At 73.5% G+C, this 49,173-nt stretch carries 54 protein-coding genes (1 of these 54 only partly in view); 30 read left to right on the forward strand and 24 right to left on the reverse strand.

Annotated elements, in window-relative coordinates; genetic code table 11:
- Window positions 1–10 carry the 3' end of a methionine biosynthesis protein MetW gene (gene metW, locus J5Y09_RS17515; RefSeq protein ID WP_209353167.1) on the forward strand. 593 nt of this gene lie to the left of the window's left edge, so 10 of the gene's 603 nt are visible here — the last part of the coding sequence; its start codon lies off the left edge, out of view; it ends in the stop codon at window positions 8–10.
- A 15-nt stretch (window positions 11–25) separates the two neighbouring features.
- On the opposite strand, the gene J5Y09_RS17520 is transcribed toward metW, so the two are convergent.
- The gene (locus J5Y09_RS17520) at window positions 26–463 is read right to left on the reverse strand and encodes a hypothetical protein (RefSeq protein WP_209353117.1); all 438 of its coding nucleotides are present in this window, start codon (window positions 461–463) and stop codon (window positions 26–28) included.
- 39 nt (window positions 464–502) lie between these two features.
- Window positions 503–1,567 carry a DUF2125 domain-containing protein gene (locus tag J5Y09_RS17525; RefSeq protein WP_209353118.1) on the reverse strand — a complete coding sequence of 355 codons (1,065 nt, stop codon included), beginning with the start codon at window positions 1,565–1,567 and terminating at the stop codon, window positions 503–505.
- An 83-nt stretch (window positions 1,568–1,650) separates the two neighbouring features.
- Here J5Y09_RS17525 and J5Y09_RS17530 point away from each other — a divergent pair, with 83 nt between their 5' ends.
- A complete protein-coding gene (locus J5Y09_RS17530) occupies window positions 1,651–2,226 on the forward strand; it encodes a gamma-glutamylcyclotransferase (protein WP_209353119.1) in 576 nt (191 codons plus the stop codon).
- A gap of 166 nt (window positions 2,227–2,392) precedes the next feature.
- Here the strand turns inward: J5Y09_RS17530 and J5Y09_RS17535 are convergent, their stop codons facing one another.
- Genes J5Y09_RS17535 through J5Y09_RS17550 form a run of 4 tightly spaced genes read right to left on the reverse strand, consistent with a single transcriptional unit; the run spans window position 2,393 to window position 5,295 of the window.
- The gene (locus J5Y09_RS17535; protein ID WP_209353120.1) at window positions 2,393–3,136 is read right to left on the reverse strand and encodes a lysophospholipid acyltransferase family protein; all 744 of its coding nucleotides are present in this window, start codon (window positions 3,134–3,136) and stop codon (window positions 2,393–2,395) included.
- Window positions 3,136–3,774, reverse strand: a complete 639-nt coding sequence (locus tag J5Y09_RS17540) for a YdcF family protein (RefSeq protein ID WP_245217206.1) — start codon at window positions 3,772–3,774, stop codon at window positions 3,136–3,138. The genes J5Y09_RS17535 and J5Y09_RS17540 overlap by 1 nt, the downstream gene beginning before the upstream one ends.
- The gene (locus J5Y09_RS17545; protein ID WP_209353121.1) at window positions 3,771–4,628 is read right to left on the reverse strand and encodes a cell division FtsX domain-containing protein; all 858 of its coding nucleotides are present in this window, start codon (window positions 4,626–4,628) and stop codon (window positions 3,771–3,773) included. The genes J5Y09_RS17540 and J5Y09_RS17545 overlap by 4 nt, the downstream gene beginning before the upstream one ends.
- Window positions 4,621–5,295 carry a cell division ATP-binding protein FtsE gene (locus tag J5Y09_RS17550; RefSeq protein WP_209353122.1) on the reverse strand — a complete coding sequence of 225 codons (675 nt, stop codon included), beginning with the start codon at window positions 5,293–5,295 and terminating at the stop codon, window positions 4,621–4,623. The genes J5Y09_RS17545 and J5Y09_RS17550 overlap by 8 nt, the downstream gene beginning before the upstream one ends.
- Window positions 5,296–5,375: 80 nt before the next feature.
- Here J5Y09_RS17550 and J5Y09_RS17555 point away from each other — a divergent pair, with 80 nt between their 5' ends.
- Window positions 5,376–5,765, forward strand: a complete 390-nt coding sequence (locus tag J5Y09_RS17555; protein WP_209353123.1) for a zinc-ribbon domain-containing protein — start codon at window positions 5,376–5,378, stop codon at window positions 5,763–5,765.
- Window positions 5,766–5,884: 119 nt separating this feature from the next.
- Here the strand turns inward: J5Y09_RS17555 and J5Y09_RS17560 are convergent, their stop codons facing one another.
- From J5Y09_RS17560 to J5Y09_RS17575, 4 genes are all read right to left on the reverse strand, one after another.
- Complete coding sequence (locus J5Y09_RS17560; protein WP_209353124.1) at window positions 5,885–6,667, reverse strand: ABC transporter permease; 783 nt, start codon at window positions 6,665–6,667, stop codon at window positions 5,885–5,887.
- Window positions 6,667–7,857, reverse strand: coding sequence for an ABC transporter permease (locus J5Y09_RS17565; protein ID WP_209353125.1), 1,191 nt, complete (start codon window positions 7,855–7,857; stop codon window positions 6,667–6,669). The genes J5Y09_RS17560 and J5Y09_RS17565 overlap by 1 nt, the downstream gene beginning before the upstream one ends.
- A 67-nt stretch (window positions 7,858–7,924) precedes the next feature.
- Entirely contained in the window at window positions 7,925–8,968 is a 1,044-nt protein-coding gene (locus J5Y09_RS17570) for an ABC transporter substrate-binding protein (protein ID WP_209353126.1), read from the reverse strand.
- Window positions 8,969–8,999: 31 nt separating this feature from the next.
- Entirely contained in the window at window positions 9,000–10,100 is a 1,101-nt protein-coding gene (locus J5Y09_RS17575) for an ABC transporter ATP-binding protein (RefSeq protein WP_209353127.1), read from the reverse strand.
- Between the two features lie 83 nt (window positions 10,101–10,183).
- Here J5Y09_RS17575 and J5Y09_RS17580 point away from each other — a divergent pair, with 83 nt between their 5' ends.
- Window positions 10,184–11,203, forward strand: coding sequence for an enoyl-CoA hydratase/isomerase family protein (locus J5Y09_RS17580; RefSeq protein ID WP_209353128.1), 1,020 nt, complete (start codon window positions 10,184–10,186; stop codon window positions 11,201–11,203).
- Window positions 11,204–11,225: 22 nt separating this feature from the next.
- Here the strand turns inward: J5Y09_RS17580 and ptsP are convergent, their stop codons facing one another.
- Genes ptsP through J5Y09_RS17605 form a run of 5 tightly spaced genes read right to left on the reverse strand, consistent with a single transcriptional unit; the run spans window position 11,226 to window position 15,213 of the window.
- Complete coding sequence (ptsP, locus tag J5Y09_RS17585; protein ID WP_209353129.1) at window positions 11,226–13,052, reverse strand: phosphoenolpyruvate--protein phosphotransferase; 1,827 nt, start codon at window positions 13,050–13,052, stop codon at window positions 11,226–11,228.
- On the reverse strand, window positions 13,042–13,377 hold the full coding sequence (locus tag J5Y09_RS17590; RefSeq protein WP_408904065.1) for an HPr family phosphocarrier protein: 336 nt from the start codon (window positions 13,375–13,377) through the stop codon (window positions 13,042–13,044). Before J5Y09_RS17590 ends, ptsP begins: the two co-directional genes overlap by 11 nt.
- 29 nt (window positions 13,378–13,406) lie before the next feature.
- On the reverse strand, window positions 13,407–13,850 hold the full coding sequence (locus J5Y09_RS17595; protein WP_209353131.1) for a PTS sugar transporter subunit IIA: 444 nt from the start codon (window positions 13,848–13,850) through the stop codon (window positions 13,407–13,409).
- Window positions 13,847–14,785 (reverse strand): RNase adapter RapZ, encoded by a 939-nt coding sequence (gene rapZ, locus J5Y09_RS17600; protein WP_209353132.1) that lies wholly within the window; start codon window positions 14,783–14,785, stop codon window positions 13,847–13,849. The genes J5Y09_RS17595 and rapZ overlap by 4 nt, the downstream gene beginning before the upstream one ends.
- A complete protein-coding gene (locus J5Y09_RS17605; RefSeq protein ID WP_209353133.1) occupies window positions 14,782–15,213 on the reverse strand; it encodes an HPr kinase/phosphorylase in 432 nt (143 codons plus the stop codon). Before J5Y09_RS17605 ends, rapZ begins: the two co-directional genes overlap by 4 nt.
- 115 nt (window positions 15,214–15,328) lie before the next feature.
- Here J5Y09_RS17605 and J5Y09_RS17610 point away from each other — a divergent pair, with 115 nt between their 5' ends.
- Window positions 15,329–16,258, forward strand: a complete 930-nt coding sequence (locus tag J5Y09_RS17610) for a threonine/serine dehydratase (RefSeq protein WP_209353134.1) — start codon at window positions 15,329–15,331, stop codon at window positions 16,256–16,258.
- Between the two features lie 75 nt (window positions 16,259–16,333).
- Complete coding sequence (locus J5Y09_RS17615; RefSeq protein WP_209353135.1) at window positions 16,334–17,029, forward strand: ribonuclease activity regulator RraA; 696 nt, start codon at window positions 16,334–16,336, stop codon at window positions 17,027–17,029.
- Window positions 17,030–17,065: 36 nt separating this feature from the next.
- Here J5Y09_RS17615 and J5Y09_RS17620 read toward each other — a convergent pair whose 3' ends face one another.
- The 3 genes from J5Y09_RS17620 to J5Y09_RS17630 all read right to left on the reverse strand — a co-directional run bounded on the left by J5Y09_RS17620 (window position 17,066) and on the right by J5Y09_RS17630 (window position 20,191).
- Entirely contained in the window at window positions 17,066–17,839 is a 774-nt protein-coding gene (locus tag J5Y09_RS17620; RefSeq protein ID WP_209353136.1) for a hypothetical protein, read from the reverse strand.
- Window positions 17,836–18,633 carry a hypothetical protein gene (locus J5Y09_RS17625; RefSeq protein ID WP_209353137.1) on the reverse strand — a complete coding sequence of 266 codons (798 nt, stop codon included), beginning with the start codon at window positions 18,631–18,633 and terminating at the stop codon, window positions 17,836–17,838. Before J5Y09_RS17625 ends, J5Y09_RS17620 begins: the two co-directional genes overlap by 4 nt.
- A gap of 139 nt (window positions 18,634–18,772) precedes the next feature.
- Window positions 18,773–20,191 carry an FAD-dependent oxidoreductase gene (locus J5Y09_RS17630; protein ID WP_209353138.1) on the reverse strand — a complete coding sequence of 473 codons (1,419 nt, stop codon included), beginning with the start codon at window positions 20,189–20,191 and terminating at the stop codon, window positions 18,773–18,775.
- 45 nt (window positions 20,192–20,236) lie between these two features.
- On the opposite strand from J5Y09_RS17630, the gene J5Y09_RS17635 reads away from it, so the two are divergent.
- A complete protein-coding gene (locus J5Y09_RS17635; protein WP_209353139.1) occupies window positions 20,237–21,892 on the forward strand; it encodes a hypothetical protein in 1,656 nt (551 codons plus the stop codon).
- 6 nt (window positions 21,893–21,898) lie between these two features.
- Here the strand turns inward: J5Y09_RS17635 and J5Y09_RS17640 are convergent, their stop codons facing one another.
- On the reverse strand, window positions 21,899–22,804 hold the full coding sequence (locus J5Y09_RS17640) for a PHP domain-containing protein (protein WP_209353140.1): 906 nt from the start codon (window positions 22,802–22,804) through the stop codon (window positions 21,899–21,901).
- Window positions 22,805–23,031: 227 nt separating this feature from the next.
- On the opposite strand from J5Y09_RS17640, the gene J5Y09_RS17645 reads away from it, so the two are divergent.
- From J5Y09_RS17645 to rho, 6 genes are all read left to right on the forward strand, one after another.
- Complete coding sequence (locus J5Y09_RS17645) at window positions 23,032–23,868, forward strand: DUF2272 domain-containing protein (RefSeq protein ID WP_245217207.1); 837 nt, start codon at window positions 23,032–23,034, stop codon at window positions 23,866–23,868.
- Entirely contained in the window at window positions 23,865–24,980 is a 1,116-nt protein-coding gene (locus J5Y09_RS17650) for an NADH:flavin oxidoreductase/NADH oxidase (RefSeq protein WP_209353141.1), read from the forward strand. The genes J5Y09_RS17645 and J5Y09_RS17650 overlap by 4 nt, the downstream gene beginning before the upstream one ends.
- Window positions 24,981–25,114: 134 nt before the next feature.
- Entirely contained in the window at window positions 25,115–26,050 is a 936-nt protein-coding gene (locus J5Y09_RS17655) for a tripartite tricarboxylate transporter substrate binding protein (RefSeq protein ID WP_209353142.1), read from the forward strand.
- Between the two features lie 75 nt (window positions 26,051–26,125).
- Window positions 26,126–26,419 (forward strand): DUF1330 domain-containing protein, encoded by a 294-nt coding sequence (locus tag J5Y09_RS17660; protein WP_209353143.1) that lies wholly within the window; start codon window positions 26,126–26,128, stop codon window positions 26,417–26,419.
- Entirely contained in the window at window positions 26,416–26,868 is a 453-nt protein-coding gene (locus J5Y09_RS17665) for a CopD family protein (protein WP_209353144.1), read from the forward strand. Before J5Y09_RS17660 ends, J5Y09_RS17665 begins: the two co-directional genes overlap by 4 nt.
- Before the next feature lie 290 nt (window positions 26,869–27,158).
- Window positions 27,159–28,433 (forward strand): transcription termination factor Rho, encoded by a 1,275-nt coding sequence (gene rho, locus J5Y09_RS17670; RefSeq protein WP_209353145.1) that lies wholly within the window; start codon window positions 27,159–27,161, stop codon window positions 28,431–28,433.
- 280 nt (window positions 28,434–28,713) lie between these two features.
- Here rho and J5Y09_RS17675 read toward each other — a convergent pair whose 3' ends face one another.
- Entirely contained in the window at window positions 28,714–29,364 is a 651-nt protein-coding gene (locus J5Y09_RS17675) for a hypothetical protein (protein WP_209353146.1), read from the reverse strand.
- Window positions 29,346–29,576 (reverse strand): hypothetical protein, encoded by a 231-nt coding sequence (locus J5Y09_RS17680; protein ID WP_209353147.1) that lies wholly within the window; start codon window positions 29,574–29,576, stop codon window positions 29,346–29,348. Before J5Y09_RS17680 ends, J5Y09_RS17675 begins: the two co-directional genes overlap by 19 nt.
- A 54-nt stretch (window positions 29,577–29,630) precedes the next feature.
- Between J5Y09_RS17680 and J5Y09_RS17685 the strand changes: the two genes are divergently transcribed.
- The 5 genes from J5Y09_RS17685 to J5Y09_RS17705 all read left to right on the forward strand — a co-directional run bounded on the left by J5Y09_RS17685 (window position 29,631) and on the right by J5Y09_RS17705 (window position 33,187).
- Window positions 29,631–30,197 (forward strand): HD domain-containing protein, encoded by a 567-nt coding sequence (locus J5Y09_RS17685; RefSeq protein ID WP_209353148.1) that lies wholly within the window; start codon window positions 29,631–29,633, stop codon window positions 30,195–30,197.
- 113 nt (window positions 30,198–30,310) lie between these two features.
- Window positions 30,311–30,574 carry a hypothetical protein gene (locus J5Y09_RS17690; RefSeq protein WP_209353149.1) on the forward strand — a complete coding sequence of 88 codons (264 nt, stop codon included), beginning with the start codon at window positions 30,311–30,313 and terminating at the stop codon, window positions 30,572–30,574.
- Between the two features lie 149 nt (window positions 30,575–30,723).
- The gene (locus tag J5Y09_RS17695) at window positions 30,724–31,023 is read left to right on the forward strand and encodes a hypothetical protein (protein ID WP_209353150.1); all 300 of its coding nucleotides are present in this window, start codon (window positions 30,724–30,726) and stop codon (window positions 31,021–31,023) included.
- Window positions 31,024–31,026: 3 nt separating this feature from the next.
- Window positions 31,027–32,490, forward strand: a complete 1,464-nt coding sequence (locus J5Y09_RS17700; protein WP_245217208.1) for a methyl-accepting chemotaxis protein — start codon at window positions 31,027–31,029, stop codon at window positions 32,488–32,490.
- A gap of 103 nt (window positions 32,491–32,593) precedes the next feature.
- The gene (locus tag J5Y09_RS17705) at window positions 32,594–33,187 is read left to right on the forward strand and encodes a nucleotide exchange factor GrpE (protein ID WP_408904064.1); all 594 of its coding nucleotides are present in this window, start codon (window positions 32,594–32,596) and stop codon (window positions 33,185–33,187) included.
- Window positions 33,188–33,235: 48 nt separating this feature from the next.
- Here the strand turns inward: J5Y09_RS17705 and J5Y09_RS17710 are convergent, their stop codons facing one another.
- A complete protein-coding gene (locus J5Y09_RS17710) occupies window positions 33,236–34,615 on the reverse strand; it encodes a flavin monoamine oxidase family protein (RefSeq protein WP_209353151.1) in 1,380 nt (459 codons plus the stop codon).
- 307 nt (window positions 34,616–34,922) lie between these two features.
- Here J5Y09_RS17710 and dnaK point away from each other — a divergent pair, with 307 nt between their 5' ends.
- The 8 genes from dnaK (at window position 34,923) to J5Y09_RS17750 (ending at window position 44,791) form a co-directional block, all read left to right on the forward strand.
- Window positions 34,923–36,851 carry a molecular chaperone DnaK gene (gene dnaK, locus J5Y09_RS17715; protein WP_209353152.1) on the forward strand — a complete coding sequence of 643 codons (1,929 nt, stop codon included), beginning with the start codon at window positions 34,923–34,925 and terminating at the stop codon, window positions 36,849–36,851.
- Window positions 36,852–36,964: 113 nt separating this feature from the next.
- On the forward strand, window positions 36,965–38,119 hold the full coding sequence (gene dnaJ, locus J5Y09_RS17720; protein WP_209353153.1) for a molecular chaperone DnaJ: 1,155 nt from the start codon (window positions 36,965–36,967) through the stop codon (window positions 38,117–38,119).
- Between the two features lie 206 nt (window positions 38,120–38,325).
- Window positions 38,326–39,093: a 4-hydroxy-tetrahydrodipicolinate reductase gene (gene dapB, locus J5Y09_RS17725; RefSeq protein WP_209353154.1), complete on the forward strand. Its 768-nt coding sequence runs from the start codon at window positions 38,326–38,328 to the stop codon at window positions 39,091–39,093.
- A 297-nt stretch (window positions 39,094–39,390) separates the two neighbouring features.
- On the forward strand, window positions 39,391–40,050 hold the full coding sequence (locus J5Y09_RS17730) for a Hint domain-containing protein (protein WP_245217217.1): 660 nt from the start codon (window positions 39,391–39,393) through the stop codon (window positions 40,048–40,050).
- Between the two features lie 138 nt (window positions 40,051–40,188).
- The gene (metK, locus tag J5Y09_RS17735) at window positions 40,189–41,376 is read left to right on the forward strand and encodes a methionine adenosyltransferase (RefSeq protein WP_209353156.1); all 1,188 of its coding nucleotides are present in this window, start codon (window positions 40,189–40,191) and stop codon (window positions 41,374–41,376) included.
- A 189-nt stretch (window positions 41,377–41,565) separates the two neighbouring features.
- Window positions 41,566–42,288, forward strand: a complete 723-nt coding sequence (trmB, locus tag J5Y09_RS17740) for a tRNA (guanine(46)-N(7))-methyltransferase TrmB (RefSeq protein ID WP_209353157.1) — start codon at window positions 41,566–41,568, stop codon at window positions 42,286–42,288.
- A 59-nt stretch (window positions 42,289–42,347) separates the two neighbouring features.
- Complete coding sequence (locus tag J5Y09_RS17745; protein ID WP_209353158.1) at window positions 42,348–43,106, forward strand: SDR family NAD(P)-dependent oxidoreductase; 759 nt, start codon at window positions 42,348–42,350, stop codon at window positions 43,104–43,106.
- Window positions 43,107–43,183: 77 nt separating this feature from the next.
- Window positions 43,184–44,791, forward strand: coding sequence for an ABC transporter substrate-binding protein (locus tag J5Y09_RS17750; protein WP_209353159.1), 1,608 nt, complete (start codon window positions 43,184–43,186; stop codon window positions 44,789–44,791).
- Window positions 44,792–44,797: 6 nt separating this feature from the next.
- On the opposite strand, the gene J5Y09_RS17755 is transcribed toward J5Y09_RS17750, so the two are convergent.
- Together J5Y09_RS17755 and J5Y09_RS17760 are read right to left on the reverse strand one after the other, a co-directional pair.
- Window positions 44,798–45,346, reverse strand: a complete 549-nt coding sequence (locus J5Y09_RS17755; RefSeq protein WP_209353160.1) for a cytochrome b — start codon at window positions 45,344–45,346, stop codon at window positions 44,798–44,800.
- Complete coding sequence (locus tag J5Y09_RS17760; RefSeq protein ID WP_209353161.1) at window positions 45,327–45,920, reverse strand: YceI family protein; 594 nt, start codon at window positions 45,918–45,920, stop codon at window positions 45,327–45,329. The genes J5Y09_RS17755 and J5Y09_RS17760 overlap by 20 nt, the downstream gene beginning before the upstream one ends.
- Window positions 45,921–46,065: 145 nt before the next feature.
- On the opposite strand from J5Y09_RS17760, the gene rimP reads away from it, so the two are divergent.
- From rimP to J5Y09_RS17780, 4 genes are all read left to right on the forward strand, one after another.
- A complete protein-coding gene (gene rimP, locus J5Y09_RS17765) occupies window positions 46,066–46,593 on the forward strand; it encodes a ribosome maturation factor RimP (RefSeq protein ID WP_209353162.1) in 528 nt (175 codons plus the stop codon).
- 10 nt (window positions 46,594–46,603) lie between these two features.
- On the forward strand, window positions 46,604–48,154 hold the full coding sequence (nusA, locus tag J5Y09_RS17770; RefSeq protein ID WP_209353163.1) for a transcription termination factor NusA: 1,551 nt from the start codon (window positions 46,604–46,606) through the stop codon (window positions 48,152–48,154).
- Window positions 48,141–48,794 carry an RNA-binding protein gene (locus tag J5Y09_RS17775; RefSeq protein ID WP_209353164.1) on the forward strand — a complete coding sequence of 218 codons (654 nt, stop codon included), beginning with the start codon at window positions 48,141–48,143 and terminating at the stop codon, window positions 48,792–48,794. The genes nusA and J5Y09_RS17775 overlap by 14 nt, the downstream gene beginning before the upstream one ends.
- Window positions 48,795–48,852: 58 nt before the next feature.
- Window positions 48,853–49,173: translation initiation factor IF-2 associated domain-containing protein (locus tag J5Y09_RS17780; protein WP_209353165.1), on the forward strand; the 321-nt coding region annotated here is incomplete at its 3' end.

A 49,173-nucleotide genomic window follows, 5' to 3' on the forward strand; every position in this document is an offset into this window, starting at 1 on the left:
CGCGGCCTGACGCGCGCGCCCCGCGTCAGTGGCGCGGGTCGACCGGGATCGGCAGCCGCGCGTCGGGAGAGGCCGCGAGGCCAGGCGGGGCCAGGAGGTTCGCGGCGAGCATCGCGTGATGCGCCGCGTCCGAAGCACCAAGCCGACGGCATTCGCCGGCCACGTAGGACAGCATCATGAGGAGTGCACACTTGTCCGTGTGGTCCTCGTCAACGTCCGGAACGGTAATCGCCGTGTCCATGATCGATCTCTCGATACCCTGTCCGCCCCCGCGATTTTCGCGTTCAGGTTTCGCGTTCACCAAAGCGCGCCCGACTCCTTTAACGCTGCTCTGGCGGTAGCCGACAGGGCGATGACGGCCCCAGGCCTTGATTGACAGCCTTTTAACGGCCCATTCGCGCTGGAGCACGAAAGCGCAGCGCAGCGCTATCATCCCGTGAAACGGAATCCAGCGCAGCGACACAGGCGGGACGGCCTGAGGCGAAGATGGACTCGGCGCGCGCTATCGCGGCCCCGGCCAGGCGACCGGCGCGATCCGCGCCAGCGGGATCCGCGCCACCGCCACCACGCCCCCCTGGAGGGAAATCGGCACGTCGATGCGCGGCGGGCCGCCGGATGGCGGCGCACGCCCCATCAGCGCCAGCGCCGCCTGCCCGGCCAGGGCCGCGCGCGGCGCGACCAGCCCTGCCCGCGCCAGCGCCGCCAGCGCCTCCGGCGCGCCTTCCAGCGCCAGGGTCCCGGTGCCTTCGGGCTGGAGCGCCGGATCGAGCCGCAGCACGCCCACCCCTTCGCCCAGCAGCGGGCCCCAGCGCAGCGCGATGCGCGTCACGTCGAGCGACCCGCCGGCGCGCCGCCACGCCTCGGCGCGCAGCGCCGGCGGCAGGCCGGGGGCGGCGACGACGGGGCCGGTCAGCCGCGCCTCGAGCGCCGCATGCTCGATCCGCTGGCCGAAGGCGGCCGCGAGCGGGGAGGCGGGCAGCACCACGCGTTCGGCCTGGGCGGCCAGGATCGCGGCATCGCCCTCCGGCGCGGGGACAAGGCTCGCGCGCAGCGAATCCACCGACAGCGGGCCGTCCGGCGCCGCGGCCCGCAGCCCCGCCACCGTCAGCGCGGCCGCGCGCGGCCCGGGGCCGGGCTCGAGCGGCAGGACCAGTTCCAGCCGATCGGCCGCGTAAGGGATCTCGGCCGCGCCCAGTCGCAGCGCTTGCGGGCCCTGCGGCACGACCACGAGCCGGTCGAGCCGCGGCGGCACGATGGCCAGGGCGAGTTGCCCGGCCGTCCAGGCAAAGCCCTGCGGCAGGCTCGGCGTCACGCCCGCGACGGCGACGTCCGGCACCGTGAGCCGCGCGGCGAACGGCCAGCCGCCGCGCGTCGGGACCCCGTGATCGACCGTCCAGCCCTCGGCGCGGCGCTGCGCGACCCAGTCGGAGAAGCCGACCGCCATCGCCCCGGTCACGAAACGCCAGGCGAGCCCATGCGCGGCCAGCAGCGCGGCGAACAGAAGCAGCGCGCCGATGGCGGCGCGGCGGTAGCCGCGGGCGGGACGGGCCGGCGTCTTGGCGGTCATCTCGGCCCGGCGTATAGCGCCCCGCCCGCCGCGGCGCGAAGCGTTCCCCGCGCTTCTGGCCGCCGGCGGGCCGGAAGCCCGCGATGCGCCACGACCCCGAGGCCGCCCGCGCCGCGCTCGACGCGGACGGCCACATGTACGTCTTCGCCTATGGCTCGCTGATCTGGCGGCCGGGCTTCACCCATGCCGCCGCGCATCCCGCGCTGCTGCGCGGCTTCCATCGCCGCTTCTGCCTGTGGTCGCACCGCTACCGCGGCACGCCGGACAGGCCGGGCCTGGTGCTCGGGCTCGACCGCGGCGGGGCCTGCCGCGGGCTTGCCTTCCGCGTCGCCGGGGTCGAGGCGGCCGAGGTACTCGCCTATCTCGACGACCGCGAGCTGCCGGACGGGGGGGAGCAGGTCTATCACCGGCGGATGCTGCCGGTCCGGCTGCTCGATGGCGGGCGGATGGTGCGGGCCGTCGCCTATGTGGCGAACCGCGGGTGCCGCCTCTATTGCGGGCGGCTCTCGCCGGAACGCGCCGCGGCGGCGATCGCCACCGGGCACGGCCAGATGGGCGCGAACCGGGAGTATCTGCTCAACACCCTGCGTCACCTGCGGGCGATGGGGGTGCGGGATGCCGGGCTCGATCGGATCGCGGGGCTGATGCCGGGCGAATAGTGCTTCGGCATGAACGTCCCGCCAGAACTTCGGGGTGTGGAAATCAACTCATGGCCCAAATTAGGGGGGTGGTTTCCCTGGCTTTGTCCACATCGCCGGTCATGGCACAAAGAATTGTGCTATTTCAAATGATTAACGCCCAAAACTGACGCCTCGGCTCAATTGATCACGCCCGGTTTTCCGCAAGGTTTTCCACAGGCCCGGGAAGCGCCATCAGACGGGCCGTCTCGGTCTCGATCGTCTCCTCCAGCGCCGCCATGAAGGCCGCCCGCGGCAGCCCCAACGGCAACGGCGGCAGCACCGAGATGTGCAGCGTCCCCGGCCGCTTGTGGAAGCCGCGCCGGCCCCAGAAGCGCCCGCTATCCGTCGCCGCCGGCACAACCACCGCGCCGGAGGCCATGGCCAGCGCCGCGACGCCCGGCTGGTAGGGCACGCGTTCCCCCGGCGCGCTGCGCGTGCCTTCGGGGAAGATGACGACGGGCCGGCCCTCGGCGATCGCGGCCTTGGTCGCCTTCACCATGCCGCGCAGCGCGGGGGCGCCGGCCTCGCGGTCCACCGAAACATGGCCGCAGCGCTTCGCCAGCCATCCCCAGACCGGGATCGACATCAATTCCTTCTTCAGCACGTAGACCGGCGCCGGCAGCAGCATCGACCAGACGAAGGTGTCGAAGGCGGATTGGTGCTTGCCGGCGATGATCGCGCCGCCCTGCGGGATGTGGTGCATTCCCGTCACCTCCAGCCGGACGCCGCAGATGACGCGCAGCGAGGTGACCATCAGCCAGGCCCAGCCGCGCACATAGGCGATCATCACCCGCTGCGGCGCGAGCAGCAGCGGAATGCCCATCACCGCGGTCAGCGCCGTGCCGCCGATGAAGACCACGTTGAACAGCGCCGAACGGATCAGGTTCATCAATCCCGCGCCTCCCGCCGCGGCCAGGCCAGGCCCGACAGGCCCGCCCGCGCCAGCAGGTAGCGCGCATACTCCCCGGCCAGAAGGGCCCATACGCGCGGACGCCACACTGCGCCGGGCGCGCGCAGCGCGGCGGACGCCACGGGATGCGGCACCAGCACCGCGGCGGGCAGCGTCCGGCGCAACTCCAGCATCGCCCGCGGCATGTGGTAGCCGGCGGTGACGACGCGCAGCGACCGCATCTCCTCCGACCGCGCCCAGGCCGCGATCTCCACCGCGTTGCCCCTCGTGCTGGCGGCCGCATGGCCCAGTTCCACCCGCCCGGCGAGCGGCGCGGCATCGAACGCCGCCGCGGCGGCGATCTCGGCCAACCCCGCCCCGGGATGCGCGCCGGAGATCAGCAGCCGCCGCGCCCGCCCCTCGGCGAGCAGCCGGAAGCCGGTGCCGACCCGCTCGCTCCCGCCCGTCAGCACGACGATGCCGTCCGTCTCGCCCTCGGCCGGCGTGGGGGGCGCCAGCGCGTCGCCGAGGAAATCGGCGAAGCCCCAGGCCAGCGCGAGCATCGCCGCCCCGGCCAGCCAGCGCCCGGCCCGCGGGCGGCGACGCGCGGGCGCGGCCGCGCCGGCGGCGTCGCTCATGGCAGGCGACGCAGCCAGAGCCGCACCGTCGCCTGCGTCGCCACCCAGGCGACCGCCGCGGCCACCGCCGGCACCAGCGCGAGTTCCACCCACGGCACGGCCTGCCAGCCGGCCCCGCCGGCCAGGGGCCCCGCCAGGCTGGCCAGCCCCGCCAGCGCCGGCAGCGCCAGCACCGTCCCCCAGGCCGCGCCGACCGCGGCGAGGAAACTCGCCCGCCGCGCGAAGCGCGACGACACATCGGCATCCGTCGCGCCCAGCCCGTGCAGCACCAGCACCGCATCCCGCCGCGCCGAGAGCCCCGCGCGCACGGCAACACCCACCACCGCCGCCGCGACGCCCGCCACCAGCGCGAGCGCCGCGAAGGCCACGCCCTGCACCGCGCGGGCAAGCGCCGTCAGGTGGCCGACCCAGACGCCATGCGCCTCGGTCACCGCGCCGGGCACCTCGGCCGCCACCGCGTCGCCGATCAGCACCGCGTCGGCCGAGAGGTCCGCCAGCCGCAATTCGATCACGCCCGGCAGCGGCAGGCCTTCCGCCGTGCCGAGCCAGGGGCGCAGCAATTCCGCCATGCGCGCGGGGTCCACCGGCTCGGCCGACGCCACGGCCGGCTGGCGGCGCAGCACCGCGAGCGCACGCGCCATCCGCTCCGCCGTCGGCTGCGGCACCTGCACCGTCACCGCGGCCTGCGCGCCTTCGCGCCAGCGTTCCGCCAGCCGGTCCGCGCCCGACCGCCCGGCCAGCGCCACCGCGGCGAGCAGCGCCATGGCCGCGACCAGGCCGATCAGCAGCCGGTCCGCCAGCGCGCGGCGCAGGCCGAGCGGATCGCGCGCGAGGCGGCGGCGCAGTTCAGCCATCGCCGACCAGCCGCCCGCCCTCGAGCACCAGCATCCGCGCCGGATGCCGCGCGGGCAGGTCCTCCGAATGCGTCGCCACCACCACCGTCGTGCCCTGGCGGTTCAGTTCCGCCAGCAGGGCGATGGTGCGCCGCGCCTGGCGGGCATCGAGCTCGGAGGTCGGCTCGTCCGCCACCAGCAGCGACGGGCGGGCGACGATGGCGCGCGCGATGGTCAGGCGCTGCTGCTCGCCGCCCGAAAGCTCCTCCGGGCGCCGGTCTTCCTTCCCATCCAGCCCGATCCATTGGAGCAGTTCCGCCACATCGGCCCTGATCGAGGATTCCGCGACGCTCGCGAGACGCAGCGGCAACGCGACGTTGTCCCAGGCCGAAAGGTGCGAGAGCAGCCGGAATTCCTGGTGCACCACGCCGATCCGCCGGCGCAGCGCCGGCAAATCGCCCCGCCTGGCGCGGGACAGCGCCACGCCGAGCAGCTCGACCTCCCCGCCCGTCGGGCGCAGCGCGGCCTGCATCAGCCGCAGCACGGAGGTCTTGCCGGCGCCCGAGGGGCCGAGGATCCAGGTGAAGGTGCCCTCCCCCAGCGTGAAGGAGACGTCGCGCAGCACCTCGGGCCCCGGCCGGCCACGCGGGTCGGGGTAGCAAAGGGCGACACGGGCGAATCGCACCATCCCTGTCTTGTGCCCGCCGGCGCGCATTGCCTCAACCATCCCTTGCCGGCGGGCAGGCCCCGGAACAGGATGCGGCCCCGATGCGCATCGAATGCCCGTCCTGCACGGCCGAATACGAGGTGCCGGACCGGCTGCTGGCCGGGCCGGCGCGGACGCTGCGCTGTTCGCGCTGCAAGACCGATTTTCCGCTTCCCCGGGTCGAGGCCCCCGCGCCGCAACCGCCACCGCCCGCGCCGGAACCGGAACCAGAACCCGCCGCGGACCCCCCGCCGCCGCCCCCGCCGCCGCCCCCGCCGCCCGCCCCCGCGCCGGAGCCGCCGGCACCGGATGACCGGCGGCTGAAACTGGCCTGGGCGGCGTCGATCGCGGTGGTGGTGGTCGCGCTCGCGGGCTTCCTGCTGGGGCGGGAGAGCGTGATGGCGGCCTGGCCGGCGAGCACGCGGCTGTTCGCGGCGCTGGGATTGGGGTGAGGCCGGGGGGAGAAGGGAACTTCTCCCCCCGGACCCCCCTCAACCTTCTTTGGCTTCTGGAGACTGACCCTGGCTGTCAGTTCCCAATAGACGGAAAAGGGAGGGGGTTCGGGGGAGGTTCACCCTCCCCCGGCCTTCTTCCTTCCCTGCAACCACCCGACCACCGCCAGCAGCACCACCGACAGCAGCACCAGCATCGCCGCCGCGGCCGTGGTCGTCAGGCTGATCGTGTCGTTCAGCCCCGCGAACATCTGCCGCGGCAGGGTGCGCTGCGCGGGCCCCGCGATGAACAGCGCCACCACGACCTCATCCAACGAGGTCGCGAAGGCGAAGACCGCCCCGGCCGCGACGCCCGGCGCGATCTGCGGCAGGCACACCCGGAAGAAGGCGCGCAGCGGCCCAGCCCCGCAGGCGGAGGCGGCGCGCAGCTGCACCGGGTCGAAGGCCTCGAGCGAGGCGAGCACCGTCACCACCACGAAGGGCGCGCCGAGTGCCGCATGCGCGATCACCATCCCCGCATGCGTCGCGACCAGGCCGATCGGCCCGAAGGCCAGCAGCAGCGCCACCGCGACGACGATCACCGGCACCACCATCGGCGCCAGCACGATGCCCATCGCGACCGCCCGGAAGCGCCCCTTCATCCGCCACAGCCCGAAGGCGGCCGGCGTGCCGAGCAGCGTCGCAAGCGCCGCCGAAGCGAGCCCGATGCCGAGCGAGTTCCACACCGCCGGCAGCCAGAAGTCCGAGCCGAAGAAATCGCGGTACCAGCGCAGCGACAGCCCCGGCAGCGGGTAGAACAGGAAGGACCCGGCGGAGAAGGACAGCGGCACGATCGCGAAGATCGGCGCCAGCAGGAACACCGCCACCAGCACGCCCGCGACCCAGCACGCCGCCCGCGCCATCACGCCGCCCCCAGGCGCCGGAAGCCGGCGAGGCGGCCATACAGCGCGACGCACAACCCGACCGCGACCAGCAGCAGGATCGACAGCGCCGCCGCCAGCCCCCAGTTCACCGACCGCGTCGCGTAGAAGCCGACGAACCAGGCGAGCATCTGGTCGTTCGGCCCGCCGAGCAGCGCCGGCGTCACGTAGAAGCCGAGCGCCTGGATGAACACCAGCAGGCAGCCCGCGCCGATCCCGGGCAGGCACAGCGGCAGCGTCACGCGCAGGAACACCCTCCAGGGCGGCGCGCCGAGCGACGCCGCCGCCCGCGGCAGCCGCGGGTCCAGCGCGCGGAACGCCGCGACCAGCGGCAGCACCATGAAGGGCAGCAGGATGTGCACCATCGCCAGCACCACGGCGAAGCGGTTCATCATCAGCGGCAGCGGCGCGTCCACGATCCCCGTCGCGGCCAGCGCCGCGTTCACCACGCCTTCGCGCTGCAGCAGCACCATCCAGGCGGCGGTGCGCACCACCAGGGATATCCAGAAGGGCAGCATCACCGCCGCCAGCAGCAGGATGCCGGCCGCGCCCCGCGTCGTCGCGATCAGCCAGGCGATCGGCCAGGCGAGCAGCAGGCAGGCCGCGGTGACCAGCAGCGAGATCCACAGGCTGCGCAGCAGCACCGCGCGGAAGACCGACTGGTCCTCCGGCGCGGCGCGGATCGCCCCCGCCGCGTCCTGCCGCAGGTCGAGCGCCGTCAGCGCGTGGAAGGAGGACAGCGGCCCGGCCGCGCGCGCGATGGCGCCCCAGGTCTCGACCTCCCCCCACTCCTCGCTGATCGTGATCAGCACGGCGCGGGCGGCGCCGTCGAAGGGCGCTTCGACGCGCCGCGCCGTCATCGGCAGCAGGCCGCGGAAGCCAGGCTTGTCCGCGTTCAGCCGCGCGGCGGCGCGGGCGATGCTGCCCCCGCCGGCCTGCCGGTCGCGCGCCCGGGCGGCGCGCAAATCCTCGACCAGCGCGGCGAAGGCGGCTTCGTCCGGCAGGGCGCGGCCGTCCCAGGCCGACAGCGCCGCGGCGGTCCGCGGCAGCACCGGGGCGACCTCGGTGTCCGTCACACCGCGCCAGAGGAAGGCGGCGATCGGCGCGACGAAGGTGACGAGCAGGAACAGCAGCAGCGGCGCCGTCAGCAGCGCCGCCGACGCGCGCCTCATGCGCGGCAGGGCAGGGCGCGCGCCCCGCCGCGCCCGCGCAAGCCCTCGGCCCGGCGCGGCCGAGCGCTCAGCGCGACACCCAGGTGTTGAAGCGCTGGGTCAGCCGGTCGAGGTTGTCGAGCCAGAAGCGGTCGTTCAGCTGCAGCGCCGTCTGGATGTTCTGCGGCGCGGTCGGCAGGTTCGGCAGCACCTCCGCCGGCAGGCGCTCGTTCACGCCCTTCGCCGTCACGCCGTAGGGGATGCGCGGCGGCAGCGCCGCCTGGATCTCCGGCCGGCCGACGAAGCGCAGGAATTCCAGCGCCCGCGCCTTGTTCGGGCTGCCCTTCATGATCACCCAGGTGTCCAGGGTGAAGATGTTGTTCTGCCAGACGATCGCGAAGTTGCGCCCGTCCGACGCGTTGGCGGCGGAGATGCGGCCATTGTAGGCGACCGTCATCGTCACCTCGCCGGCCGCGAGCCATTGCGGCGGCTGCGCGCCGCGCTCGAACCAGGCGAGGTCCGCCTTGACGCTGTCGAGCTTGCGGAAGGCACGGTCCACGCCGGCCGGCGTGCCCAGCACCTGGTAGACCTCGGCGGCCGGCACGCCGTCGGCCATCAGCGCGATCTCGAGCGTCGTCTTCGGGCCCTTGCGCAGGCCGCGCTTGCCGGGGAAGCGGCGCGTGTCGAAGAAATCCGCCCAGCCCGTCGGGCCCTGGGCAAGGCGGGCGCGGTCGTACGCGAGGATGAAGGAGTACAGGATCGCGCCGACGCCGTGCTCGCTGTAGGCCTCGGGGATGTAGGCGTCGCGCCCGCCGATCGCGGCCCAGTCGAGCGGCTCGAACAGCCCCTCATCGGCGCCGATCAGCAGTTCCTCGCTTTCCACCTGCACCACGTCCCAGGTGTTGGCGCCGGAGGCGATGCGCGAGCGCAGCACGCCGATGCCGCCATCCCAGGTCTCCTCCAGCATCCGGTTGCGCGTCTGCTGCTGGAAGGGGCGGAAGAAGACCTCCCGCTGCGCGTCCTGGTAGGCGCCGCCCCAGGACACGACGGTCAGGTCGCGGCCCTGCGCCCGGGCGGTGGCGGGCAGGGCGGCGGCGGCTAGGCCAGCCTTGAGCATCGTGCGGCGGTGCATGGTCGTCTCCTTCGTCCCGGGCGGAATGACTCTAGACCCGCGCCCCCGCATCGCGGAAGGCGAAGGCGGCACCTTCGGGCCAGGCGATCGCCGCCGCCCCCCCGGGCTCGGGCAGGGCGCCGAGGCCGGCCGGGCGCTTGGCCACCACCTCCCCCCCATCGCCGAGGCCGAGCCGCAGCCGCACATGGTCGCCGAGGAAGATCGCCTCCAGCACCGTCGCCGGCAGCGCGCCCTCGCCGAGTTCCGCCGCCGTGACGCCGGCGACCGCGACGCGTTCCGGGCGAATGGCGACGAGGCAGCCTTCCCCCGGGCCGCCGGCATCCACCGCCTCGGCCCGCACCACCGGGCCGCAGGCGAGGCGCACCTCGCAGGATTCGGCGTCGCGGGCCTCGATCCGGCCGGGCAGCAGGTTGTTCTCGCCGACGAAGCCGGCGACGAAGGCATCGGCCGGCCGGTCGTACAGGCGGCGGGGATCGGCGCATTGCCGGATGCGCCCGCCCTCGAACACGGCGATCCTGTCGGACAGCGTCAGCGCCTCCGCCTGGTCGTGCGTCACGTACATCATCGTCACGCCGAGCCGCTGGTGCAGGTGGCGGATCTCGAGCTGCATCTCCTCCCGCAGCGCCTTGTCGAGCGCGCCGAGGGGTTCGTCGAGCAGCACGATCGGCGGCTCGAACACCAGCGCGCGGGCCAGGGCGACGCGCTGCTGCTGCCCGCCGGAAAGCTGCGCCGGGCGGCGCTCGCCATAGGATTCCAGCCGCACCATCGCCAGCGCGCGCCGCACCCGGTCCGCCTGCGCCGCCTTCGCCACGCCGCGGACCGACAGCGGGAAGGCGACGTTCTCCGCGACGCTCATGTGCGGGAACAGGGCGTAGGACTGGAACACCACGCCGACGCCACGGCGGTGCGGCGGCAGGCGCGCGATGTCCCGGCCTTCCAGCAGGATCCGCCCCGCGCTGGGCAGTTCGAAGCCCGCCAGCATCATCAGCGTCGTCGTCTTGCCGGAACCGGACGGCCCGAGCAGCGTCAGCAACTCCCCCCGCGCGATGTCGAGGTCGAGCGACTGCACCGCCGCGGGGCCGGCGCCGTAGGATTTCCGCACGCCCTCGAAGCGCACCAGGGGATCGGCCATGGGCATACCTCCGGCGCGGGCGGGGCGCTTGTCAACGCCCGCGGCCGCCGGTAACGCGCCCGGGTCACCGAGGAAGCGAAACCATGAGCGAGACCGCCGAGCCCAGCCTGATCGCCAAGCGGGAAGGCATCGCGGGCACGCTGCTGATGAACCGCCCCAAGGCGCTGAACGCGCTGGACCTGCCGATGATCCGCGCCTTCGCGGCCGCGATCGCCGACTGGCGCGACGACGCGGCGGTGCGCCTCGTCGTCCTGGAAGGGGCGGGCGGGCGCGCCTTCTGCGCGGGCGGCGACGTGCGCGCGGTGCGCGCCGCCTCCGTCGCCGGCGACCGCGCCGGGGTCGAGGCCTTCTTCGCCGAGGAATACGAGGTCAATGCCGGCATCGCCGGCTTCGGCAAGCCCTGGGTCAGCCTGATCGACGGCGTCTGCATGGGCGGGGGCATCGGCGTCGCGGTCCATAACGGCCCGCGCGTGGTGACCGAGCACGCCCTGGTCGCGATGCCGGAGACGGCGATCGCGCTGTTCCCGGATGTCGGCACCTCCTACGTCCTGCCGCGCCTGCCCGGCGCGATCGGCACCTGGCTGGCGCTGACCGGGGCGCGGCTGACGGGCGCGGAATCGGTCCATGCCGGCCTCGCCACCCACTACGTGCCGCGCGAGAAGCTGCCCGCGCTGCGCGCCGCGCTGCTGGCCGAGGGCGCGGAGGCCGTTGCCCGCTTCGCCGAGGCACCCCCCGAGCCGTCCTTCGCGCCGCACCGCGCCGCGATCGACCGCTGCTTCGGGCAGGGCAGCGTGGCCGCGATCCTCGCCGCGCTGGACGCCGAGGGCACGGAATGGGCGGCGGCGCAGGCCAAGACGCTGCGGCGCATGTCGCCGACCTCGCTCTGCGTCTCGCTGGAATTGCTGCAGCGTGGCGCCGTCGAGGACCTCGCCGGCTGCCTCGCGATGGAACTCGCGCTGACGCGCGTCGTGGTGAACGACCACCCCGACTTCGTCGAGGGCGTGCGATCCGTGCTGGTGGACAAGGACGGCGCGCCGCGCTGGACGCCCGCCCGCATCGAGGATGTGGACCCGGCCGCGATCCGCGCGATGTTCGCCGCCTGACGGGGCGCCGGGGCCGCGGGCCTCAGGCGCGTTCCGTCACGCCTTCCGCGAAGCCCGCCACCAGCTCGCGGATGCGGGCGGGGTCGGATTGCTCCATCACGCGCCGGGCGAAGCGCGCGCAGTCGCCGATGTCCAGCGCGCGCACCGCCTGCTTCACGCGCGGGATGGCGCTGGCGTTCATCGAGAAGCTGCGCACGCCGAGGCCGAGCAGCAGCGGCGTCAGCTGGGGGTTGCCCGCCATCTCGCCGCAGATCGACACCGGCATGCGCAGCCGCAGCGCGGCTTCGGTGGCGAACTGCACCAGCCGCAGCACGGCCGGGTGCAGCGGGTCGTACAGGTGGGAGACCTCGGCCTCCGCCCGGTCCACGGCCAGCGTGTACATCGCCAGGTCGTTGGTCCCGATGGCGAAGAAATCCGCTTCCAGCGCGATGGCGTCGGCGGCGAGCGCCGCGCCCGGCGTCTCGATCATCACGCCGAGCGCGGGCAGCTTCTCGGGCAGCTTCTCCCCACGCCGGCGCAGGCGGCGGGCGACGCGTTCGTAGATTTCCCGCGCCGCGCGCACTTCCTCCGGCACCGTGACCATCGGCAGCAGCAGGCGCACCGTGCCGTCGCCGGCAGCCGCCGCGACGCGCAGCACGGCGGCGAACTGCACTTCCAGCAGTTCCGGGCGCTTGAGCAGCATGCGCAAGCCACGCAGGCCGAGCGCGGGATTGCCGCCGGCATGGGCCGGCACCACGCCCTCGGCCAGCGCCTCCATGTCCTTCTCGCCGCCCCAGTCGAGCACGCGGATCGTCACCGGCTGCCCGGCCATCGCCTCGGCGATCTGGGTATAGGCGGCGACCTGCGCTTCCTCGTCCGGCAGGTCCTCCCGGTTCATGAACAGGAACTCGGTGCGCAGCAGGCCGATCCCCTGCGCGCCGGCCTGGGCGATCAGCGGCAACTCCTGCGGGATCTCAAGATTGGCCTGGAGCTCGACCTCCTCCCCATCCGTGGTCGTGGCCGGCAGGCGCCGCAGCTTGGACAGCCGCCCGCGTTCCTTGGCGAAGGCGGCGAGCCGTTCGCGCGCGGCGGCGAGCGTCGCGGCGGAAGGGTGGATGGTCACGGTGCCCGACGAACCGTCCAGTACCGCCGGGTCGCCGCGTGCGGCGGCTTCCGTCAGCCCATGGGCGCCGAGCACGGACGGAATCCCAAGGGCGCGCAGCATGATCGCGGTGTGCCCGTCCGCCCCGCCTTCCTCGGTCGCGACGCCGGCGATGCGCGAGGGGTCGAGCAGCGCGGCATCCGCCGGGGTCAGTTCCTCGGCCACCAGGATGCAGCCTTCCGGCAGGTCCTTGAGGCTGCGGAAGGGGGTCGCCGTCAGATTGCGCGTCAGGCGGCGGGCGATGTCACGCACTTCCGCCGCGCGGCGGGCGAGCCCCGCCTTGTCGTCGTCCTTCAGCGCGACGATCGCCGCGCCGATCGCCTCGGCCTCGTCGCCCACCGCCGTCTCGGCCGCGAGAAGCTCGGCCTCGATGCGCTTGCGCGCGCCGCGGATCAGCCGCGAATTGCCGAGCATCATCAGGTGCGCGTCGAGCAGCGGCGCGATTTCCTCCTGCGCTTCCTCGGGCAGCACGCCGATGCGGGTCTTGAGCTTGGCGACCTGCTTGCGGGATGCGGCGACGGCATCCGCCAGGCGCAGCCGCTCGGCCTCCACCTGCTCGACGCGGATGGTGCGGCGCGGCGCCTCGGCCGGCGGGTCGGAGGTGTCGAAGACGGGCCCGATCGCGACGCCGGGGGAGACGGCGATGCCGCTGACCGCGACTTCCCGCGGCTTGCCCTTGGGGCGTGGCTTGCCCGGCTCAGTCTTCATGGAAGCCGGCCTCGACCAGGCCGGCGACCGCCTCGAGCGCTTCCTTGGCGTCCCAGCCTTCGGCCTCGATCATCACCTCGGCGCCCTGGCCCGCGCCCAGCATCATCAGGCCCATGATGGAGCAGGCGGGCACGCTTTCGCCGTTGCGCACCACGTTGACGCAGGCGGAAAACCGCTCGGCCGTCCCCACCAGCTTCGCCGCGGCGCGCGCATGCAGCCCGCGGCTGTTGGGGATGGTGACGGTGCGCCGCAGCACGAGCCCGGAGGGGCCGGGGTCGCAGCCGCAGCCATCGGCGGCGGGGATGTCCGGGCCCGGCGCTGTCACCTTGGCGCCAGGCTCGTCGGGCCATTCGTTCATCGGCCGCGTGCTCCCTTCTGGATGGACGGCGCGGCCGGCGCACCGGCCGCCACGTCCCGCCCGCTCGCGATATACTTGCGCCCGGCGGCCTTGGCGTGGTCGACCGCCTCGGCCAGCGGCTCGCTGCCGCGCACCTTGGCCAGCTTGACCAGCAGCGGCAGGTTCACCCCGGCCAGGACTTCCACCGCCTGCCCGTCGCCGGCCATCTGCATGGCGAGGTTGGACGGCGTGCCCCCGAACATGTCGGTCAGCACCACGACGCCGTCGCCCTGGTCCACCGCGGCGATGGAGCGGCCGATCTCGGCACGGGTGTGCTCGAGCGCGTCCTCGGGGCCGATGCAGACCGTCGCCACCGCCTGCTGCGGGCCCACCACGTGTTCCATGGCGTGCCGCAACTCCTCGGCCAGACGGCCGTGGGTGACCAGAACCATGCCGATCATGATGCCTGCGTCAGGGCCTCCCGCCCCGCCTCGCGGCCCGGCGCCGGTATCGTGGCGCTGGCCGGCAGCTCGCGGTGGAACAGTTCCACGCGCCAGCCCTGGGATTGAAGATGGTGTGCCAGGCGCTCGGCCGCCAGCACGGACCGATGGCGGCCCCCCGTGCATCCGAACGCGATGGTGAGGTACTTCTTCCCCTCCTGCGCGTAGCGCGGCAAGAGCGGGCGCAGCATGTCCGTCATGCTCCCCCAGAAGGGGGCGAAGTCCGGATCGGCTTCGATATGGGCGGCAACCGCGGGGTCGCGCCCGGTCAGCGGCCGCAGCGCATCCACATAATGCGGGTTGGACAGGAAGCGCAGGTCGAAGACCAGGTCCGCTTCCCGCGGCAGGCCCTTGGGGAAGGCAAAGGACATCACCGACACACCCATGCCCGGCGCGCCTTCCAGCCCGAAGCGCCGGTCGATCATGCGGCGCAGCTCCGGCAGGGGCAGGACGGAGGTGTCGACCACCATCTCGGCCGTCTCGCGCAGCGGGGCCATCAGCGCGACCTCCCGCGCGATGCCGTCGCTGACCTTCGAGCCGAGCGGCCCGCCGGGGGCAAGCGGATGGCGGCGCCGCGTCTCGGTGAAGCGGCGCAGCAGCACATCCTCCTCCGCCGTCGCGAAGACCAGCGTCACGGCGATGTCGGCCCGCAGCCGCAGCCGGTCCACCAGCCGGATGGCCGCGGCGGGGTCGAAATCCCGCGTCCGGCTGTCCACCCCGGCGGCGAGCGGCTGCCCGCCATCGCCCACCAGCGCCTCCAGCACCGCCAGCGGCGGGTTGTCGACGGTCTCGTAGCCGAGATCCTCGAGCGCGCGGAGGATCGAGGCCTTGCCGGCACCGGACAGGCCGGTGACCAGCACCACCTGCCGCCGCGTCGGCGCGGGCAGGTCCATCATGCGGCGAAGGCCCCCGCGCGCTGCGCACGCAGCCCCAGCGCGGCATCGAGCGCCCAGCCCAGCTTGTCGACCGCCGAGGCGTCGAAGGCATGCAGCCCGATGCGCGGCACCCCGGCGGGGTCCCAGGCGGCGGGCGCGGGCAAGCGGGCCACGCCGTCGCGCGGCAGCAGGTCGGCCACCAGTTCGAGCCGGGCGCCGTCCGCCACCTTCAATCCTTCGAATATGCCAAGGCCGCGCACTTCCAGCATGCCGCGCAGCGCGTCGGGCGCGGCGATGGCGCGGCCGTCCAGCAGCACGCGGTCATCGGCCACCAGGTCCCAGCCGGCGCCGATCAGCCGGAGCAACAGGTCGGACTTGCCGGAGCCCGCAGGCCCCAGCAGCAGCACCGCCGCTCCATTCCGCGCGGCCGAGCTTCCGTGGAGGGTCATCCCACGCAGCAACCCCCGGTCAAGGCGGCGGACCATGGCAGAAACGGGGCAGGGCGGGAAGCGCCCCCCGGTTGTGCGTTGCCGGGGCCGGTCCGCGGTGCCACCTTCCGCCCCCATGCCGACCCAGGACGACATCCGCGCCGCCGCGGAACGCATCGCACCCCATATCCGCCGCACCCCCGTCTTCCGGCTGGAGCCCGCCGATACCGGGCTCGCCGTGCCCGTGACGCTGAAGCTGGAACAGCTGCAGGTCACCGGGTCCTTCAAGCCGCGGGGCGCCTTCAACCGCATCCTGTCGTCCCGGGTGCCGGAGGCGGGCGTGATCGCCGCCTCGGGCGGCAACCACGGGCTGGCCGTTGCCCATGCCGCGCAGAAGCTGAAGCTGAACGCCGAGATCTACGTCCCAGGCCCGACGCCGGAGGCCAAGAAGAAGCGCATCATGGACACCGGCGCCTGGGTCTATGTCGGCGGCATGGTCTACGAGCACGCCCGCCTCGCGGCCGAGGAGCGCGCCGCGGAAACCGGCGCCCTGATGGTCCATGCCTACGACCAGGAGGAAGTCCTGGCCGGCCAGGGCACGATCGGCATGGAGCTGGAGGAACAGGCGCCCGACCTGTCGCACCTGCTGGTCGCGATCGGCGGGGGCGGGCTCTATGCCGGCATCGCCTCCTGGTACCGGGACCGCATCAACATGGTGCTGGTCGAACCCGAGGCCTGCCCGACCATGTTCGTCGCCGCCATGACCGGCGCGCCGACCGACGCGCCGACCGGCGGGATCGCCGCCGACAGCCTGGGCGCGCGCCGCATCGGCGAGATCGCCTTCGCGACCATGCAGGAATGGGGCGGCAACTCCGTCGTGCTGGCCGACGAGCTGATCCTGAAGGCGCAGCGCTGGCTGTGGGACCGGCTGCGGATCGTCGCCGAGCCCGGCGGCGCCACCGCCCTGGCCGCCTTGCTCAGCGGCGCCTGGAAGCCGCCCAGCGATGCGCATGTCGGCGTCGTCGTCTGCGGCGCGAATTGCGATCCGGGCAGCGTGGTGGGGTAGCCGGCCCCGGGCCGCCCCCCTTGCCCGACGGCCCCGCCCCTGCGATGGACGCGGCCCCGTGAAGGAGCATCGCCCATGACCCCCGCCCAGAAGACCGCCCTCGAAGGCGTCACCACCGCCACGCTGACGACCGTGCTGCTCAAGAAGGGCGTACGCTTCTGCTACATCGCGGGCTCGCGCCCGATCGTGCCGGGTGCCACGAAGCGCATCGTCGGCCCCGCCTTCACGCTGCGCTTCACGCCGACGCGGGAGGATCTCGCGACGGTCGACAGCTGGTCCTCCCCCCGCTCGACCCGCGCGGCGATCGAGGAGATGCCGGAAGGCTGCGTCGCCGTCGCCGACGCCATGGGCAGCACCGCCGCCGGCATCTTCGGCGACATCCTCTGCGCGCGCATGGCCAAGAAGGGCGTCGCCGGCCTCGTCACCGACGGCGTGCTGCGCGACGGCGCGGGCGTGATCGGCACCGGCCTGCCGGTGTTCTGCCAGGGCTACGTCGCCCCCGCCTCGGTCGCCGCGCTGAACTTCGTCGGCTGGCAGGAGACGATCGGCTGCGGCGGCGTAACCGTCATCCCCGGCGACATCGTCGTGGCCGACCAGGACGGCGCCGTGGTGATCCCGGCCGCGCTGCTCGACGCGGTGGTGGACGCGGCGGTCGAGCAGGAGCGCCTCGAGGCCTGGATCATGACCGAGGTGGAGCGCGGCGTGCCGCTGCCCGGCCTCTATCCGCCCAACGCCGAGACCAAGGCGCGCTACGAGGCGACGCGGAAGTAACGCCCCGGCGCGCGGGGGCACGGCCCTCGCGCGCCGCTATTCCAGCATGACGCGGGACGGCGTGACGACCACGCCGTTCGAGCGCCGCCCGCCCGCCGTCGCCTCGGTGAAGGTCTCCATCCGCGTGGCGTAGCCCTGCGCCGCGACCATGCCCGTCGCGGTGTCGATCGCGAGGCGCGCGGCGATCGCAACCTGCATGGTCGCGCCGCTGCCGCGCAGCCGCCCGGCGAGTTCGACCGCGCAACGCGCGACGAGCACCGCCCGCCCGCCGATCGCCGCCGTGCCTTCCGGCCTGCAGCGGCCCGTCGCGGCCGAACCCTCGACCGGCATTGGGAAATCCTCCCCTGGCGCGACGCGCCGGCGTTCCAGGCTGAGCGTCTCGAACTGCGCCCGCCAGGCCGCGACCAGGCCGGCGCGCGCCGCGTCGGCGGCCGCGCCGCTGCCCTGGGGGCGCGGGGCCGAGAACTCCGTCACGCGCCCATCGGCGCCGCGCCGCGCGGCGATCCTCAGCCCCGTCGCCTCCTGCGCCAGGCTGAGCCGCACCGCGTCGCCCTCGGCCTGCGCCTCGGCGACCGTCAGGCAGTCCCGCTGCATCGGGCGGCCGGGGCGCAGCGTCTGCTCGCGGCACACGCGCCGCCAGGGACCCCAGGCCGTGCCGCCGATCGCGACGGGCGCGCGCAGGGGCCGGACCTCGCCATCGAGCGGCAAGGGCGGCGCGCTGGCGCGCCAGTCCGGCGCCTGCGCCGCCGCCGGACCGGCCAGCGCCAGCGCCAGCGCCACGCCACAGGCCATGCCGGCGGCGCCGGTCATTCCAGCGTCTGCCGCGACACGCCGCGCATCTCCATCCGCCCCATGCTGCCGCGCGGATCGGCCTCCATCTCGAGCCAGGAGCCGTAGCCGTGCCGCAGCACCATCCCCGTCGCGACGTCGATGGCGAAGCGGCCCGCGATCAGCACGCGCATCGCACGACCGGGCGAGATCTCCCCACCGCCGCTCGCGCCGCAGGTCGCGACCAGCACGCGCCGGCCATCGGCCATGGCCTCGCCATCCGCCGAACACACCAGGCCGTCGCGTTCCACCCGCAGGTCGGGATCGACGGCGCCGATGGGCAGCGGCATCACGAAGTCCACGCCGGGCGCGATGGTGGCGCGCGGCATGCCGTTCGCCTCGATCGCGGCGCGGAAGATTCCGCGCAGCCGCGCCATGACGGGCGGCGGCGGCGCGGCCACGCCCTCGGGCACGGCGATGTCCGCCTCGCCCACCATGCCGGCCGCGTCGCGCGTCGTGGTGAAGGCCACGCGCATCCCGCCCGGCAAGGGGTCGGTGCGCAAGGCGAGCCGCCAGGTGCCGCCATCGTCCCGCGCTTCCTCCACGTTGAAGCAGGAGGGGGGAGAGGTCGCGACCTCCTGCCCGTCATCGGGGCGGAGCATCGTCTTGGCGACGCAGAGCCGCCGGAACGGGCCCCAGCCGGTGCCGCCCACCTGGAGCGCCGCGGCGAGCGGCGCGACCGGGCCGTCGAGCGCGAGCGCGGGGCTGCGGGCGATCAGCGCGGCGCGGTCCTCGGCGAGGGCGGGGGTGGCGAGGAGGGCGGCACCGATCAGCACCGCGAGGAACGAGGGGGCGTCGCCCCCTCGCGCTCCCCCACCAAAGGCCGAAGGGCCTTTGGAAACCAATCCTGGGTTCCGAGGGCCTTTCGGCCCTCGGCGGAGGGAGCACGAGGGAGGCGGCGCCTCCCTCGATCGCCTAGACCGGAACATGCGCCGCCTCCTGCAGATACGCGCCCTGGCGGCGCAACGCGGCGCGGATCGCGCCCGGATCGACCGCGCGCGGTTCGATGCCCTCGCCCGCGGCCAGCGCCGCCGCGACGCCCGCCGCCTGGCCGGTCAGCCAGCATTGCGGGATCTCTCGCAGGAAGGAATGCGAGGTCGCGTCGCAGGACAGGTGCCGGCCCGGCGCGAGCAGCCCGTCGAGCCGTTCGGGCACCAGGGCGCCATAGGGCACCGACACATTGGCGAATTTCGGCGCGAGGGACGGGGAGACGCCGATCTCATCCGCGTGCACGCGCCCGTCCCACATCTCCCGCGTCACGGACAGCACGCCGCGCAGGCGGCGCGCATGGCGCACCCCGATCTGCGGGGCGGAGAGCATCAGCGTCGCGCCCTCGAACCCCGGCGCGTCGCGGCGGTAGATGCGCAGGTGGTCGAGCATGAGGCGGTGGCTGCGGATCTCGACCTCGGTCAGGTCATCGACCTGCGTCGCGTCGTAGCCGGCAAGCCGCGGGCCCATGAACAGCGCCACATCGTCGCGCCAGGAGACGAAGGCCTTGTCGAACAGCCCGATCTCCTGCTTCCCGCGCGCCAGGAAGGCGGAGAATTCCTCCAGCCGCTCCGCCCGCCAGGCGAGGTAGCGCGGCATGTCCACATGCGCGAACAGCCAGGACGTGTTGATGCAGTGATGGATGTCGCGTTCATCCGTGTCGCTGTCCGATGCCGCGCCGGCGCGGTGGAACAGGTCGCCGTCGCCGCTGGCGTCCACGACGACCTTCGCCAGTACGGCGCGGCGGCCCTGCTTGCTCTCGAAGATCGCGCCGCGCACCGCGCGCCCGTCCATCACGGGCTCGGCGCCCCAGGCGTGGAACAGGATCTCGGCGCCCGCCTCCAGCACCATCTCAAGCGCCGTCGCCTTCATCCATTCCGGGTCGCAGGTGGGGGAATGGGTGACGATGCCGTGGAAGGCCGCGGTGCGCGCGGCCCACCAGGCGGCCGTCGCGGCATCCCGCGCGCCCCAGGCCTCCCGCGGTGGGCCGGCCAGGGCGCCCTTGGGCAGCCGGTCGAGGAATTCCTCGGCGAAGCCGCGGATCACGCGCCTGCCGTCCCAATCCGTCATCCGGTCGATCCAGATGACCAGCCCGCCGGTCGACAGCCCGCCCAGGTGGTTGTGCCGTTCCAGCAGCATGGTCCGCGCGCCGAGCCGCCCGGCCGCGACCGCCGCCGCGACGCCGGCGGGCCCGCCGCCGACGACGAGCACATCGACCTCGGCATGGACCGGCACCTCGCGCGCCGGTTCCGCCACGACCTTGCCGGTCGGTGTCCGGCGCGGGCCGCGCGCGGGGGCAAAGACCTCGGACCGGAAAATCAGCCGGCCGCCTTCCTTCGTGTCCATGCGCCACCCTATCCCGCCACGGCACGGCGCGGCTACAAGCGGTGCATGGGCGGAACGATCGGCGATGCCGTGCGGGACGGGCTGGCGAGGGGGCTGCTGCGCTTCCGCGCCGCCGCGCGCGTGCAGGACCGGGAGGCGATGGCCTTCGCCGAGACGCCGGGCGGCAGCCGCTTCGACCTCGCCGCCAATGCCGCGGCGGCGGAAGCGCTGGCGGCCTTCGCGCCGCGGGACGCGGAAGGCGCGCTGGCGCTGATCGCGGCCGGGCAGGGCCCCGCCCCCGCCGCGCTCGACCGCGCGCGGCTGGTGGTGGAGGACGGCGCGCCGCGCACGCTGCGCATCGCCACGCCGCACCACCTGTTCACCGGCGACCTGTTCCGCGGGGAACTGCGGCAGGCGCTGCACGGCGACGGCGCGCCCTTCGTGCTGCATGGCGGCAACCTGGCCGAGTTCACCCTCGGCGGGCGCAGGCATTGCCTGGATGTGGAGGACGCGATCGTCGCCGCCGGCGTCGAGGCGACCGATGACGGCGTTCGGCTGTTCCACGAGAGCATCCTGCGCGGCCGCGGCCGCTTCGGCCCGGTGCGGGACGTGGCGCGGCTGCGCTACGCCTATGAGATCCGCGCCGCGACGCCCGCGCTGCTGCTGACCGTGACGCTGGCGCCGCTGCTGCCGATCGGGCGCGTGCGCGCCACCACGGCCTGCGATGCGATGAGCCCCGCGGGTGCCGCGCCCTTCGCGGCGATCGCCGCGGGCGGGGCGTGGCGGGAGGTGCCGGCCGCCGAGAACATGACCATGGCCGAGGGACCGGTCGGCTTCTACGCGGTGCGGCAGGCGGGCCCGGCGTCGCGCGCCGCGCGGCTTCGCGTGGTCCCGCACGGGCCGGTGCTGAGCGTGAAGACGAGTGCCGCGGCGGCGGGGCAGCTGCACTGGCTGCTCGCACGGCACGCGGCGGGCCGGCTGGCGCCCGGGGCGACGCTGACGGTCACCGAGGAGAGGCTGTTGCTGCGCGGCGGCGATGCGCCGCTGGCCGCGCCGCGCGGCGCCGACGCGGCGTCCCGCGCGCCGCATGGGCGGCTGGCCGCCGCGCTCGCCCGCTGCGGGGAAGGGGAAGCGGCACGGCGCCACCTGGCGGCGCTGGCGCCGGAGGAGACGGCGCCGGCCGAGCTCGGCCACGCGCTGCTCGCCGCGCTGGCGCTGGGCGATGGTCCCGCGCCGCTGGCCGCGCGGCTGCTCGCGCTCGAGGCCGATGGGCTGTTCCTCGCCCCCGGCGGGGCGCCCGCGCGGATCGAGGACCAGGCGACGACGCTGCGCGCGCTGGCGCTGCTGCAGATGGACGCGCCGACGCCCCAGCTGGGCGCCGCGCTGGCGCGCGGGCTTGCGGCGCTGGCGCTGACGACGCTGCCGGGACCGCGCGACGCCATCGCCGCCGGCCCCGCCATCGCCGAGACGGCCGAGGCGCTTGCCTTGCTGCTGCGCGCGCTGCGGGCCGCGCAGGCCGCCCGCGCGCGCGGCGCCTTCGCGCTGGACGACGCGGCCGCGCGCCGGCTCGCCCTGCTGGCCGAGATCGCGCACCGGCTGCTGCAGGCGCGCATCCGCGCGGAGGGCGACGCGCTGCTGGTCGAAGGCGGGCCGGCGGCGCAGGCGGCGGTGCTGGCCGCGCTGGCGCCGGCGGCCGAGCCCGCGCTGCGCGCGGTGGCCTGAAGGCGCTCAGCCCTCGAAGAAGACGGGATTCGCCCAGGCGCGGCGGCCGGCGGCGTCCGCCACGACGATGCGCGCGAAGCCGCCGTCGCGGATCCGCGCCAGCGGCAGCCGCGCGCGCGTGGTCCCCGGTGCGACGACCTGCGCGGCGCGCGACCCGCGGCCGAGCACCATCACGCCGGCGGCGGCGGAGCAGGTCACCTCCACCTCCTCCGCCCCCCAGGCGATGTCGTGGATCAGTGGGCCCTGCGTCGCGTAGAAGGCGCCGTCCTTCAGCGCGGCGAGCAGCGCCTCGGGCTCGTTCGCCTCGGCCTTCACCATGAGCCAGCCGCCGAAGGCGTCCATGCAGGCGAAATGCGCGTCGTCGACGGCGAGCAGGCTGACGCGGCGCCCCGCCGCGAGCATCCGGTCGGCGAGATGCGCGCCGTCGCCGCGGTCCGTCCGCAGCTGGGAGGTGTGGTTGTACACCTCCACCGCATGCGCCGCCCCGATGCTGGCGGCATCGGCATCGGACAGCGCGTACCAGGCCGGATGCGGGATGGCGACGAAGGCGCCGGCGGCCGCCGCGCGGGCGGCAAGCGCGGGCCCGTCCTCGCCCTCCGGCGTCGGCGCGAAGTCCGGCGGCAGGCCGACGGCGAGGATGTGCCAGAGCTCGCCGAGCGAGGTCGCCGGCGCGTGCAGCTCGGCGCCCAGCAGCGTCGTGAAGCGGGCGGTGCGGAAGGGGCGCGTGTCGACGATGGGGAAGCCGTACTTCGCCATGAAATGGTCGGTCAGGGCGAGGAAGTCGTAGCCCGCCTCCCGATACGTCGCGCAGACCGCCTCGGGGCTGCGCACACCGTCGGAGGCGGTGGAATGGGTATGGACATTGCCCTTCCAGAAGCGGCCGGGGCGGGCGAAGGCGGGGTCGGCAATCATGGTCGGTTCCGGTCGGCTGCGGCGCGCGACTGATGGCACGACGGGCCGCGGCGTGCACGCGGGGTGCCGCGCGGCCGGCGTGACATTCCGATGAAGGTGGCGCGGGGGCGCACGCCCGACCCATGCGCCTTGCCGGCGCTCATGACCCACGCGCCTTGCCGGCGCGATGCAACGCCCCGATCATCCGCGCCGACCGGAGGGCCGCGCGGCGGCCGCGGCTGGGGGGCATGGCGATCGGACGCTTGGGCGGCACGCGCGGACGCGGCATGGGTGGCTGGGGGCGCGCCGCGTCGCTGGCGCTGCTCGCCCTGCTCGCGGCCTGCGCCGCGCCGCCACCGCCGCCCGAGCCGCCGCTCTCCTACCCCCCCGCGGCGCGGGAGCGGATGCTGCGCATCGCGCAGGCGGAATGGGAGGAATGGGGCCGGCAGGGCTCGGACGACCCCCCGCGCGCGGGGGAAACCGAGGCCGCGAATTTTCCGCGCGTGCTCGCCTATTGGCGCGCGGTGCCCGAAGGCGTCGCGCCGATCGCGCGCAACCGTGCGCTGTTTCGCGAAGGCAGCCCCGATGTCTGGCGCGAACCGGCCTGGTCGGCCGCCTTCGTGTCCTTCGTGCTGCGCGGCGCGGGCGTGGATGCGCGCGAATTCCCGCCCTCCGCCGCGCATGCCTTCTACCTGGATGCGCTGATCGCGGACGCGGCGCGCTTCCCCGCCACCGCGCCCTTCCTGCCGCATGACGTCGCGGCGCGCGCGCCGGCGGTGGGGGACCTGGTCTGCGCCGACCGGTCCGCCGCGCCGCTCGCCTCCTGGCGCGAGCGCGCGGCCGAGCGGGGCCGCTTCCGGCCCATGCATTGCGACATCGTGCTGCGCGTGGCATCGGGGCGCATCGAGGCGGTCGGCGGCAATGTCCGCGACGCGGTCACCCTGTCCCGCTTCCCCACCGACGCGACGGGGCGGCTGCTGCCCCGCCCGCGCGGCGCGCCGCAATGGCTCGCCGTGTTCGAGAACCGCCTGGGGCGATTGCCGCCCTGGGCGCCACCACCGGAACCCCGGAGTCCTGGATCGTGACCGACCTGTTCGCCCCCTTCACGCTGCGTGGCGTCACGCTGAAGAACCGCATCGGCGTTTCCCCCATGTGCCAGTATTCCTGCCGCGACGACGGCATGCCGACGGACTGGCACCTGGCGCATCTCGTCTCCCGCTCGGTCGGCGGCGCCGGGATGGTGATGGTGGAAGCCTCCGCCGTCGTGCCCGAGGGCCGCATCACGCCGGCCGATGTCGGCATCTGGTCCGATGCGCACATCGCGCCCCATGCACGTCTGGCGGCGGGGATCGCCGCGACCGGCGGCGTGCCGGCCATCCAGATCGCCCATGCCGGGCGCAAGGCGTCGCGGGAAGCGCCCTGGGGCAGCGGGCCGGCGGTACCGGGCTGGACCTGCCTCGCGCCCTCGGCCGAGGCCTTCGAGGGCTTCGCCGTGCCGCACGCCATGACGGAAGCCGAGATCGGCGCCACGGTCGCCGCCTTCGTCGCGGCGGCGAAGCGGTCCGTTCAGGCAGGCTACCGGATCATCGAGCTGCACGGCGCGCATGGCTACCTGATGCACCAGTTCCTCAGCCCCATCAGCAACCGCCGCAACGATTCCTGGGGCGGGGATTTCGAGGGGCGCTCGCGCATCGTGCGGGAGGCCGCGGCCGCGGTGCGCGCCGCGATCCCCGAGGACGTGATGCTGTGGCTGCGCATCTCCCACACCGACTGGGTGGAAGGCGGCTGGACGACGGAGGAGAGCGTGGAGCTCTCCCGCCGCGTGAAGGCGCTCGGCGTGGATGTGGTCGATGTCTCCTCGGGCGGGCTCGATGCGGGGCAGAAGATCCCGCTCGGGCCGGGCTACCAGGTGCCGGGGGCGGAAGCGGTGAAGGGCGGCGCGGGCATTCCCGTCGCGGCCGTGGGCATGATCACGGAGCCGGAGCAGGCGCAGGCGATCCTCGCCGAGGGGCGGGCCGACCTGATCCTGCTCGCGCGCGTGCTGCTGCGCGAACCCTACTGGGCGATGCGCGCGGCCGCCGCACTCGGGCGCGCCGACGCGCTCGGCATCCCGCCGCAGTATGACCGCGGCTGGAACACGCTGGCGAAGTGGACCATGGACCGCGGGATCGCGGCGCCGATGCATCCGATCGTGTGATCGCCGTGGCGGAGAGGGGCGCCGCCCCTCTCCGGACCTCTCCCCGCCAAAGGCCGAAAGGCCTTTGGAAACCGGGTTCGGGGGCGCGGCGTGCTTCTGCTAGGCTCCGGCCAATGCCCTTGGGAGGACGCCTCATGCTCCGCGCGCTCGTCGCCGCCCTGTGCCTGTGCGCCGCCACGGCCAGCGCGCAGGACGCCTTCCCCAGCCGCCCGATCACGCTGATCGTCGCCTATCCGCCGGGCGGCAACACCGACCTGATGGGACGCGCGCTGCAGCCGGAACTTTCCCGCGCGCTGGGCCAGACGGTGGTGGTGGTCAATCGCGGCGGCGCGGCGGGAACCATCGGCAGCGCGGAACTCGCCCGCGCGCGGGCCGACGGCTACACGATCGGCATCACGCCGAACAACCCGATCACGGCGCAGCCGCACGCCATCGCGCTGACCTATGGGCTCGAGAGCTTCCGCTTCCTCTGCCGCGTCTACGACAACCCGCAGGTGGTCATCCTGGGGCGCGGCGCGCCCTTCACCGATTTCGCCGGCCTCGTCGCCTATGGCCGCCGCGCGCGGGAAGCGCTGGCCTATGGCGCGCCGGGCAATGCCAGCACGCAGCACATCCTGATGGCGGCGCTGATGAAGCGCGCGGGGGTCGAGGCGCTGATGGTCTCCTTCACCGGCGCGGGGCCGATGAGCCAGGCGGCGCTCGGCGGGCAGATCATGGCCTTCATCGAGGCGTCGTCCATCGCCGCCTCCACCGGCCTCACGCCCGTCGCGACGCTGACGGCGCAGCGCCTGCCGCATTTGCCCGACGTGCCGACGGTGGCCGAGCTCGGCTACCCCGTGCAGGGCAGTTCCCATGGCGGGCTGATCGCGCCGGCGGGCATCCCCGACGCGGCGGCGGCGGCGATCGAGCGCGCCTGCGAGGCGGCCGTGGCGAGCGAGGGCTTCCGCACGACGGCGCAGCGCCTGGCCTCGGTGCCCGCCTTCCTGCCGGGCGCGGCGTTCCGCGAGAGCTTCGCCGCCGAGAGCGCCGCCAACCAGGTCGTGCTGCGTGACCTCGGCCTGGCGCGGTGACGCGGCACCCGGTCGAATGACATCGCCGTCCCCGACGCGGCGGCGCGACACGCGGACTCAGAGAAGGAACCCCCCATGCCCGCCTATTTCCTGGTGAACATCACCGTCCGCGACCCCGCGAAATTCGAGACCTACCGCCAGGCCGTCCCGGCGGTGATCGCGAAGTTCGGCGGCCGCTACCTGGCGCGCGGCGGCGCGGTCGAGGTGATGGAAGGCGATCCCGGCCTGAACCGCGTCGTCATCCTCGAATTCCCGGACGCGGCCGCCGCGCGCGCCTTCTACACGAGCGAGGAATACGCTCCGCTGCTCGCGCTGCGCCTGTCGGCGAGCGACGGCAGCATGGCGCTGGTCGAGGGCCTGCCCGCGTGACCATCGACGCCCTCGCCCCCTGGTACCCCTGGGTGAAGTCCATGCACCTGCTGGGCGCCTTCGCCTGGATGGCGGGGCTGTTCTACCTGCCGCGGCTGTACGTCTATCACTGCCAGGTGGCGGCGGGGTCCGCGCAGTCCGAGCTGTTCAAGGTGATGGAACGCCGCCTGCTGCGCGCCATCATGAACCCGGCGATGATCTGGACCTGGGCCTTCGGGCTGGTGCTGGTGCTGACGCCCGGGGTGGCGGACTGGGGATCGGTCTGGTGGTGGGGGAAGATCGTCGGGCTTTCGACCATGACCTGGGTGCACATGGACCTGGCCGCGGCGCGCAAGCGCTTCGAGCGGGACGCGAACACCCGCAGCGAGCGCGGCTGGCGCATCATGAACGAGGTGCCGACCCTCGCACTGATCCTGATCGTGGTGATGGTGATCGCGAAGCCCTTCTGACGCGCGGCGGGGGCCGGCGGGGCCGGGCGGGGCGACCCGCCCGGCGCCCGGGGCGCAGATCGCCGGTTGACGGACGCCGCCCGCCTCCATAGGTTCGGGCGACTTCCCGCTTGCGTCGCGGGGCCTCCGGCTCCACGCCGCCAATTCCTTCCTTCCTTTCGGGACTTCGCCCAACGCGCCACGAAGGCGCGGACCTGGGCGGACAGGGTGCATGCGCGCGGGTCCCCGCGCCGCCTCGCCCACGGGAACGTCCCGGCCAATCCCCTTCCCTCGGACGTCGTCCAGACCCCATGCATCTCTCAGAACTCAAGTCGAAAAGCCCCGCCGACCTCCTCGCCTTCGCCGAGGAAGTGGGCGTCGAGAACGCGTCGATCCTGCGCAAGCAGGACATGATGTTCGCCATCCTCAAGACGCTCGCTGAGAACGAGCAGGCGATCTACGGGGAAGGCACGCTCGAGATCCTGCCCGACGGCTTCGGCTACCTGCGCAGCCCGCAGGCCAACTTCCTGCCCGGCCCGGACGACATCTACGTCTCCCCCGCCCAGGTGCGCCGCTTCGCGCTGCGCACGGGCGACACGGTGGAAGGCCAGATCCGCGCGCCGAAGGACGGGGAACGCTACTTCTCCCTCCTCAAGCTGAACGCGATCAACTTCGAGCCGCCCGAGGCGCTGAAGCACCGCATCAACTTCGACAACCTGACGCCGCTCTATCCCAACCGGCGGCTGAAGATGGAGAACCCCGAGGTCGAGAGCGTCGCCAAGGGCCCGACCAAGGACAACACCCATCGCGTCATCGACCTGATCGCGCCGATCGGCATGGGCCAGCGCGCGCTGATCGTCGCCCCGCCGCGCACCGGCAAGACCGTGATGCTGCAGAACATCGCGAAGTCGATCACGGCGAACAATCCCGACGTCTTCCTGATGGTGCTGCTGATCGACGAGCGGCCCGAGGAAGTGACCGACATGGCGCGCACCGTGCGCGGCGAGGTCGTCGCCTCCACCTTCGACGAACCCGCGACGCGCCACGTGCAGGTGACGGAAATGGTGCTCGAGAAGGCCAAGCGCCTGGTCGAGCACAAGCGCGACGTCGTCATCCTGCTCGATTCGATCACGCGCCTGGGCCGCGCCTACAACTCCGTCGTGCCGTCCTCGGGCAAGGTGCTGACGGGCGGCGTGGACGCGAACGCGCTGCAGCGCCCCAAGCGCTTCTTCGGCGCTGCGCGCAACATCGAGGAAGGCGGCAGCCTCACCATCATCGCCACCGCGCTGATCGACACCGGCAGCCGCATGGACGAGGTGATCTTCGAGGAGTTCAAGGGCACCGGTAACTCGGAAATCGTCTTGGACCGCAAGCTGTCCGACAAGCGCACCTTCCCGGCGATCGACATCACCAAGTCCGGCACCCGCAAGGAAGAGCTGCTGGTCGATCGCGCCACACTTGCGAAGATGTGGGTCCTGCGCCGCATCCTGAACCCGATGGGCACGCAGGACGCGATGGAATTCCTGCTCGACAAGCTGAAGTACAGCAAGACGAACCAGGACTTCTTTGATGCGATGAACACCTGACGGCGTTCGTCGCATCCGCATCGTCCGGCACGCCTTCGGCATAACGCGATGAACACCTGACGGCGTTTGTCGCACCCGAATCGTTGCGCACGCCTTCGGCGTGACGCGATGAACACTTGGCGGCGTTCGTCGCATCCGCACCGTCCGGCACGTCTTCGGCGTGACGCGATGAACGTCTGAGGCGGTTCGTCGCGTCCGCATCGCGGGGCAAGTCCGCGGCGTCACGCGATGGACGGCGGCTCGCATCCGCGGCACCGCCCTGCGCGGGCGCATCCTCGGCCTACCGCAGCGAGGGCCTCAATCGCTCGATCGCCTGCGCCAGCGCTGTATCGGCGCGGCGGTCGTCCCCCGCCGCCAGCGCCTGCCCCGCCGCCGCCATCCGCTCGCCGGCCCGCTGCGCTTGGCGCAGCCCTGGCGCGGCGGCCAGCATGGCCTGGGCGACGCCGAGTTCCGCCAGCGCGCGCGCCCGCCGGCCGCGGTTCCAGTCGCTCTCGACGCAGCCGGGGCAGACGAAGCGCCGCACCAGGCGCAGCTGGCCCATCAGCGCCCGCGGGTCCGGTGGCGCGCCGGTCGCGACGCGCCCTTCCGCCCGGATCGCGAGGATCGCCGCGTCGATCGCCGCCGTCGCCTCCTCCTCGTCCTGTCCACCCAGGACCTCGATCCCGTAGAGCACCTGGCGCAGCGCCGGCACCGCCCCCGGCAGCGACGGCGCCGCCACGATCATGTCGCGTGCCGTCTCGAGCTTGTCGCGGCCGATCATGGATCTCCGCGCCGGGTGGTTCACGCCGGATCGCTCGATGTCGTCCCGGCAGCGTGGGCAGAGCATGTCGCGGGCGAACCGCAGCTGCGCGACCACGGGCGCCGCATCGGGCGGCGCCGGCGCCTGGGCCAGCAGCGCCGGCGCGGCCAGGATCAGGACGCGGCGGCGCATGCCGCGAGCCGCCGCCGCCCGGCCTCGGTCAGCGCGACCATGCCGGCGGCATCGACCCGCACCAGTCCCTCGGCGAGCGAGTCCTCCCAGATGCTCATGCACGGGCAGTTGGACCGCCAGGCCTCCATCGCCTGGTCGTAGCTGCGCGGCCGCGCGGCGACCCAGGCCAGGAACTGCGGCAGCAGCCGCGTCGGCGTGGCGGAAGCGTCCATGCCCCGAGGCTAGACCCTTGCGCGACGGCGCGCGAGAACCCCTATGGAGTGACCATGATCCCGAAGCCCGACCCCGCCGCCGAGATCCTGCGCGCCACGCTGTTCGCCGCCCGCGCCCATGCCGGGCAGGTCCGCAAGGGCGCGGCTGCGGAACCCTACGTGAACCACGTGATCGAGGTCGCCGCGATCCTCGCCGACCACGGCGCGCCGCAGGAGGCGATCCTGGCCGGCCTGCTGCACGACACGGTCGAGGACACCGAGGTGACGCATGAGGAACTCGTCGCCGCCTTCGGCGCCGCGGTCGCCGCCGTCGTGGCCGAGGCGACCGACGACAAGGCGCTGCCCAAGGAAACGCGCAAGGCGCTGCAGGTCAGCCTCGCGCCCAAGAAGTCGGAGGCGGCGAAGCAGCTGAAGCTCGCCGACAAGATCTCCAACCTCCGCGCCATCGCCGAAAGCCCACCGGCCAACTGGAACCATGCGCGGCGGACCGAATATGTCGGCTGGGCGGGGCGCGTCGCGGCCGGGCTCGCGGGGGTGAACCCGGCGCTGGACGCGCTGTTCGCCGAAACCTACCGCATGGCCGTCGCGCGGCTTGCCGAGGAAGCCGGGCGGGAGGGCTGAGGCGGGCGCGGGGCACGCCGTTACACGCCGCCCCGCCTGCGCCACGAAGGCGCCGCGCACCTGCCCGGCGGCGGGCGTCTGCTTCCCTCCAGGCACCAGAGGGAGATGCCGCCATGCGCCGCCTGATCCTCGCCACCGCCCTGCTCCTCGGCACCGTCGCCGCGACCCCCGCCCTGGCCTGGGACCACCGCCATGGCTGGGGCTGGCGCCCGGCGCCGAGCTGGCACCACCCGCATCACGGCTACCAGCGCCCGTACCGGGACTGGGGCTGGGACCGGCCCTACCGGCATGAACGGCATTGGGGCTGGGACCGGCCCCGCCGCGACCATCGCTGGGCCTGGGACGGGGACCACCACCGGCGCGACCGGCACTGGTAGCCGCGCGGCCGCGCCCGCAGCCTCGCGGGCGCGGCTCCCCACGACGCGGGCGCGGCGCGCCTTGCCGGTGGCGATGACATCGGCGGTCATCCGTTTTTTCACGCCGGGATTCAGCCAGCGCTAATTCGTTTCACGGAACTGTGGGGCCGATGCGCATCGCCATCGGACTCCTTGCCGCCAGCGCGCTGGCCCTGCCCGTGGCGGGGCTGTGGCCGCGCGCGGGTCATCCCGTGCTCCTCGCCATGCCCGCGGGCATGGCGGCGGGCGCCTTCGGGGTGGAGGGATGGCGGATCCAGCGCATCATCGAGGCCGGCCCCTTTCCCATCCTCCTCGCGATGCCCGAGAACGGCGCGTCTGACCCCTCGCGGCTCGCCGCCGCGGCCGGGGCGCTGCTCGTCCTCGCCGCCCGGCCCATGAGCGGCTGCGCCCCAGCCCCCCGAAGGACCTGACCGATGGACCTCTCCCTTCTGCGCGCCCGCACGGGCCGCGTCCTGCTCGGCCTGCTCTGGCTGCTCGTGCCGCTCACCGGCGTCGTGGCGATGCTCGAGGGCCATGTCCTGTCGGAGGCGCTGACCGGGACCGCGCTCGCGCTCGGCGTCGCGCTCGCCGCGACCTTCGCCGCGCGCCGCGGCACGGGCATGCCGGAAGCGCGATACGCCATCTCGGTCGCCCTGATGGCCGCCATCTCGGTCCATGTCTGGCTGGCGCCGGACTGGCTCACGATCGACATCCACATGGCGTATTTCGCCGGTCTCGCGCTCCTCGCCGGCTTCGTGGACTGGCGCGCGATCCTGCTCGGCGCCGCCACCGTCGCGGTGCATCACCTGGTGCTGAACTTCGCCGCGCCGGTCCTGGTCTTCGGCGTCGACGAAGGCAATCTCGGCCGCGTGCTGCTGCATGCCGTCATCCTCGTGATCGAGGCGGTGGCGCTGATGTGGATGGTGCGGGAACTCGAATCCGCCGCCGTCGCCGCGACCGACGCCCTGGCCGAAGCCCGCGCGGCGCGGGAGGCCGAGGCAGCGCAGGCCGCGCGCCGCATCGCGCTGGAAGCCGAGGCCGCGGCCGCGGCGCGCACCGCCCGCCACGGCATCGCCGCCGAGGTCGAGGGCAGCATCGGCCGCATCGCGGGCGGCGTGCAGGATGCCTCGGGCAATCTCGACGCCGCCGCGCGGCGCATCGCCGCCTCCGCCGGCGAGGGGGCCAGCGAGGCCGAGGCCGCGCGCGCCGCGGTCGCGGAAGCCTCCGCCGGCGTGCAGACCGTCGCCGCCGCAGCCGAGGAGCTTTCGACCGCGGTCGCCGAGATCACCCGCCAGGTCGCCCAGGCCTCCGCCGTCGCGCGCAACGCCGCAGACCGCGCCGATGCGACCGGGGACATCGTGCGCGGCCTTTCGGAAGGCGCGGCGCGCATCGGCGACGTGGTGCGCCTGATCGGCGAGATCGCCGGCCAGACCAACCTCCTCGCCCTGAACGCCACGATCGAGGCCGCGCGCGCCGGCGAAGCCGGCAAGGGCTTCGCGGTGGTGGCGAGCGAGGTGAAGGCGCTCGCCAGCCAGACGGCGAAGGCGACCGAGGAGATCGGCCAGCAGGTCGGCGCCATCCAGGCCGCGACCGGCGGGGCGGTGGACGCGATCCGCGACATCGCCGTGGTGGTCGCCGAGGTGAACCAGGTCGCCGCCACCATCGCCGCGGCGGTGGAGGAGCAGGGTGCCGCGACGCGGGAGATCGCGAGCGCCACCGCCGGCGTCGCGCGCGGGACGGAGGCGGCCTCCGGCGCCGTGGTGCGCGCCGCCGACCGCATGGGCGGCACCGCCGCCGCCGTGGGGGAGCTGGAACGGATGGCCGAGGCGCTGCGCGGCGATGCCGGCGCGCTGCGCGAGGCGCTCGCCACGACCGTCGCGGGGCTGCGCGCCGCCTGAACCCGGCGTCGCGCCCGCGTGGCGGCCGGCATGCGCGCGGGGCGGCTTGTCCGGCACGCCGCGGCGCCTTAGGTGATGGGCGACAGGCGGCCCCGCGCCGCGCATGGACAAGCAAGCCAATCCCGACATGAGCGAGAACCAGGACAAGCCGGCCCCCGAGACCGTGGCCGGCGCCGAACCGCCGCCCGAGGCCGCCCCCGCCGCCGAGCCGACGCCGGAGGAGCGCATCGTGGCGCTCGAGGCCGAGGTCGCGGCGCTGAAGGACAAGTGGCTCCGCGCCGAGGCGGAGATGCAGAACCTGCGCGCCCGCACGCAGCGCGACGTCGCCGATGCGCGCGCCTATGCCGCGCAGAAATTCGCCCGCGACGTGGTGGAGGCGGCCGAGAACCTCCGCCGCGGCCTCGACGCCATGCCCGCCAAGCAGGAGGGCGAGCCCGAGGTGCTGGGCAAGATCCGCGACGGGATCGAGGGGGTGGAACGGTCCTTCCTCGGCATCCTCGAGCGCAACGGCGTGCGGCGGGACGACCCGACCGGCAAGCCCTTCGATCCGGACCTGCACCAGGCGATGGCCGAGCAGCCCGCGCCGGAAGGTGTCGCCCCCGGCACCGTCACCGCCTGCTGGACGCCGGCCTGGACGCTGAACGGCCGCCTGCTGAAGCCCGCGATGGTCGTGGTCGCGCAAGGCCGCGCCACCTAGCCAGACGCCAGAAGCCCGGGAAGGGAAGCGGTTCGGGGGAGGTTGCCCTCACCCCGCCGCGATCTCCGCCGCCGCCCGCCGCCCGCCCAGCAGCGCGCCATGGGCATAGGACGGCGCCTCCGTCGTCGCCGCCTCGCCCGCCAGGAAGATGCGCCCCGCGATCGGCCGGGCCAGCGTCGCGTGGTCGTCCACCGAGGCGCCCACCGGCAGGAAGGAATAGGCCCCGCGGGCGTGGATGTCGCGCGACCAACGCGTGACGCGGACCTCCACCGGGCGCGGGATGCCGTTGCCAAACATCCGCCGCAGCGCGCCCATGACGAGGTCCGCCTGCGCGGCATCCGGCAGCATCTCGATCCGCTGCGCGGCCGACCCGCCGATAAGCGCGACCAGCACCGGCACGTTCAGATGCGGCTGGAGGGAGACGATCTCCGGCGCCGCGTTGTCGGGTTCATCCGACAGGCTGCGGAGGTAGTGCGCCTCCACCGGCCAGAAGGGCCTGGGAAAGGCGAGCACGATCTTGTTGAGCAGCCCGTTGCCGATGCGCGCGATCGCCCCCTGGTGGCCGGCGGGTAGGGGCGGGTCGAACACCACCTCCCCCCGCTTCAGCAGGCCGAGCGGCAGGGTGACGACGACACGGTCGGCGAAGAAGGCTTCTGACTGTGTCGCCACCACCACGCCGCTGCCCACCAGGCGGATGGCGCGGACCGCCTGGCGCAGCCGGATGTCGAGCCCGCGCGCCATCAGGTCCGTGATGGCGTTGTAGCCCTGGGCGAGGAGGTGGTTCTCCTCCGGGATCTCGCCCTCCCCCCCGAACCAGGCTTGCGCCGAGACCTCCGACGCATCCCCGCCTGCATAGCCGGCGACGTAGGAGGACAGCCAGCGCGCGACGCGCTTTTCATAGGGCGAGGACCGGGTGGTCGGGTCGAGCAGCGGCACCGCCTCGGCCAGGGACACGTCGCGCCCGCCCCGCGGGGCAAAGGGGCTGTCATGGGCGATGAGCTGGGCGACCGCGTCGAAGATGGCGGTCGTCTCGGCCTCGGTCAGCCGGCGCCCGTCGGCGTCGAACATGACGGATCGGGAATCGTAGGTCGGCATGCGGCGGATGCCCGCGGCGTCCGCCAGAGGGGTGAGGGGATTGCCCTCCGGCCCATGGATCCAGGCACCCCCCATGTCGAGCCGCTGGCCGCGGAAGGTCACGGTGTGCATCCGCCCGCCGGTGCGGGCGCGGGCTTCCAGCACCGTGACGCGATGCCCGGCATCGTGCAGCGCCCGGGCGGCGCCGAGGCCGGCGAGGCCGGCGCCGACGACGATGACGTTGAGCCGCCGGGCGGGCGCCTGGGCGCGGCCCTCGCCGGGCAGCAACGGCAGGGCGGCGGCGCCGAGCAGGCGCAGCAGGTGGCGGCGGGTGAACGCCTGCGACGCGGACATGGGCGGCCTCCCGGCTTCCTGGCCCGGGAAGCCTAGGGAGGATCGCGCGGCGGCGGCAATGGCGGCGCGTCACAGTGCCGCACCGCGGGCCGCCCATGCGCGCCATGCGGAGTTCCCCCGCGATTCCGCGGGGCGCCGGGACTTGTCCCCAGCCTTGCGGATCAATACATCCGGCCTGTCACACGCCCCGCCCCCCGCGGGGATCCCCAGCCACCCATCCGCGGCGGCACGCGCCGCCGGTCAGCACAGGGGGTGGGCGCAGCGCCAGAATCGGGCTGCCCCCGCCTGCCGCAGAGGAGAGTATCGGATGAGCAAGGTCATCGGCATCGACCTCGGCACCACCAATTCCTGCGTCGCCATCATGGAAGGCAAGGACGTCAGGGTCATCGAGAACGCCGAGGGCGCGCGCACCACGCCCTCCATGGTCGCCTTCGCGAAGAACGGCGAAAGGCTCGTCGGCCAGAGCGCCAAGCGCCAGGCCGTCACCAACCCCATGGGGACGCTCTTCGCCGTGAAGCGCCTGATCGGGCGCCGCTTCGACGACCCGATGGTGCAGAAGGACATCGACCTCGCGCCCTTCAAGATCACGCGCGCCGGCAACGGCGACGCCTGGGTGCATGTGGACGGCAAGGACTACGCGCCGCAGCAGATCAGCGCGATGATCCTGACCAAGATGAAGGAGACCGCCGAGGCCTATCTCGGCGAGACCGTCTCCCAGGCCGTCATCACCGTCCCCGCCTACTTCAACGACGCCCAGCGCCAGGCGACCAAGGAAGCCGGCGCGATCGCGGGCCTTGAAGTCCTGCGCATCATCAACGAGCCGACGGCCGCGGCGCTCGCCTACGGCATGGACCAGAAGAAGGGCGGCACCATCGCGGTCTACGACCTCGGCGGCGGCACCTTCGACGTGTCGGTGCTCGAGATCGGCGACGGCGTGTTCGAGGTGAAGTCGACCAACGGCGACACCTTCCTCGGCGGCGAGGATTTCGACCAGCGCATCATCGACTACCTGGCGGACGAGTTCCGCAAGGAGCAGGGCATCGACCTGCGCGGCGACAAGCTCGCGCTGCAGCGCCTGAAGGAAGCGGCCGAGAAGTCGAAGATCGAGCTGTCGTCGAGCAAGGAGACCGAGGTCAACCTGCCCTTCATCACCGCCGACGCCTCCGGGCCAAAGCACCTCGTGATGAAGCTGACGCGCGCGAAGCTCGAGGCGCTGGTGGACGACCTGATCCAGCGCACGCTCGACCCCTGCCGCCAGGCGCTGAAGGATGCCGGGCTGACCGCGGGCGAGATCGACGAGGTCATCCTCGTCGGCGGCATGACGCGCATGCCCAAGGTGATCGAGGCGGTGAAGTCCTTCTTCGGCAAGGAGCCCGCGCGCAACGTCAACCCGGATGAGGTCGTAGCGATTGGCGCCGCGATCCAGGGCGGCGTGCTCAAGGGCGACGTCAAGGACGTGCTGCTGCTCGACGTCACGCCGCTGTCGCTCGGCATCGAGACGCTGGGCGGCGTCTTCACCCGCCTGATCGACCGCAACACGACGATCCCGACCAAGAAGTCCCAGGTCTTCTCCACGGCCGACGACAACCAGACCGCCGTGACGATCAAGGTCTTCCAGGGCGAGCGGGAGATGGCGGCCGACAACAAGCAGCTCGGCACCTTCGACCTGACGGGCATCCCGCCCGCGCCGCGCGGCGTGCCGCAGATCGAGGTCACCTTCGACATCGACGCGAACGGCATCGTCTCCGTCAGTGCGAAGGACAAGGCGACGGGCAAGGAGCAGCAGATCCGCATCCAGGCCAAGTCCGGCCTGTCGGATTCCGACATCGAGCGGATGGTCAAGGACGCGGAAGCGAATGCCGAGGCCGACAAGCGCCGCCGCGAGCATGTCGAGGCGCGCAACCAGCTCGACGCCCTGGTCCACCAGACCGAGCGGACGCTGAAGGAGAACGCCGACAAGATCCCGCCCGCCGAGAAGGCGGACGCGGAGGCGGCGGTCACCGAGGCCAAGGCGGCGATCGAGAAGCAGGACGCCGAGGCGGTCACCAAGGCCAGCGAACGTCTCGGCCAGGCGGCGATGAAGATGGGCGAGGCGCTGTACAAGGCGCAGCAGGCCGACAAGCCGGCCGAGGGCGCCGCGGGCCCCGGCGGGCCGAACCCCGGGCGCGGCGGGGACGACAAGGTAGTCGACGCCGAGTTCGAGGAAGTCGACCCCAACAAGCGCAAGCCGTCCTGAGCGGCGGGCATCCGCCCGGATGAGCCTGCGCCGCCCGGTTCCCGCTTCGGGGCCGGGCGGCCGCATGCCGAGGAACCCTTCCCATGACGATGGCGCGCGCGAGGGCATGAGCCATGGCTAAGCGCGACTACTACGAGGTGCTCGGCGTCGGCCGGGACGCGAGCGAGGAGGACCTGAAGAAGGCCTACCGCAAGCTCGCCATGAAATGGCACCCGGACCGGAACCAGGGCGACAAGGAAGCCGAGGCCAAGTTCAAGGAACTGAACGAGGCCTACGACGTGCTGAAGGACGCAGAGAAGCGCGCGGCCTATGACCGCTTCGGCCACGCCGCCTTCGAACAGGGCGGCCCAGGCCAGGGCGGCGGCGGCTTCGGCGGCGGCAATCCCTTCGGCGGCGCCTTCGAGGACATCTTCGAGGAGATGTTCGGCCGCTTCGGCGGCGGCGGGCGTGGCCGCGGCGGTGCTACCGGCCGCGGGGCGGACCTGCGCACGCAGATCGAGATCGGGCTCGAGGAAGCCTTCGCGGGCACCAAGGCGTCCGTCCGCATCCCGACCTCCGTCGCCTGCGAGGCGTGCAAGGGCGTGGGCGCGGAAGGCGGCGCCTCGTCCGGCGTGCAGACCTGCTCGGGCTGCGGCGGTGCCGGCAAGGTCCGCGCGCAGCAGGGCTTCTTCCTGATCGAGCGCACCTGCCCGACCTGCGGCGGGTCCGGCCGCACCATCAAGAACCCCTGCAAGGTCTGCCAGGGCGCGGGGCGCGTGCAGCGCGACCGGACGCTCAACGTCTCGATCCCCCCCGGGGTGGAGGACGGCACGCGCATCCGCCTGGCCGGCGAGGGCGAGGCAGGGTTGCGCGGCGCGCCGGCGGGCGACCTGTATGTCGATGTCGCGGTGCGCCCGCACCCGATCTTCCAGCGGGACGGGGCCAACATCTACATCCGCGTGCCGCTGCGCATGACGCAGGCGGCCCTTGGCGGGCATGTCGAGGTGCCCTCGATCGACGGCGGCCGCGCGCGCGTGACGATCCCGGCCGGCAGCCAGACGGGCGACCAGTTCCGCCTGCGCGGCAAGGGCTTCTCCGTGCTGCGGTCCGCCGCGCGCGGGGACATGTATGTGCAGGTGTCCGTCGAGACGCCGCAGAACCTGACGCCGAAGCAACGCGAGCTGCTGGAGCAGTTCGAGGCCGAGGCGGTGAAGGGCGGCAAGACCCACCCGGAAAGCGAGGGCTTCTTCGCCAAGGTGAAGGAGTTCTGGGACGGGTTGGGGCGGTAGGGGGCCGAGGGGGCGTTGCCCCCTCGAACTTCGCCACCAGCACCGCGCCCCCCGCTGAGGCCGGCCCCCAGGTATAGGTTTCCAGAGGCCTTTCGGCCTTTGGTGGGGTGAGGTCCGGAGAGGGGCAAGGCCCCTTTCCGGGGCCCACCCTTGACCCCCGCGCCAACCCCCCGCACAGGCTGCGCCACCACCCGAGGGAGCGCGCCATGACCATCCGCATCGGCATCGCCGGCATTGCCGGCCGCATGGGCCGCCTGCTCGCCGAGGAAGTGCCGGCCGCCGGCGCGATCCTCGCGGGCGGCACCTGCCGCTCCGGCGCCGCGCCGGCGGGCGCGCCCGTGCTGGCGGACATGCAGGCGCTCTGCGCCGCGTCGGATGTCGTGATCGACTTCACCCACGCCGCGACCGCGCGCGCGCATGCCGAGGCCGCGGCGGCGTCGGGCACGCCCTACGTCCTCGGCAGCTCGGGCCTGTCGCTGGAGGAGGAAGCCGCGGTGGCGGAGGCCGCGAAGCGGATCCCGATCGTCTACGCCGCGAACTTCGCCCCCGGCGTGAACCTGTTCCTGGCGATCGCCGAACGCATGGCCGCCGCCCTGCCGCCGGCGCAATACGACGCCGAGATCGTCGAGATGCACCATCGCCAGAAGGTCGATGCGCCTTCGGGCACGGCGGTGGCACTCGGCCGCGCGGTCGCGGCCGGCCGCGGGACGACGCTCGAGGAAGCGGGGCGGGAGAGCGGGCGCGACGGGCATTGCGGCGCGCGCGGCACCGGCACGATCGGCTTCGCCGCGCTGCGCGGCGGCCAGGTGGTGGGGGAACACACGCTGCTGTTTGCCGCGGCGAGCGAGCATATCAGCCTGACGCATCGGTCCTTCGACCGGCGTGTCTATGCGACCGGGGCGGTGCGGGCGGCGCTGTGGGTGAAGGGGCGGGCGGCGGGCCTCTATGGGATGCGCGACGTGCTCGGGATGTAGCGCCGCGCCTGCGCGCAGGGTGAGCGTCGCGACAGCTACGCGCGGGGCAGCCGGTCGCGCTGCCCTGTCCCGGCGGCCAGACCTCCCGCGACACGGCCGAGGGGCGGAACCCGCAGGGCCGGCGCGATGCGCTCGGGCAGGCTGGGCTCTGGCATCCGATGACCCGCTGAGGGCGGGCGCGCGGCACTCATCAACAAGAAGTTAACGCCCCGGCCCGGCCATGCCGCTTTGCCGCGCCGCGACGACCCCCCATTCTTTTGCCGGGGGCTCGATGGGTGGTGGGACATGGCCGTGACCATGGCTCGGACTGGCATGCCCTGGCCGGATGACGGCGCGATCGGGGCGTGCACGGGGTTCGCCGCGGAAACGCGGATCGCGACCATGCGCGGCGAGGTGCGCGCCGCGGCGCTGCGGCCAGGCGACCTCGTGATCTCGGCGCGGCAGGGCGTGCCGCCCGTTCCCATCGCCTGGGTCGGGCGGCGGAGCATCGACATCGCGCGCCACCGGCGCCCGGCGCTGGTCGCGCCCGTGCGCATCTCCGCCGGCGCGCTCGCCGAAGGCGTGCCGTCGCGCGACCTGCTGCTCGCGCCAGGCCACGCGCTGCGGTTGGCCGGGCGGCTGGTGCCGGCGGTGCTGCTGGTGAACGGGCGGAGCATCGTCCAGGAACCCGGCTGGCGCGGCGTCGCCTATGTGCAGGTGGAACTGCCCGCGCACGGGCTTCTGCTGGCCGAGGGCGCGGCCGTCGAATCCTACATCGAGGAGGACGACCGGCGGCATTTCGGCGATGCCGGCCTGCGCTGGCGGATCGACCGCATGCTCGCCGCCCGCGGCAACGGCCGCTACGACGCCGGCGCCTGCCTGCCGGTGCTGCGCGACGGCCCGTCCCTGCTGCCGCTGCGGGCCCGGCTGGCCGCGCGGGCCGACGCGATCGCGCCCACCACACGCGAAATCGCTTGACCGGACGGGCCGGGATCCGCCCGGCCCGCCTTGACCCCGCCACACCCCCTTGCCATACGCCCCCGTCCCGGATCCTCCGGGCCCAGCCTGCCGGGGCTTCCCGCCGGCGTTTCCCGCGACAAGAGGCCGAACCAAGCCATGCGCGATACCGGCGAATACCTCTTCACCTCCGAATCCGTGTCCGAAGGCCATCCGGACAAGGTGGCGGACCGCATCTCCGACACCGTGCTCGACGCCTTCCTGGCGGCCGACCCCTATTCCCGCGTGGCCTGCGAGACGCTGGTCACGACCAACCGCGTGGTCATCGCCGGCGAGGTGCGCGGCCCCGGCTCCGTCACCGCCGACTACCTGAAGCATCTGGCGCGGCTCGCCATCCACGACATCGGCTACGAGCAGGAAGGCTTCCACTGGCAGAACGCCCATGTGGAATGCCACCTGCACGCCCAGTCCGCGCATATCGCGCAGGGCGTGGACGCAGCCGGCAACAAGGACGAAGGCGCCGGCGACCAGGGCATCATGTTCGGCTACGCCTGCACCGAGACGCCGGAACTCATGCCCGCGCCGCTGTACTACGCGCACCTGATCCTGCGCCGCATCAGCGAGCTGCGCCGCATCGGCCATCCCTCGGTGAAGGGGCTGCTGCCGGACGCCAAGTCCCAGGTCACGCTGCGCTATGTCGACGGCAAGCCGGTCGGCGCGACCTCCATCGTGCTCTCGACGCAGCATGAGGCGCATCTCGAGCAGTCGCAGATCAAGGCGATGGTCAGGCCGCTGATCGAGGAAGCGCTGCCGGCCGGCTGGATGTGCCCGGAAGCCGAGCTGTACGTGAACCCGACCGGCACCTTCGTCATCGGCGGCCCCGATGGCGATTGCGGCCTGACCGGGCGCAAGATCATCGTCGACACCTATGGCGGCGCGGCCCCGCATGGCGGCGGCGCCTTCAGCGGCAAGGACCCGACGAAGGTCGACCGGTCCGCCGCCTATGCCGCGCGCTACGTCGCCAAGAACGTCGTCGCGGCGGGCCTGGCGGAAAAGTGCACCATCCAGGTCTCCTACGCGATCGGCGTCGCCAAGCCGCTGTCGGTCTATTTCGACCTGCACGGCACGGGCCGCGACATCGACGAGGTGAAGCTCGCGAAGGTCGTCGACGGCCTCGTGAACCTCTCCCCGCGCGGCATCCGGGAGCACCTGCACCTGAACCGCCCGATCTACGTGCCGACCTCCTCCTACGGCCATTTCGGCCGTACGCCGGATGCGGAGAAGGGCACCTTCACCTGGGAGAAGACCGACCTGGTGGACGAGCTGAAGCGCGCCTTCGGGCGTTAGTCTTCGGCCCTCGGACGCCGGGCGCGCGCTCCGCGCGCCTGGCCGCCGCGCCCTGGCATGGCGTGCTGGCATCAGCCGCGGGCCCTGGGTCCGGTTTCGCTTCGCGCTCCCGGCCTTCCGCAAGGCCGGGGCGCACAATCCGGCGGGCGGCGCCACGGCGTCGCCCCTTTTTCGTTGGCAGGTAGCGCGATGACCGCCGACCGCCCCCCCCTCGCCGACGGCGTCCCCGACCGCCTCTATGGCCGCCGCCGCGGACATCCGCTCCGGCCGCGCCAGGAACGGCTGCTCTCCCTCGCCCTGCCGCGCTTCCGCCTGACGGCGGCCGAGGCCGCGCAGGCGCCCGCGATCTTCCAGGGCGCGGAGGATCTCTGGCTCGAAGCCGGCTTCGGCGGCGGGGAGCACACGCTGGCGCTGCGCGCCGCGCATCCCGCCGTCGCGCTGATCGCCTCGGAAGTGTTCGAGAACGGCCTCTGCTCGCTGCTCACGCGCCTGGTGCCGGAAGGCGCGGAGGCGACCGCCCCCGTGCCGGAGCGCCTGCGCCTCTGGCCCGAGGATGCGCGCCACCTTCTCGCGCTGCTGCCGGAAGGCGCGCTCGGGCGGCTCTACCTGATGTTCCCCGACCCATGGCCGAAGGCGCGGCACGCCAAGCGCCGCTTCGTCCAGCCGGCGACGCTGCCCGCGGTCGCCCGCGCGCTGCGCCCCGGCGCGGAATGGCGCATCGCCTCGGACGACCCGACCTACCAGGCCTGGGTGGATGAGGTCCTGTCCGACCAGCCCTTCTTCGCCCTGGCCGCCCATGCGCGCGGCGAGCGCCCCGAAGGCTGGTTCCCCACCCGCTACGAGGCCAAGGCGATCCGCGAGGGCCGCACCCCGCGCTACTGGACCTTCCGCCGCACCGACGCGCCGGCCTGACGCGCGCGACGGCGCGGCTCGTGTAGGCTGGACCCGGGATCGGAAGGGGAAACGCCGCCATGGAGATCGACGGCATCGCCGCCCTGGTGACAGGCGCGGGCTCGGGCCTCGGCGCCGCGACGGCCGAGGCGCTGGCCGCCGCCGGCGCGCGCGTGGTCGGCATGGACCTGAACGCGGAGGGCCTCACCGCGCTCGCCGCGCGCTGCGGCGCCACCACCGTCGCGGGCGACGTGGCGAAGGAGGCCCATGTCGCCACGGCACTCGACGCCGCCGCGGCACTCGGCCCGCTGCGGCTGGCCGTGAACTGCGCCGGCATCGCGCCGGCAGCGCGCATCGTCGGCCGCAACGGCGCGCACGACCTGGCGCTGTTCGAGCGGACGCTGCGGGTCAACCTGACCGGCACCTTCAACATGCTGCGGCTGGCCGCGCAGCGGATGCAGGCGCTCGATCCCACCGCGCCGGACGGGGAGCGCGGGCTGATCCTCAACACCGCCTCCATCGCCGCGGAGGACGGGCAGGTGGGCCAATGCGCGTATGCCGCGTCCAAGGCTGGCGTGATCGGCCTGACGCTGCCGGCGGCGCGCGAACTGGCGAAGACAGGCATCCGTGTCGTCACCATCGCGCCCGGGCTGTTCGAGACGCCGATGCTGGCCGGCCTGCCGGATGCCGCGCAGGCGGCGATCCGCGCCCTGCCGCCCTTTCCCGCGCGGCTTGGCCGGCCGGAGGAATTCGCCCGGCTGGTGCTCGCCATCGCCGCCAACCCGCTGCTGAACGGCAGCACGCTGCGCTTCGATTCCGCGCTGCGCCTTCCGCCTTGATCGGGCGGCGCGCCGCCGCCATCATCCGCGGAACGAACGCCAGCGAACATCACGGCCAACGCAGCGGAGGACCCGCCATGCATCGCCGTGACCTTCTCGCCGCCGCCGCTTCCCTCGCCGCCGCGCCCATGGCCGCCGCACAGGCGCAGCCCGCGCCCGGCGGCACGCTGCGGGTCGCCATGACAGCCGGCGACGTCCCACTGACCACCGGCCAGCCGAGCCAGGGGGCAGAGGGCAACCGCTTCCTCGGCATCACGCTGTACGACCCGCTCGTCGCCTGGGACCTGTCGCGCGCCGACCGCGCGCCTTCGCTCAAGCCCGGCCTCGCCGAACGCTGGCGCGTGGACGACGCGACCAAGAAGGTCTGGACCTTCGACCTGCGCGCCGGCGTGCGCTTCCACGACGGCAGCGCCTTCGACGCCAATGCTGTCGCCTGGAACCTGGCCAAGCTGCTGGACCGGGAAGCGCCGCATTTCGACCGGCAGCAGGCCGCGCAGGCGGGGCTCTATGCCAGCAACATCGCGCGCTGGCGGGTGAAGGATGCCCGCACGATCGAGATCGAGACGAAGACGCCCGACGCCGTGTTCCCGTACAACATGGCGAACATCTTCTATTCCTCCCCCGCCCGCTACGCGGAGGTGGGGAACAACTGGGACCGCTTCGCCGAACGCCCTTCCGGCACGGGGCCCTACATCGGCGACCGCTTCGTCCCTCGCCAGCGGCTGGAAGCGGTGCGCAACGGCGAATACTGGGACCCGGCGCGGCGGCCGCAGCACGAAAGGCTCGTGCTGCTGCCGATCCCGGATGCGCTGACGCGCGTGTCCGCCCTGCTGTCGAACCAGGTGGATTTCATCGAGGCGCCGCCGCCCGACGCCGTGCCGCGCATCCGCGCCGCGGGGCACAACGTCGTCACCAACGCCTATCCGCATATCTGGTGCCACCAGTTGTCGTTCCAGCCGGACAGCCCGTTCCGCGACCTTCGCGTGCGGCAGGCGGCGAACATGGCGATCGACCGCGCGGCGATGGTGGGGCTGCTGGGCGGCCTCGCCATGCCCGCGAAGGGGATGATCACGGAGGGCCATCCCTGGTTCGGCCGGCCGACGGTCGATCTTTCCTACGATCCCGCGCGCGCCCGGCGGCTGCTGGCGGAAGCGGGCTTCGGCCCGCGCAACCCGGTGCGGACGAAGTTCATCATCGCGCCCTCGGGGTCGGGCCAGATGCAGCCGCTGCCGATGAACGAGCTGCTGCAGCAGAACTACCGCGCCGTCGGCATCGAGCTGGAATTCGAGGTGATGGACTGGGAAGCGCTGCGCGGCCGCCGCCGCGCCGGCGCCGCCGCGCCCGAGAATCGCGGCCTGCACGCGATCAACAATTCCTGGGCCTTCTGGGACCCGGATATCGGGCTGCTCGGCCCGGCGATCAGCCCGGCGTCGGGTGGCTCCGGCTTCAACTGGGGCGGCTTCCAGGATGCGCGGGCGGATGAGCTCGGCCTGCGCGCGCGCCAGACCTTCGAGACGGCGGCGCAGGATGCGATCCTGGCGGACCTCCACGCGCATCTGGTCGACCAGGCCATGTGGATCTGGGCGGTGCACGACGTGAACCCGCGCGGCCTGTCGCGGCGCCTGTCCAACTTCACCCAGGCGCAATCCTGGTACCAGGACCTGACGCCGATCCGGGTCGGGTAGCCGGCGCTACCCGCGCCACATCCGGCGCAGCACGGCCCCGCCGCGCGCATGGTGATGCAGCGCGGCGGCGGCGTGCCCGGCCGCGAGCAGCACCAGCGCCCAGGCGAGGATCTGGTGCGTCGCACGCAGCGTCTCGTACAGCGCCTCGTCCGCCTCCAGCACATGCGGGATCGGGATGAGCAGGAACATGACCGTCTCGATCTGCCCCGGCGCCGTGCTGGCGCTGAGGTAGCCGAGCGCCGGCACGACGAGCAGCAGCGCATAGAGCGCCGCGTGGCCCGCCGCGGCGGCGCGGCGCTGCCAGGGCGGCATCGCCTCCTCCTCCGCCGGGCGCCCGCGCCGGGCGCGCAGCCACAGCCGCCACAGCACGAGCGGCGGCACCAGCAGCCCGATCGTCTTGTGCGCCTGGTAGGCGAGGATCTTTTCCAGCAGTCGCGTCAGCGGCAGCGCGACCATCACCAGCCCGATCGCGAAGCCGGCGACGACCAGCGTCGCGACGCCCCAATGCAGCCAGCGCTGCGCGCGGGACCAGCCATCAGACGATGAGGCGGACACGCACGTTCAGCCGGATGGTGTCGGAGATCGCGGCCTGCTCCGCCGTCATGCCGAATTCGGAGCGCTTCATCTCCCCGCCTGCGGAGAAATCCGCGACCTCCCGCCCCAGCGCGGCGTCGCGCCGGCGGTCGAGCAGCCGCCCCTCCATCCGGAAGGGCCTGGTGATGCCGCGGATGGTCAGGTCCCCGGCCAGCGGGAAGCGGGCGAGGCTGCCTTCCCCGGTCGCCGCGCCGCGGAAGGTCGCTTCCGGGTGGCGTTCCACGTCGAAGAAATCGGGCGAGCGCAGCAGCTCGACCGCGCCGGGATAGGCGAGCGCAACGGCCGCCGTGCGCACCGTGACCTGCACCGAGGTAGTCAGCGGTCGTTCCGGGTCGATGAACAGCTCCGAGGAAAAATCCTCGAACCGCCCGGTCGAGCTCAGCACGCCGAGATGCCGGGCGACGAATTCCAGCCGGCCCACATTCTGGTCGAACACGTAGCGCGTCCGGGCGCGCGCCGGCCGCGCCAGCATCCCGGCGCCCAGCCCCGCCAGCAGCACCCGCCGCCCCGTCAGCATCGCCATCGCAGCCTCCATCGGGCTTTCCCAGGGACCATGTCGCCCGCGCCGGCCCGGGCGCAACCCCCGCTTGCGTCCGCGCCGCCGAAGAGTCATAAGGCGGCAGACATCACCATCCGGACTGACGGGGGGTGGCCTTGAAAGAGGCCGCCTTTTTTGTTGCTTGGACGAGATCGAAGACCTGCCGCGGCATGAAGGGCTCGAAGCCCGCATAGCCGACGCGATCCTGCCGACGCTCGGCGCGCTGGGCTATGAGCTCGTGCGCGTGCAGGTGTCCGGCAAGGAGACGCCGACGGTGCAGATCATGGCCGACCGCGCCGACGGCGCAACCTTCGCGGTCGAGGATTGCGAGACCATCAGCCATGCCGTCGGCGCCGTGCTCGACGTGGCGGACCCCATCAAGGGGGAATGGACGCTGGAAGTCTCCTCCGCCGGGATCGACCGGCCGCTGACCCGTGCCAAGGACTGGAACCGCTTCGCCGGCCATGTCGCGACGCTCGAGCTCGCCATCCCGCAGGACGGGCGCAAGCGCTTCCGCGGCGTCGCGCTCGGCGCGGATGCGCAGGTTGCGCGGCTGCGGCTCGAGGACGGGACGGAATGCGCCTTCCCGCGCAGCAACATCCGGCGCGCCAAGCTGGTGCTGACCGACGAACTCATCGCCGCCACCGCGGCCCCCCGGACGACGAACTAGGAGAGAACGCATGGCCATCGACATCAGCGTCGCCCGGCCCGAGCTGCTGCAGGTCGCCGACGCCGTCGCGCGCGAGAAGATGATCGAGCGCGACGAGGTGCTGGAGGCGATGGAGCAGGCCATCCAGAAGGCCGGCCGCGCCAAGTACGGGCAGGAGAAGGACATCCGCGCCTTCATCGACCGCAAGGACGGGCGCGTGAAGCTGGAGCGCTGGACCGAGGTGGTCGAGGCCGAGCCGGTCGAGAACGAGGCGGTGCAGATCCCGCTGCGCATCGCCCAGAAGGTGAAGCCCGGCATCGCGGTGGGCGAGTTCATCATCGACCCGCTGCCGCCGATCGATTTCGGCCGCATCGCCGCGCAGACCGCCAAGCAGGTGATCGTGCAGCGGGTGCGGGAGGTGGAGCGGTCGAAGCAGTTCCACGAGTACAAGGACCGCGTGGGCGAGATCATCAACGGCATCGTCAAGCGCACCGAATACGGGAACCTGATGGTCGACCTCGGCCGCGCGGAAGCGCTGCTGCGCCGCGACGAGACCATCCCGCGCGAAGCTTTTCGAAACGGCGACCGCGTCCGGGCCTACATCTACGACGTGCGCGAGGAACCGCGCGGCCCGCAGATTTTCCTCAGCCGCACCCATCCGGGCTTCCTCGCGAAGCTGTTCGCGCAGGAAGTGCCCGAGATCTACGACGGGATCATCGAGATCAAGGCGGTCGCGCGCGACCCTGGCAGCCGCGCCAAGATGGCCGTGATCAGCCGTGACTCCAGCATCGACCCGGTCGGCGCCTGCGTCGGCATGCGCGGCTCGCGCGTGCAGGCGGTGGTGGCCGAACTGCAGGGCGAGAAGATCGACATCATCCCCTGGTCGCCCGACTTCGCGACCTTCATCGTCAACGCGCTCGCCCCGGCCGAGGTCAGCAAGGTGGTGCTGGACGAGGACGGCAAGCGCTGCGAGGTGGTGGTGCCGGACGACCAGCTGAGCCTGGCCATCGGCCGCCGCGGGCAGAATGTGCGCCTCGCCTCCCAGCTCACGCGCTACGACATCGACATCCTGACGGAAGCCGAGGAGAGCGAGCGCCGGCAGGAGGAATTCCGCAAGCGCACCGGCCTGTTCGTGGAAGCGCTCGACGTCGACGACGTGATCGCCGGGCTGCTGGTGCAGGAAGGCTTCTCGACCATCGAGGACATCGTCCAGGTGGAGGACGAGGAGCTGGCCGGCATCGAGGGCTTCGACGAGAGCGTGGCCGCCGAGCTGAAGCGCCGCGCCCAGGCCTTCATCGACAAGCGCGACGCGGAGTTCGACGAGAAGCGCCGCTCGCTCGGCGTGGACGACGTGCTGGCCGAGATCGGCGGCTTCTCCCCCGGCATGATGGTCACGCTCGGCGAGAAGGGCGTGAAGGGTCTCGAGGACCTGGCCGACCTCGCCGGCGACGAGTTGATCGAGATCCTCGGCGCCGAGGTGGTCGACGAGGAGACGGCGAACGCCATCGTGATGGAAGCGCGCCGCCGCGCCGGCTGGTTCGGCGACGAGGAGGAGCCTGGCGCGGGTGATGCAAGCACCTGAGCCAGGACAGGCGCCTGAGCCAGGGGCGGCGACTGAGCCGGAGGAGGTGGAGGAGGCGCGGGAGACCGGCCCCCTTCGCCGCTGCATCGTCACGCGCGACAGCGGGCCCAAGGAAACGATGATCCGTTTCGTGCTCGGGCCGGCTCGCGAAATCGTTCCCGATCTCGCCGGAAGACTGCCGGGCCGGGGAATGTGGTTGAGCGCGCGGGGCGATGTGCTAGAACGCGCGCTGAGCCGCGGGGCCTTCATGCGGGCCGCGCGCGGGCCCGTGACGCTTCCCTCCGACCTTCGTGCGCGGATCGAGGACGGTCTTCGCGCCCGCATCCGCGACCTGCTGGGCCTGGCCCGGAGGGCGGGGCAGGCGGTTTCGGGCTGGCAAGCGGGGCGGGAATGGCTCCAGGCCGGTCGCGCGGGGTTGATCGTCCAGGCATCGGACGGCAGCCCGGCGGAGCGCGCGCGGTTCGGCGGGCGCGGGCTACCCTCGGCGGCGCCGCTGACCGCGGCGGAACTGGGTGGTGTTTTCGGGCGTGACCACGCCGTGCATGTGGTGGTCGCGCCGGGCCGGCTGGCGGATGCCATCCTGGCCGAGGCGGGGCGGCTGGCGGGTATCGCCGGCGTCGCACCGGACATTGTGGAGTAGGGCCGTCGCCCGTGGCGCGGCCTTGGAATGTTTTTTAGGATCGGGTTCGGATCGGCGGATGAGCGACCAGAACGAGCAGGACGCGGGCAAGAGCAGGCTGAGCCTTCGGCCCGGCGGACGCCTCGAACTCGGCAAGACGGTGGATGCCGGCAGCGTGCGGCAATCCTTCAGCCATGGCCGCAGCAAGACCGTGCAGGTCGAGGTCGTGAAGAAGCGCCCGGTGGCGCCGCCCGCCGCGAAGCCCGGCATCGCCGCGCCGGCCGCCCGGGCCGCCGCGCCGGCCCCCACCCCCGCGCCGACCCCCGCGCCCGCGCCGGCCGCGGCCGCTCCGACGGCGGCGGCGCCTTCGGGCACCGGCCAGGCCCGCGCCGCGGGCCCC

Source organism: Roseomonas nitratireducens (assembly GCF_017813355.1).
Lineage (GTDB): Bacteria > Pseudomonadota > Alphaproteobacteria > Acetobacterales > Acetobacteraceae > Neoroseomonas > Neoroseomonas nitratireducens.

Coding starts and splice junctions, on each gene's coding strand:
- J5Y09_RS17525 (WP_209353118.1), bottom strand. CDS start 1,567: ATGACCGCCAAGACGCCGGCCCGTCCCGCCCGCGGCTACCGCCGCGCC.
- J5Y09_RS17530 (WP_209353119.1), top strand. CDS start 1,651: ATGCGCCACGACCCCGAGGCCGCCCGCGCCGCGCTCGACGCGGACGGC.
- J5Y09_RS17535 (WP_209353120.1), bottom strand. CDS start 3,136: ATGAACCTGATCCGTTCGGCGCTGTTCAACGTGGTCTTCATCGGCGGC.
- J5Y09_RS17540 (WP_245217206.1), bottom strand. CDS start 3,774: ATGAGCGACGCCGCCGGCGCGGCCGCGCCCGCGCGTCGCCGCCCGCGG.
- J5Y09_RS17545 (WP_209353121.1), bottom strand. CDS start 4,628: ATGGCTGAACTGCGCCGCCGCCTCGCGCGCGATCCGCTCGGCCTGCGC.
- J5Y09_RS17550 (WP_209353122.1), bottom strand. CDS start 5,295: ATGGTGCGATTCGCCCGTGTCGCCCTTTGCTACCCCGACCCGCGTGGC.
- J5Y09_RS17555 (WP_209353123.1), top strand. CDS start 5,376: ATGCGCATCGAATGCCCGTCCTGCACGGCCGAATACGAGGTGCCGGAC.
- J5Y09_RS17560 (WP_209353124.1), bottom strand. CDS start 6,667: ATGGCGCGGGCGGCGTGCTGGGTCGCGGGCGTGCTGGTGGCGGTGTTC.
- J5Y09_RS17565 (WP_209353125.1), bottom strand. CDS start 7,857: ATGAGGCGCGCGTCGGCGGCGCTGCTGACGGCGCCGCTGCTGCTGTTC.
- J5Y09_RS17570 (WP_209353126.1), bottom strand. CDS start 8,968: ATGCACCGCCGCACGATGCTCAAGGCTGGCCTAGCCGCCGCCGCCCTG.
- J5Y09_RS17575 (WP_209353127.1), bottom strand. CDS start 10,100: ATGGCCGATCCCCTGGTGCGCTTCGAGGGCGTGCGGAAATCCTACGGC.
- J5Y09_RS17580 (WP_209353128.1), top strand. CDS start 10,184: ATGAGCGAGACCGCCGAGCCCAGCCTGATCGCCAAGCGGGAAGGCATC.
- ptsP (WP_209353129.1), bottom strand. CDS start 13,052: ATGAAGACTGAGCCGGGCAAGCCACGCCCCAAGGGCAAGCCGCGGGAA.
- J5Y09_RS17595 (WP_209353131.1), bottom strand. CDS start 13,850: ATGATCGGCATGGTTCTGGTCACCCACGGCCGTCTGGCCGAGGAGTTG.
- rapZ (WP_209353132.1), bottom strand. CDS start 14,785: ATGATGGACCTGCCCGCGCCGACGCGGCGGCAGGTGGTGCTGGTCACC.
- J5Y09_RS17605 (WP_209353133.1), bottom strand. CDS start 15,213: ATGACCCTCCACGGAAGCTCGGCCGCGCGGAATGGAGCGGCGGTGCTG.
- J5Y09_RS17610 (WP_209353134.1), top strand. CDS start 15,329: ATGCCGACCCAGGACGACATCCGCGCCGCCGCGGAACGCATCGCACCC.
- J5Y09_RS17615 (WP_209353135.1), top strand. CDS start 16,334: ATGACCCCCGCCCAGAAGACCGCCCTCGAAGGCGTCACCACCGCCACG.
- J5Y09_RS17620 (WP_209353136.1), bottom strand. CDS start 17,839: ATGACCGGCGCCGCCGGCATGGCCTGTGGCGTGGCGCTGGCGCTGGCG.
- J5Y09_RS17630 (WP_209353138.1), bottom strand. CDS start 20,191: ATGGACACGAAGGAAGGCGGCCGGCTGATTTTCCGGTCCGAGGTCTTT.
- J5Y09_RS17635 (WP_209353139.1), top strand. CDS start 20,237: ATGGGCGGAACGATCGGCGATGCCGTGCGGGACGGGCTGGCGAGGGGG.
- J5Y09_RS17640 (WP_209353140.1), bottom strand. CDS start 22,804: ATGATTGCCGACCCCGCCTTCGCCCGCCCCGGCCGCTTCTGGAAGGGC.
- J5Y09_RS17645 (WP_245217207.1), top strand. CDS start 23,032: ATGGCGATCGGACGCTTGGGCGGCACGCGCGGACGCGGCATGGGTGGC.
- J5Y09_RS17655 (WP_209353142.1), top strand. CDS start 25,115: ATGCTCCGCGCGCTCGTCGCCGCCCTGTGCCTGTGCGCCGCCACGGCC.
- J5Y09_RS17660 (WP_209353143.1), top strand. CDS start 26,126: ATGCCCGCCTATTTCCTGGTGAACATCACCGTCCGCGACCCCGCGAAA.
- rho (WP_209353145.1), top strand. CDS start 27,159: ATGCATCTCTCAGAACTCAAGTCGAAAAGCCCCGCCGACCTCCTCGCC.
- J5Y09_RS17675 (WP_209353146.1), bottom strand. CDS start 29,364: ATGCGCCGCCGCGTCCTGATCCTGGCCGCGCCGGCGCTGCTGGCCCAG.
- J5Y09_RS17680 (WP_209353147.1), bottom strand. CDS start 29,576: ATGGACGCTTCCGCCACGCCGACGCGGCTGCTGCCGCAGTTCCTGGCC.
- J5Y09_RS17685 (WP_209353148.1), top strand. CDS start 29,631: ATGATCCCGAAGCCCGACCCCGCCGCCGAGATCCTGCGCGCCACGCTG.
- J5Y09_RS17690 (WP_209353149.1), top strand. CDS start 30,311: ATGCGCCGCCTGATCCTCGCCACCGCCCTGCTCCTCGGCACCGTCGCC.
- J5Y09_RS17695 (WP_209353150.1), top strand. CDS start 30,724: ATGCGCATCGCCATCGGACTCCTTGCCGCCAGCGCGCTGGCCCTGCCC.
- J5Y09_RS17700 (WP_245217208.1), top strand. CDS start 31,027: ATGGACCTCTCCCTTCTGCGCGCCCGCACGGGCCGCGTCCTGCTCGGC.
- J5Y09_RS17705 (WP_408904064.1), top strand. CDS start 32,594: ATGGACAAGCAAGCCAATCCCGACATGAGCGAGAACCAGGACAAGCCG.
- J5Y09_RS17710 (WP_209353151.1), bottom strand. CDS start 34,615: ATGTCCGCGTCGCAGGCGTTCACCCGCCGCCACCTGCTGCGCCTGCTC.
- dnaK (WP_209353152.1), top strand. CDS start 34,923: ATGAGCAAGGTCATCGGCATCGACCTCGGCACCACCAATTCCTGCGTC.
- dnaJ (WP_209353153.1), top strand. CDS start 36,965: ATGGCTAAGCGCGACTACTACGAGGTGCTCGGCGTCGGCCGGGACGCG.
- dapB (WP_209353154.1), top strand. CDS start 38,326: ATGACCATCCGCATCGGCATCGCCGGCATTGCCGGCCGCATGGGCCGC.
- J5Y09_RS17730 (WP_245217217.1), top strand. CDS start 39,391: ATGGCTCGGACTGGCATGCCCTGGCCGGATGACGGCGCGATCGGGGCG.
- metK (WP_209353156.1), top strand. CDS start 40,189: ATGCGCGATACCGGCGAATACCTCTTCACCTCCGAATCCGTGTCCGAA.
- trmB (WP_209353157.1), top strand. CDS start 41,566: ATGACCGCCGACCGCCCCCCCCTCGCCGACGGCGTCCCCGACCGCCTC.
- J5Y09_RS17745 (WP_209353158.1), top strand. CDS start 42,348: ATGGAGATCGACGGCATCGCCGCCCTGGTGACAGGCGCGGGCTCGGGC.
- J5Y09_RS17750 (WP_209353159.1), top strand. CDS start 43,184: ATGCATCGCCGTGACCTTCTCGCCGCCGCCGCTTCCCTCGCCGCCGCG.
- J5Y09_RS17760 (WP_209353161.1), bottom strand. CDS start 45,920: ATGGAGGCTGCGATGGCGATGCTGACGGGGCGGCGGGTGCTGCTGGCG.
- nusA (WP_209353163.1), top strand. CDS start 46,604: ATGGCCATCGACATCAGCGTCGCCCGGCCCGAGCTGCTGCAGGTCGCC.
- J5Y09_RS17775 (WP_209353164.1), top strand. CDS start 48,141: ATGCAAGCACCTGAGCCAGGACAGGCGCCTGAGCCAGGGGCGGCGACT.